The following is a 57,671-nucleotide window of genomic DNA, read 5'->3' on the forward strand; positions in this document are numbered from 1 at the left end:
CCCTTTTTGGTTGCATTTTGCCAAATTATAACCTGTTTGTCACAGGAGTGACAAATCGTCCAAGCAGGGCAACGAGAAGCATGCAGCGGGATGTCACTCCTCCCTTCCATCTGCGCGGCCGGCAATACGGCAATACGGTGAATAAGCCTATTACAAATGAGAATTAATTTATTCGGACGTTCGTATAAATTGAACGTTCGTTTTGAACATATGTTCAAATTGGTTGGATTTAGTATACTCCCGCTTTCCCCATCTCGTCAAGCAGGATTTAACCATTTCGGTTTTGCGCTTCCGGTACTCCACGCGTTGAAGTTCCGGCTGCTTGAGAGCAGCAAGGAATCCATTTTCATACCAAAAAACAGCAGCTCCCCCTCACCAGGGCCTGTCCTTCGGACAAACGGATGAGGAAGCGCTGCTGTTTACATCTCTATCACCGGCGTTCGGATGCCGGATGCTTATCAGACTGTGAATCACGAGCTGCCTGGAGCGCATATAGCATCGCTCCTGCTTGCAGCCAGTTTTCCCTTGCGTTCAGCCGATGCTGCGGCGTCAAAATCCGCTTTCCGCACCGCGCGCAGCTCCCAGCGCGCGGTGTCTCGCTGCATGACGGCGGTCGGTCAGCCGCTGAAAACGCCGGGCGAGTGCTGACACTGCTCCCGCATACCCGGCTCCTTCTCCAGCGGCACAACCGGTATCACGGCTTGTTCCGGTTGTGCTGCTTGCCGCCCTTGCCCCGGTGAAAGGGGCGGTTCGGCTTGCCCTGCCGGGCGCCGGCAATATGAACGGATCGTTCCCCGTTCTGCTCGGGGTGCCCTGCGGCCGCCTGCGGCTGGCGCAAGTCGGCGCCAGCCGCTGCCGCACCGGCGCTGCCCGCCGGACTGCGCGGGGCGCTTGTCCCGCCCGGCCCGGGGGCAGCTCCCGATGCTGCCGCCGCGCTAGGCGCAGCCGCGCCCGCTGCCGGGCCGCTCCCGGCAGCGCCTCCCCGCAGCGGCGTGCCGCCCGGACCGCGCTGCGCCGCGGCCGGATGGCCTCCGGCCGCGCCCGAAGCGCCGCCGCCGCCGCTGCCGCCGGCAATGGGCCGCGACTGGCCCGGCGTCCAGCTCTTGTGGGCGCTGTCCGGGCCGCTCCGCAGCGGCTGGCTGCGTCCGCCGCCGGCCTGGCGCTGCGCTCCGCCGGCTCCCGGCGGGCGGCTCCCGGAGCCGCTGCGGCCATCGTAGCGGTTCCGGGAGCCGCTGCCGCCGCTGCCGCCCGGCCGCCCGCCGTGCTGCGGCCGGCCCGGGCGGCTGTCCTCGCGGCGGCCGGCTGACTCCGCCGCGCTGCGGCCCGCCGGCGGCCAGGACCGCTGCACCGCCGAGCGCTGGTTGTCGTGCTGCTTAATCCAGTGCCGCAGCCCCTTGCCGGCATACGGCTCATCCGCATAACGCGGCACCACGTGCAGGTGGGCGTGCGGCACCGTTTGCCCGCCCGCCGGACCGACATTCCAGCCGACCGTATAGCCATCCGGCCCCCATTCGCGGTCGAGCAGCTTTTTGACCTCATGCAGCAGGGAATAGGTCGCTTCCCATTCCTGCGGCGTCAGGTCATATACGGTCTCCCGGTGCTGCCGGGGTACAATGACGCCCGAGCCAAGCAGAACCTCCTGCGGCATCTGCAGGAACAAGCAGTAATCGTTTGCCAGGCGCACCTCGCTGCCCGCCTCGAGATTGGGCTCGCAAAACACGCAGCCCTTCACCTTATCGGCACGCCGGTCGCGGCCGGTAATAAGATGCGCAGGGCCCTGCGCCTCCTGCTCCAGCAGCCGGAGAATCCCGTCCGGGTACAGCGGCCTCGTGCGCAGCTTGGACAACGGGCGCCACACGAGCTTCACCGTGGAATGCTCGTTGTGCCACAGCGTCTCCTGCCGGCCCACCGGATCAATTAGCTGTGTGTAATGCAGCAGGGTAATGTGATGATGCTCTTTGCCATGGGAAAGGTAAAAGTGCTCGTTCACGACCATCAGCGATCCTACACTGACTCTGAGGTCGAATTCCTCCATCATTTCCCGTTCGATCGCTTCCGCAGTCGTCTCCCCATACTCGACCGTACCGCCGGGGAAACGGTAAAACGACTCATCGACGTCGCACTGCACCAAGGCGTACAGCTCGTCCGCCGCCCCGATGCCGCCGGCATCGGCGGCACCAGGTACAAGGGGTTCCGCGTGCGCACCGCCTTTTTGAGTGACGACCGCCGCCGCCCGCACTTTCGGATTCATAGATGTCCCCCTTTCTATCTGGCCTATCCACTTGCATTAACTATAACCTAAAAAATTTCCAATATCCAGCTTTGACTCGCTACGAAGGAAGCCGCGGCCGATTCATGGGGATGAGCGGGGAAAACACAGAAAAACGCCGGGAAATCTCCGTCATGGAGATTCCCCGGCGCGTCTCGGTCCGGGCGGCGGCAGTACCCTTCAGATCAGGCCAAACTTCGTACCAAGCCGCTCCGCCAGCTCGTCGTCGGACAGCGGATTGCGGTGTGTATTTTCCAAATAAATGTACTTTTCCGTCTCCGGCATCAAGTATTCCTTATACCAGAGGAAGAAATCAGGGCTGTCCCCATGCATCCGCAAAAAGCGGCGCAGCGTGTCCATGCTGCGTACGGTGCTCTCCACATTGGTCAGCCAGTCCGCCCGATAGAAATGCTCCCATTTGCCATGCTCGGCCCCCTCCATCGCCTGCTTCCCTTCAGCATAAGCCCGCATCGCCTGAGAAGCATGAACGAAGGCTTCCGCATAACGCCCTGCTTCATATGCGGCAAAGGCGCGGCACAGCCGGATAAACCCGCGGCAGCCGGACTCGTGCAGCAGAACGGGCAGCAGCAGCTGATCCGCCAGCCGCTGCCGATCCCGCGGCGAAAGCCGGGGCAGCAGCTCCTCGCACTTGGCCTTCAGCGACTGCCAGCCCGGCAGCGCCGCCTCGCAGCGCTGTCCGAACCAGGCGACCTGCCCGGCGAACGGCACAGTGCCTGTCGCCCACAGCAGGCCTTCATCGGCCTGTCCCGTTAGCCCCTGCAGCCAGTGGCCGACAATACGCCGGGCCGGATGATGATAAAACTCCTCTCCGGCGCGATCATCCGGATTCGGGCCATACGGCAGGCCTGCTTCGGCATACGCCTCGTACAGAGCGGCGATTTCCCCGGTATGGGACGTATACAGCCGACCGATGAATGCGTTCAAGTGCGCGCCCGTATCGGCAGCGCCATTCGTCCACAGCGCTGCTATCAAATCCAGCGGGTATAGATGCGGGCGGATGTTGCCGCTGTTCAGCAGTACATATTCGGAAGCGCCCGCCTCAAAGGCGGCTTCTACCTCGGCACGAAGAAAATCCGCTTCTACCGGAATCATCGTCAAATGATTCGATGCCTGCAGATCATGGAACGTCACGTGATAATAAATGCCGTGTTTGCCCGTATCCCCGGCAGCAGGCAGGGACGGCACGCGCAGGTTCAGGTTCCCTTGGCGGCGGGAAACCATTTTCCCATAGCCATTGTCCGCCCACACCTTAATCACATCGCCAGGCACCTCGATATGGCCTTCCTTGTACAGCTCGGCGATTTCCCCGTACAACGCGATGCAGCAAACCGGATCAGCCGCGGCTGCATGGACCATATCATACTGCTTGCGCACGACACGGCTAATGAGCGCCCCCCGCTTGGATGGGGTATCGAAGGCCGGATCGTTTTCCCAAAACGGCGCATCCCCTTGTCCGCGGAAGGACAGCACCCACACAAGCTTCTTATGCTTTTGCTTCTCAATTGCCTCCAGCCATAGCTGCTCGAACAGCTCCGGATGGGTTTTATAGCTCGCCGCCTTGCCCGGGTAGGCCCGGAGGAACATCTCCGCCCCCAGCGGCTCGGCATGGTGATGTGTTATCCACAGCCCCATCTCGGAGGCCAGGTCCCAATGGATGCCCGTTTTCGGAAGGTCGGTGCCGGGAATGACCATATTGCCCCCGCAGCGCAGCAGCGCCTCAAACACCGGCAGCCAGACCTCTCGGGTCGGCGGATAAGCTTCCTTCCAGCCAATCAGGCACACCTCATCATTTACAAACCAGCCCCGGTACCGGACCTTGGGCTGCGGGGAATCGTAGTCCCGACAAGGAATCTCGACGACACTGCGCCGGACAACCGGCAAATCGGCCCAAAACCAGAACGGATCCACACCCAAATAATAGCGGCTATAATGAAGCAAGCCATAAATGAGTCCCAAATCGTCCCGGCCCACGATATGAAGCACCGGCCTCTCCGGCAGTCTCTCGAACCGGAGCGAGAACGCCTCCGGGCGCTGCGGGCAGCTGTCCTCTGGTCCGGCATAGCGCACGACGATGTGCGCCGCCGTACGATCCAGCGTCATCTGAGGCGGCTCTCCGAATACTTTCGCATGGTCCCGGGCAATCATGTCCAGCGCATGACGAACGGCAGACGTCAGATTTTCAGGCAACAACAAGTAACAATCCTTTTGAATGCGCACGCAGGCTTCCGTGCTCTTTACGGTATCCATCCCGTCCACTCCCCTTAGACGTAAATCATGGCGCCGGAAGCACCCGGCGCCATAGTAGGCTTTAAGAATCATTTTCTCTTTATACTCATTCCAGGCATATTGATATGATACGATGCGATTCTTGCTGTAAGCTTCTATCGTGCTGCCGCTGCCTGGTTCATTTTTAGCTTCTTTCATTTTTGCTTCTTTCATTTTTAGCTGCTTACTTTTAGCTTCTTAAAGCTTCCTACTTCTTCGCAGCCGCATCGTATTCCTTCGCTTTTTTCATCAGCTCATCATAAGCCTGCTCCGGTGTCGCTTTACCGAACATCAGCTTCTCTACGATAACCTTATAGTCCTTCTTGAAATTCCCCCAGCCCTGCGGCTCCGCCACGAACGGCTGCGCATCCGGCGCGATCTTGTTGATAAACGCCAGCGATGTCTTGTCACTGTCGCCGAAGGATGGGGACAATGCGTCAACAACCTTTTTATTTCCCGGAATCCCGCGGGACAATCCGAGCAGCTTGCCGGCTTCCGCATCGTTAATGAACCAGTCGATGAATTTCTTGGCCTCTTCCTGATGCTTCGATTCCTTGTTCACGCTCCAGAACATTCCCGGCTTCAGCCAGCCGCCGGTTTGCTGCCCTTTCGGCAGCGAGACGAAGTCGAGCGCATTCGGCTTCAGTCCGGTAATAGAGCCGACCTGATTGGAGAAAATATGGCGAACCAGCGCAGCGCCGTTAATCACGCTGTCCAGCTTCGGATCAAGCTCCTTGTCGGTAACGGTCATGTCCGGCGGAGTCGTAATGCCCGCTTTTCGCAGCTCGTCCTGCTTTTTCATATATCCGAGCCAGGTGTCCTTGTCGATCGTCAGCTTGTTGTCGGTAAAGACCTGTCCTTTACCCTGGGACAGCTGGTATGCAGTATAATCGTACAAATCCGAGCTTTGGTCCACGAATACGTACTTATCACTGCCAAGCTTCGCTTTGGCTTCCTGGCCGAATTTGTAATAATCGTCCCAGGTCCAGCCGAATTCCGGCGCCTTCAAGCCGATTTTTTCAATGACCGACTTGTCGTATACCATGCCGAAAGCGGCGCTTCCGAGCGGCATCGCGTACAGCTTGCCGTTCACCTTCCCGGAATCGAGCAGCGCCTTATCCATATCCGCGACATTGATGCTGCCGAGATCCGCCAGCAAATTGCGGCCAACGTATTCGTTCAAATACGCCGCATCCATTTGAATAATATCCGGGGCATTGCGCGCCGCAAATTGAACGCCCAGCTTGTCAAAATAACCGTCCCAGCCCGAGAATTCGCTTTCAAAAGTGACGTTCGGATTTTTCTGGCTGTACAGGGCCAGTGCTTTCTGGGTTGCATCGTGGCGCTCCTGCGATCCCCACCAAACGATACGCAGCTTTACTGCATCGCCTGCCGCTGCAGTTGATGAATTCGTCCCGCTTTGAGCCGCGCCGCTATCCGGTTTCTCCGCTGCGCCGCCGCAGGCTGTCAATGAGGCGCCCATAACGAGCGACAGCAGCAGCGCCGTCCATTTCTTCTTCATGTCTCGTAAATCCCCTCTCCTTAATGTCGTTTCCATAACCAATAGTAGCCTCAGCCCCTGCCCAGGTATAGGAGGGAATCGAACAATCTTCTTTCAAAATGGATAACAAACGGCGTCCGTTTCCGCTGATTCGCCCCATTCTGCCGCTATTTTTTCATCAAATCACTCGGGTTGACCCCGCAGTATTTCTTGAACAGGGTGCTGAAATACGGCACGTTCTGATAGCCGACCTTCTCGGCGATTTCATAAATCAAATCGTTGCCCTCCAGCAGCAGCGCCTTTGCCTTTTCAATACGCACGCGAATCACATAGTTCATAAACGTCTCGCCCGTCATCCGTTTGAACAGCTGATTCAGGTAATTCTTGGAAATGTATAATTGACCGGCCAAATCCTCCAGTGTGATATCCTCGGCATAATGATCGTGAATGTACTGAATCATCGTTTCCACTGTTTTCTGATGCTTGCTGCTGACCGCCGGCTTGCGGGCCAGGCTGAGTTTCCTCACCTTCATGGAGAACCATTGCTCCAGCAGACGGCAGCTCGTAATGCCATCCAGCTCATACAACACAACCTGCTGGTCCACCTCTTCCATGCGCAAGCCGGTACGGGCCGTACAGTATTGAAAAATCGCCCAAATCTCGGCAGCCACAACCGGATAGTACAGCGGCGGCGCCTCTTCCTCCGGATTTGCCCGGCATCCGGCATACGCCAAAATCAAATCCAGCATCTCCTCAGCGCTGCCATCCTGCATAGCTCCCGACAAATCCTGGAAAAACCGGACCCGATCCGGGCGCACGGGGCCGGGCGTCGTTCCAGCCTCATCCGGCTGGCCTGTGCCATAGACAGCAATAGCGTCCCCGGCGCCAGCCGGCGAACGCATTTCCTGATAAAACAGCGCCTGAAACGCCTCATCCGCTGACGCCTTCAGCTCTGGCCATGCCTGCTTGACCCCGCCGATGCCGATGCGCACCTGCAGTCCGAGATAGCTTTGCAGGCAATCGGCAATTCGGCGGCAAAGGGCGGCGGCTCGTTCCGTCATTGCATCCTGGAGCATCTCCACAGGGGCATGGAGAAGAATCGCGGACTGATAGCCGTACAGCCACACGTAATCCGCTTGGGGCCATTCCCCTTGAATAAGCTCCTGCACGACGTTTGTCACCGCGAATTGAAACAAATTCCAGTCTGCAATAGAGAGGCCTTGAATTCGCTCCTTGCGGAGCACTTCTATAATGGCCGTCACATGCTGCTGCTGCGTCCAGCCCGCCTTGGCGGCCACCAGCTCCAGCCCCGGCTCATCGGCTTTGAGCGTACCGTTGACAAACGACACCATCCGCTCGCCGGCCAGCAGCCGCTCATACGTCTGCAGCGATTCCAGCAGCTCGCCCTGCTCCAGCTTCCGGGCATACGTCTCCTCCAGTGCTGCAATGGTGCGGAACAGCACCTCCCGGATTTGCTCCACTGTGCCCGGCTTGGTCAAATAATCCTCTACCCCCAGCCGGATCGCCTGGCGGGCATATTCGAAATCCGAATAGCCGCTTAATATAATAAACCGGCTCTCAATCCCTTCCGCCCGCAGCTGCTCGATCATTTCAATGCCGCTGATGCCCGGCATATACAAATCGGTCAGCACAATATCGGGCCGGGCGGACCGGACCAGCTCCAGCCCCTGCTCGCCGTCTATCGCCTCGCCGCTCCATTCGGCATCCAGCTCTTCCCAGGGGATAATCGCCTTTAACCCGCGCAGCACCTGAAAGTCATCATCCACGATCGCGATTTTCCACATGCTTCAATACTCCCTCCAGCGACTCTGCTTCTGTTCGTATCGGAAGCCGAATCAAAACCAGCGTCCCGCCCTCAGCCCGATTCGATAATTGAAAGCCGTAGCCCGGCCCAAACAGGGCCTCAATACGCTCCTGAACATTGCGCAGCCCGTGCCCGCCCTTCTTGCGCGTTGCGCTGTTCCAGTCCGGCTTCAAGCCTTTCCCGTTGTCACAAATGGCGATTTCCATCGCTCTGCCGTTCTGATATACGCGCACGGACAGTTCCGCATTGGGCTTGCCGTGAAAGCCGTGCACAAATGCATTTTCAATAAACGGCTGCAGCAGCACCTTGGGCATCCTCCCGTGCCGCAGCCCTTCCTCCACCTCAATCGTATACATGAGCCGGTTCTCCCACCGGATCTGCTGGAACTGCAGGTAGCTTCGGATATGGGACACCTCTTCATGAACCGTCACCAGGCTGTCTGAATTGGACAGCGCCAGGCGGAACATGGCCGCAATGTGAGAGAGCATGCTGCTGATTTTGCTCTGTCCCGCTTCAATCGCGGCCCAATTGATTTGATCGAGGGTGTTGTATAAAAAATGAGGGTTAATCATCATCTGCAGCGACTTGAGTTCAGCCGCCCGCTGCCGCTGATACTGGGTCTCGAGAGAAGCGTACAGCTCCTCAATCCGCGTCGTTAATTTACGGTAGCCCTGAAACATCCCGCCGAATTCATTCCGGTAATCTGCCGGCAGGTCGTCCTGCTTCACACCCGGCGAGTAGGAATTCATAGCGCGGAGCAGCTGCCGAATCGGCCGCATCAGCTGCTTCGCCCAAATAACCGAAGCCAGCAGGATAAGAAGTATCGCCGATAACCCCAGCAGCAGAAACCGGTGCGCCATCGTCAAGCTGCCTTGCGTCATCTGCTTCCAGGAGGTCAGCTCCACCAGTGTCCAGCGCGAGTCGGCCGACCTCGACCAGACGAAGAATTGATCCCCCAGCCGCATGGACCCGGTCTGCCCCTGCTCCAGCATGCCAAGCAGCCTCGGCCCCATAAAATCCGCGCCGCCGGTATGCGTAATCTGCTTGCCGGTCGTGTCCAGCAGGGCGATGCGCGACTGCTGCCCTTCTGTGGCAATCAAAGCCTGAAACGCCGAAACCCGGATATTCATCACCAACAAGGCATAATACTGATTGGAGTTGTTATAAACCTTGCGGGCAAAGCTGATGACAGGCATGCTGCCGTTGTTTGTTTCAATGACATGCTCGCCAAGCCAGGCGTAGTCGGAATCCTTAATATCCCTATACCAGGCCTCCCCGGGAATTTGCTCCATCTCGACAAACCGGACCGGCCCCTGCAAATCGTGCACAAATGGGTCATTCATGTAAAAATGAATGGACTGAATAATCGGCGTGCCGTAGACAAAATAATTCAGCTGGGTTACCATTTCCGACTGTACCCGCAGCTTGTCGTAGGCATCCCCGTTTTGCAGACGGCTATATAGCACATCGAAATTTTTGGCGGCGGTATTCGAGGTTTGCTCAATGCCAATCAGACTCGTATTCAGCTTTTTATTCAGCTCGTTCAGCACCCGCTGCTGATAATAGGACGTCGTCTGGGCAATTTCCCCCGAGCTGCTGCTGTAGCCAATCCCGATGACAACCGCAAACAAAACCGCGATAAAGCCGGCAAAGCTGAAAAAAAACACCGCGTCGATCCGGTAGCTTTTAAACGGATTATTCCACATCCTGGCCCTCCTCCCCCAATTCCCGCATAGCCGTCTGCGGCCGCGCAGGACCGCCTGCTCTCACCGCTGCTGCACACCCGCTCCGTTTTTGATTTCCTTTTTTTATCCCCCTTTTTTACAACACTTCTAAAATTCCGGTAAAAAGTGCTGTCTACGGCCGGGATAGGACTCCGCTCGCTGTTCCAGCCAGATTTTTTTCATTTGAAGCTGAGGATGTAGTGTAAAAATCCAGCTGCAAAGGCGACCGCTGCCGCTGTTCCACCCTATCCTGTCCTCCGGCTGTTTTTATTCACCGCCCGGCTCCATCCGCTGTACCAAGCCAAAGCTTGTTTATGTTCAAATCATTCCTCCTAAAAGCCTTCCTGCACAGAGAACCTCTGCAGGCCGCAACCGGTTACAAAAAACAGGAAGCCTCGCCTTTTCAGCTTGCTCCCGTCCTGTTTGCAGCTCGTGACGCTTTTTTGCGCCATAACAGCAAAGCAAAGCCGCGGATACCCGCAGCTTCGCCCTGAAGTTACACTACATTCTAGCCCTTGAGCGCCCCCGAAGCAATCCCTTCGACGAAATGCTTCTGGGCCATGAAGAAAATAACAACGGCCGGAATGACGGATACCAGCGACATGGCAAGCATTTGCCCCCACGGAATCGTGCCCTGGGAATCGATAAACAGCTTCAGCGCCAGGTTGACCGTATATTTATCGACCGAGTTAATGTAGAGCAGCTGCCCGAAGAAATCGTCCCAGTTCCACAGGAAGCAGTAAATCATTACCGTCACCAGCGCCGGCTTCGTCAGAGGCAGCACGATACGCAGGTAAATACCGAACCAGGAGCAGCCGTCTATTTTGGCGGACTCGTCCAGCTCCTTCGGAATCGAGCGGATAAACTGGATAATCAAATACACGAAGAACGAGCCGCCAATCCCGCCCGCCAGCAGATGCGGAATATAGAACGGGAGGTACGTATTAATCCAGTTCAGCTTGTTGAACAAAATGTACTGCGGAACAATCGTGACCTGAGTCGGCAGCATCAAGGTGACCATCAAAATCGCAAACCACAGCTTGCGTAGCGGGAAGTCCAGCCGGGCAAACGCGAAGGCGACAAGACTGCAGGAAATGACGCTGGTGAACAGCACACCGATAATAAGCTCAAAGGTATTGAGATAGAAGGTTGTAAAGCTGTAATTCGGTACGGAAATCCAGCCTTCCATATAGTTGGACCACTGCGGTGCTTCGGGAAACAGGTTCGGGGATTTCATCTCCGCGTTCGTTTTCAAGGAGGCGCCTACCCACCAGAAGACCGGATACATCATCAGCACGCTGACGACGATGAGCAGAATGTGGGTTAAATACGTTTTACGATTCGTCACTTTTGTTTGCCTCCTTGCGTTTCATAGAACACCCAATATTTCGAGGTTGCGAAGATGACCGCCGTCACCAGACCGATAATGACCAGCAATATCCAGGCCAGCGAGGAAGCATAACCCATTTGGAATTTGGAGAACGCCCGTTCATATAAGTACATGACATAGACGAAGGTCGAATTCACCGGCCCGCCGTTCGTGACGATGAAGGCCTGGGTAAACATTTGGAACGAATTAATCGTCTGCAGCACGAAATTAAACAAAATAATCGGCGACAGCATCGGCAGTGTAATGACGAAGAACTGCCGGATTTTGCTGGCCCCGTCGACGGACGACGCCTCGTACAAATCCTTGGAAATTTGCTTCAGTCCAGCCAGAAAAATAATCATGGACGAGCCGAACTGCCAGGCGACAAGCAGCACCAGCGTGCCGAGCGCCGTGCTCGGGTCGGCAATCCAGGCTTTGCCTTCAATGCCGATCAGCGCCAGGGCTTGATTAATAAAGCCATCTTTGCTAAAAATGTTTTTCCACAAAATCGAAACTGCAATCGACGTGCCAATGAGGGATGGAAAATAAATCATCGTCCGGTAAAACGAAATCCCTTTGATGCTCCGGTTGAGCAGCACCGCCACCAGCAGCGCGGAAATCAGCTTCATCGGAACGGACAGGACGACGAACAGCAGTGTCACCTGTAATGAATCGCGAAACGTATCGTCCTCGGTGAGGATGTACTTGTAGTTGTCAATCCCCGTCCAGCGCGGAGCATCGAGAAGCGAATAGTTGGTGAATGAATAGTAAAACGACATTAAAATCGGACCCAGCGTCAGAAGCAAAAAGCCGATTAACCACGGGGATAAAAACAAATACCCGGCCACTGGAGATTCCCAGCGTTTCAAAAATGACCATTTCCTGCGCTTCTTCACGGATGCCGCGCCACCGCCTCGCACAACTGTTTGACTCATGCCTTCTTCCACTCCCAATCTTGTTTCCAGGTGTAATCTGAATTGTTAAGGTCATTATATAATCCGCATGCATCGGGTTACATTAGGAAACGAATCAACTTCTTTCACTATCGATCAAACCGGATGAACGGGCTTCGCCGGACTAAAAATCCGGTGAAAAAGCAGCTGCCTCCAGACGGGATCAGGCTTCGCTCGTTGTTGCATCCAGATTTTTTCCATTTAAAGCCTCATGTTTATTGTAAAAATCCGTCTGCAAAGGCGACCGCTTCCGCTGCTCCTCCCCATCCCGTCCTCCAGCCTCTTTTTTACTGAACTTATATAAGTTCATTTAGAAGCCCGGTGAAAAAGCAGTTGCCTAGGTCGAGATACGGTTCCGCTCGCCGTTCCAGACAGATCCGATATGGTTTTTAAGTATCGGGTCGGCCTATGCATAAAAAAAGCATCCCATACCACAGTAGTAACCATGGTATCGGGATGCCTTTTTACAAATCGGAACGCCGCGAATTATTGATTCATCATCCGGTACACCATGACCGCCGCCTGCGCGCGCGTCAGCTGCACCTTGGGATGAATCGCTCCGTCATAGCCGCCCACAATGCCTGAGCTGGCCAGAGCGGCGACACTTTGGGCCGCATAGTCTGAAATCTCTGCCGCATCTTCAAATGATTCCAGCTGCGCATTTTGGCTTGGCTTCAGCCTCCCGGCCGCCTGCAGCGCGCGGGCGGTAAGCACCATCGTGTCCTCACGCGTAATGCCAAGCTGCGGCTCAAACCGGTTATTCCCCGCGCCGGCCGTTATACCCAGCGCCCGCGCCGTCCGGACAGCGTTGTAGTAATAATCGGATGTATCTACATCTGCGAACGCGTCTGTCTCCGAAGCTGCTTCCAACTGCAGCGCCCTTACCAGCATCACAAGAAAATCTGCGCGGGAAACGGTTTGCTCCGGGCTGAAGGCTGCTTCGGACGTGCCATTGACTACTCCTTTTGAAGCCAGCACCTCAATCGGCTTTTGGGCCCATTCGAGCGCTTGAATATCAGGGAAGCTTTTCTTGACAAAAGCAACCGCATACCGGCTGAAATGGTTCGCTGTAAACGTCACCTGGCCGCTGGCTGCCTCATAATGCCCGCTCGGGACAGGAACGATGCCGCCCGATTTGTCCACATACCAGACCACGATATGCTCCGACTCCGCCAGCTCCTCTGCTGCCGGTGTATACGGAATCAAAACAGTAACCGGCGCATTCGGGTTGCTCCAGCCGATCGATTGTCCGCCGGCCAGCGCCTCCAAATCAACCGCAGGACGGGTGCCGATATACGCACGGTCTTCCGCAGCGGCTTGGCTCAAATCCGCCGGTTTGATTTGAATCTCGATGTTATCCGCCGGAATGGTCCGGTCTGCCTGGATCATATTGCTTGGCAAAATGACTGCAGCCAGCGGAGTTTGAATTTCGATGCTGTATTCGTTCACGGCGTTCATCACAGCCGCTGCCGGAATGAACAGCGCTGAAGCTGCTGTACTGCTGTTTGACGGCACAACCAGCTTCACCTGCTTCACGCCCTGAGGTCCTGCCTCTGCCTGCTGAAGCGCTTTGGCCAGCAGCTCCGCAGTCAGGACCGGAACTGCCGCGCTTCCGTTCTCAGCCAGTGGCAAGGTAACTGTAATGTTGCCTTCCGCATCCAGTACAAGCTCCGGGGCTTCCTCCGCCGTTCCTGCCGGTTCTGTCGGTTCCGCCGGAGCGGCTCCCCCACTTCCAGCAGAAGTAGAGCCGGACGAAGCTCCCGATCTGTCCTTCGTAATTTGCAGGGACCGGAATGCTTGAAGCGCTTGATCCAGCGCCTGCATAGCTGCATCGACCGCCGCTTGGTCCGCCGATTCATCATCGGCCGTTTGCTGCGCTGCCGCTATGGCAGCCGCCAAAACCGCCTTGGAGCCGGCCGGATACTGGCCTTTTCGACTGCCCTCTACGGCTGCTTCCACAGTCGCCTGGACAGCAGTAATTTTGCTGTTCAATCTCGTTTTATCCACAGTTTCCGGCTCAGGATTTGGCACCTCAATGAGCAGCACATGCTCTGCCGGTGCAGCCTGGAACGACTCCTGCCAGCCATTGGTCAGTTCGACAGGTCCGGCGGTTATCACCGTTTGGCCAGCCGCCGGGGAAGCCTTCACCTTCCACAACAGCTTCAGCAAATCGCTAGAACCGGTAACTGCAAAGCCCGGACCGTCACTTTGCTGCTTAATCAGCACCTGGCCTTCGCCCTGCTGCTCCTTCTTCTCCAGCGTCCATCCCGGCTTCAGCGATTCAGCGCCTGTGAATTCCAGCACTTCCGGATTAAATGTCACTATCAGCTGCTGGGCATACACGGCACCGTATACGCTGGAAGACACATTAACCAGCGAGAAGGTCGAGTCGAAGCCAGCGTCAGGCACCGCACGATCGATGCCGTTTAATTTGGCGACAGGGCCGTTCGCTGCCAACATCAGATCGATGCCATCCGTAGTCTGCCCCGCGACCACATTCACCCCTTGGGCCGAGCCGGCGTCATAGCCCGCCTTGTTGGCAGTAACTGTATAGCCCGCTCCCGGCGGCAGACCGGCAAGCACATAGCCTCCCTCCGCGCCGGAGGCGGCCGAATAAGTCTGGCCGTTAATCACCGTATTTACGTTTGCGCCAAATAGCGGGGTGCCCGTACCGTCTTTTACCGTACCAGCAATTCGCCCGAAGGGACTCAGGCCTCGATGGACAGTCACCGTATACGTCGTATTCGCCGTTCCGTCCTGAGAAATCACGACAATCTGAAGCAAATTGCTCCCTTCCGCCAGATCCAGGCTGGCGGATGCATAGCCGCTCTGCACCGGCTTGCCCTGAACTCTGATGTCTGCCAGGGGATTCACCGCCGTCGGCGTCAATGTCATGCGCTCCACCTCATACGGCACACTTACCGTATAGTCCAGCTGGCCGGAAGCAAACACGGGCTCCAGGCTCCCGCTGCTGATTGCCAGCCCCTTCAGGTCGGATACAACCTCCATGGACAGCCGGTTTACAGTAACCGTATAGGTTTTGACCGTAACTCCGTCCTCTGCCGTGACTACGATGGAAATATCGGTCTGATCTTCTGTCAGCTCAACCGGTGCAGCAGGCTGGCCGCTGACTGCCGCATTGCCGGAAACCATAATGGATTTCGCGTAAGGGCTGAACGCAGTGGGCGTCAAAATGACACTCTCCGTCTCACTGGACACATTCACTGTATAGTGTGTATCATCCAGCCGCTGCAGCTCTCCGCCGTCCATGGCCAAGCCTGCCAAATTGGCATCATTTATATCATAGGCATAGCCTTGAATCACCTTGATATTATCCACATGCACGCTGCCGTAGTTCGAGCTGTTCGCATAGAACATGATGCTCGAAATATCGGGCATATCGCGCCGGAACGTGGCGTTCTTATAAATCTGCTCCCCGTCCACGTACAAATCAAAGGTTTGCGTCTCTGTATTGATGACAAAACGCAAATGATACCATTGGTTCAGGTTATAGCCCTGCACTTCGGTATCCGTCGTCCCCTTGTATACGCGGATTTTGTTCTTGCTGAAGGCTGCGCTGATACCCGGCGCGCTGCTGCTTCCGCTGCCGTAAATATAGGGCACAGACATCCAGTTTGCGGAGGAGGTGCTTGCCGTATCATTGCGCATCACGTCCTCCTCGATGGTGATAATCCCTTTTAGCGGCTTGACGAATGATTGAGTGACGCTTGTTGATCCGCTATTGCTGCTGCGCGTGATGAGCATGCTTTTGTCCGCCGCATCCGGTACTGGCGCGATTTGGATGCTGCCGCCGGACGGGCTTACAGTCAGCCCTCCCGTCGAACTGAAAGCGCCGGTCGCGTAATCATTAAAATGATGCACAAACTTGTAGTCAGCCACATGATTGGCCACAAGCAGCTTGCCTGCATTGGTTGTATTGTCCGGTGTAACCGACAGATTCTCCTTGACGGCGCTGTGGTAGCCCGAATGGCTGACCGTAACCGTATAGCCGTCTCCGATCGGAACATTCGGCACAATAAAGCTGCCATCGGCCTCCGATACTGCCGACGCAAGCGTCTCGGCTCCGTTCGTCACCACAATTGATGCGCCTGCGAGGGCCTCCGCCTTTTCATCCATGACCTGTCCGCTGATTTTTCCGACCGGGCTGTTGGAAATGACGGTCAGGCTCTGGGTTGTCGTGTTCGATCCGGTAATGCTGATCTGTGCCGTTCCCGGGATATAGCCGTTTTTGGAGGCAGTCAGCGTGGCATTGTCGGCAAAAGGGACGCCGTTGATAACATAAAGACCGGTAGCATCGGTCACACTCGCGGCCGGGTAAGAAGTCCCGTTAACCTCTACCGATACAGCCGCCCCGCTGACCGGCCTGCCTACGCCATCCAACACCTTGCCGTTAACGGATTCGGTGGTGCTGCCCGGCGACGTATAGTACTCGAACGCCCCGATATCCGCCTGCCCGTTATACAGCGGCTGCCCGGCGTAATCCTTGGCGCCGTTGTCCGGCATCGTCAGGCCGGCGTTAATGAGCTGTGAGCCGGATTGAACCTGAAAGCCCAGCACCGCATCCAGCTGCGGGCCGGTTTGCTCTGTACCGGAGGCTCCTGCCACCGGATTTACGAATTTCGGATCGACCGTCAGCGCTTTCGTATCCATGGCCGGAATTAACAGCCCTGTGCCGTAATAGTTGTTGTTTTCGTAGAAGGTCGTATTGCTCGTCGTAATCGTCGCATTGGCCCTCGTCGAATAAATATTGTTGTTTTTTATGTAATACTTCGCATTCAACGATGAACCGTAGCCGTAAATTAAATAATTGCTTTTATCATTATAAATCGTATTGTTATACACCTCGGCCGTCGCAGCGGAATCCGAGTGCAAATAAATCGGATACCGGGTGTTGCTCTTGATCAGGTTGTAGCGCACCACGGTATCGCCGAACGAAAACTGGCACAACAAAATCCCGTCGCCGTTATCGTGGACATAGTTGTACTGAATCAGCATTCGGGTCGTGCCTTTATCCGGGTCAATCCCGTTAGAGTCCGCGCCGCCTGCCTTCTTCGTGGTCTCATACACTTCGTTGTACTGAATCGTAATATCATCCGCATAATACGTTTCAATCCCGGAGGTGCCTGCCTGATGCACCACATTGCGCTCGACCATCGCCCCCCGGATGTTCGTCAAATACATGCCATTGCAGCCATATTCGGTATTCCCCTGGTTAATATAGTTGTTGCGAATCACAATGTTCGTATGGGGGGTGAACTTCGGATCGCTGGCATTATTTCTCGTTCCCCAGCCGGTAGACACCGCAATGGTGTTTCCGTCCGCATCCTTGCCGTCGCCGGTATACTGCTTAAAAATAATCCCGGCAAACGAGGTGTTCTTAACCGTTGAATTCTCAATCACGACATCGTTTATCGTCGTAGCCTGATCGGGCGGGTTATGAATATCCGGCACCGTTGTGTTGAATACGATTCCTCCGGTATTTTTGGACCCGTCCCATCCCGTCTTGAACCGGATTCCCGGCTCCGGCGGATTGGCGGGAGTTCCGCTAATCCAGGCGATTTCTCCGGTAACATCGTGCACATCGACGCCGCTAATCCGGAAATAATCCAGCTGCTGGCTGTTATCTCCGGCGATATGAATTCCCCGGTAATCGTCCAGATTCTCCCCCGGTGTCGCAGTCGCAGGGGCCGCATTGGATACATCCAGGTTATGAATTTCCCAATATTCCTGGTTAAACAGAAGCACGGCATCGCTCACGAGGCCCTGCCCTTCGATTTTGGGCTTGGCCCCTGATCCGTACTGATCGATAATAATTGGCTGACCGTCGCTGCCCGAGCCCTTGGGCCACAGCTGTCCGGTCCAGCTTTGACCGCTCCTCAGCAAAATCCGGTCCCCAGGCTGAAAGGTGGTGGCATTCACCTTATCCAATGTTCTCCACGCCGCAGCCTCCATTGTTCCTGCATTATTGTCATTGCCGCTTGCGGCGTCCACGTAGTACGTAGTACCGGTTCCCGCACCAGCTGATGCGATACCCGCTGGCAGCCATGCCGACAGCATACTTAGCATAAACACAGTAACCATGAACAATGAAGTCCATTTCTTGCCCCTCTCTTGCAGTCTTCTAACCACGTGTATTCCCCTTCCTCCGCACGAATACGCTTTCATTTAATAAGACAGAACTCATTATAAAGAGCGCGGAGGACGAAACGTAAGTAGGGAATTGAACAAACTTGTTTCACTATTCATCACATCAGGCGGATCGCGCACCTTTGTTCGGCCTTGAACCGGTCCTTTTTTATTTTCTTCTGCATCCTTTTGAATTCTTATAATATATAGATCAAAAAAGGACAGGCCATCGCCTGTCCTTCCGTTTTGCCTCTAAGGCTTATTATTCCTGGCGGAATGATTACAGCAGATCCTTCGTCGGAGCCGGGTCCATGTCGGAGTAAACCTTGTTCTCGCCGCCCATGCCCCAGATGAACGTATAGTTGCTGGTGCCGACGCCGGAGTGGATCGACCAGCTTGGGGAAATAACCGCCTGCTCATTGCGCACGATCAGGTGGCGGGTTTCCTGCGGCTCACCCATCAGGTGAATAACCGCTTGATCTTCCGGAAGATCGAAGTAGATGTAAACCTCCGAACGGCGGTTATGCACGTGGGACGGCATCGTGTTCCACATGTTGCCCGGCTTCAGGAAGGTCATCCCCATGACGAGCTGGCAGCTTTGTACGCCTTCGTCATGAATATATTTGCAGATGACGCGCTCGTTCGAGGTTTCGATCGAGCCGAGGTGCGTCGGGGACGCATCCGCTTGCGCGATTTTGGCGGTCGGGAATTGGCGGTGTGCCGTGACGGACAGCAGGTAAAAACGGGCCGGATTAGCCGGGTCAGCGCTTTTGAACAGCACTTCTTTATTGCCAAGACCGACGTACAGGCCGTCTTTGTTATCCAGCTCGTACTCCGTGCCCTCAACGATAACGCTTCCTTTGGCGCCAATGTTAATAATGCCCAGCTCACGGCGCTCCAGGAAATAATCGACGCCGATTACTTTTTTATTGGTTTCCAGCTGTAAAGGCTCGTTTGTCGGAACTGCGCCGCCGACTACGTAGCGCTCTACGTGCGTGTAAGCAAGGTTAATTTGTCCGGTTTGGAACAAGCCTTCCAGCAAAAACTCTTTTCTCAAGCGGGTTGTGTCATACGCTCTCATATCAACCGGATGTGCACCATAACGAATTTCCATGATTTCGTAGTTCCTCCTTCAAGTTCGGAATTCCTTGGATCATCCCATTCATCGTACCACAAAACAGCGGACAAGTTCCACTGCACACGTGAAAATAAGTGTTTTCATCGCACCCTACACCCTGGCTTCCTTCCTCTCGCGTCGGTACTCGGATGGCGTCTGCGCCGTGAAGCGCTTAAACGTATTGCTGAAATACGACAAGTCGGCATAGCCGAGCCGATCGGCGATTTCGGATATCCGCAGGGACGTGCAGACAAGCAGCCGCTTCGCCTCCTCCATCCGCAGAGCAAGGACATAATCGACGAAGTTGACCTTCATCTGCTGCTTAAACAGCTGGCTCAAATAGCTGGGGTTCAAATGAACCCGCGCTGCCGCCTCCTGCAGTGTCACGTCGCCGGGCAGCCGGTCCCGGATATAGCGGATGACCTGCTCTACGGCGCTCAGCTCCGAGCTGTCTGCAGCCCCTGCCGCGGGACGATGCTCTGCGGGAGGCTCCTGCGTCCTGCTGCGAAGCCATTTGGTCAGGCAGGCTGCCATGTCCTCCACCTCTACAGGCTTGAGCAAATAATCGAACACGCCGCAGCGGAGGGCCGCCTGCACATAGGCAAACTCATCATACCCGCTAATCACAATGATGCCCTGCTCCTTGCCTTGCTCCCTCAGCTGCCGCACAAAAGTAATGCCATCCATAACGGGCATCCGTACATCGGTCAGCACCAGATCAGCCTCATGGCCTTTTAGCCAGTCCAGCGCCTCCAGTCCGTTCCCGCATTCCATGGCGATCTCAAGCGGAAGACCCGTCTTCTCCAGCACATGCCGAATGGAAGTCCGTATCCACCGTTCATCATCTACAAGCAGGACCTTGTGCATTGGATTTCCTCCGTTCGTTGGAGTCTGGTTTGCCCGGAATGAATTCATCAGCTTCAGCTTTGTATTTGCGCCTATTCCGAATTGTCCGTGACGTGTGCTTGCAGCCTCTCTCCCCGCTTCTGGACAAAGGGAAGCATGACGGTAACCGTTGTTCCTTGACCGCGGCGGCTTTCGAGCTCCATGCCGAAATCGGTGCCGAACAAATAGGAGATGCGGCGGTGCACATTGACAATGCCGATATGCGAGCCTCCGGCCATAATATCCTTCTGTCGCAGGTCCGCCCGGATTTTATCCAGTTTGTCCGAATCAATGCCTTCCCCCGTATCCTGTATCCGGATGCCGAATGCAGCCGAGCCGATTCGCAGGGCCGTAATCCGGATGCGGGTCATGCCGGCCGCCGGTTCCATGCCGTGGATAATACAATTTTCTACAAGCGGCTGCAGAGAAAATTTGACGATCTGCTGATCCATCGCCCATTCGGGTATATCCATCTCGAACTCGAGCCTCTCCTCGAAACGATGCTTCTGGATACGCAGATACAGCTCGCACACCTGAAGCTCATCCCTGACAGAAACGGACGGTGAGCTGTTCCGCAGGTTGTAGCGAAGCAAACGGGCCAGAGACGAGGACATATCCGCGATGTCGTCAAGCTCCTTCTCCAGCGCCATCCCCCGGATGGTCTCAAGCGAATTGTACAAAAAATGCGGATTAATTTGCGACTGAAGCACCTTCAGCTCGGTTTCCTTCTGGCGCAGCGTCATCTCGGTTTCCCGGAGCCGCGAGAAATAAATTTCCTCCAGCAGCTCGCCCAGCTTCACAATCATTTTATTGAAGCCGTACGACAGCTGCCCGATCTCGTCAGTAGACTCTACCTCCACCTGCTGGGAGAAATCCCCGATTTCGACCCGGCGCATTACCTGCTGCAGCCGGCGGATCGGGCGAATCAGGCTTGCAGCGAAGCCGATCCCCAGCAAGTAAGCTCCGCACAAAGCGATTACAACGGTCAACAGGATAGCGCGCCCCATGTAGGCGCCTTCCTTCACCAGCTCGTCATAGGGCATCACGGTAACGAGTGTCCAGTCCAGAAAAGAGGAATGGCTGAACGTCAGGAATTCCCGCTTGGGCATCTGGGTCACGACCGTCCCGCTCTCCTGCCGGTACAGCAGATCCAGACTGTCGTACTGCGCTATTTTGCCCAGCTCGTTCATATCCGGATGGTATACATAATGGCCTTGAGAATCCAGTATGACCATATACCCGGAGCGGCCGATCGTCACCTTCTCGGCAATCTCCTGCAGCCGCTTGAAATTCACATCAATAATAATCGTGCCCATCGGCTGCAGGGTGTGCGGGCTAATAATTTTTTGTACCACCGAAATAATCGGCTCCGTGCGGTCCTGGAACGGAATGACCCGGCTCACCAGCTTCGGCTCTCCATTGAGCGGTATCGTGCGGTACCAGTATTCCTTCTCGATATTTTGGGCCGGATACGCGCTCTTGCCCTGGGTGGAATCGACAATCTGCACATCATCCAGAATGACGGTAATGGCCTGAATATCCGAACGGGAGAACGCCATATTGCGAAGCAGCTCCTCAATATCCTTGCGGATGCCGCTGCTGGCAACCTCCTCACTCGTCTTCATCCGCAAAAAGCGGTACATATCGGGATGATTTAATATTTTTAGCGTCGTCACTTCGAAATCCCACACATACTTCTCAACGTGCATCTTGACCTGCTCAATAATTTGCCAGCTATATTGCGACGCCTCTTCCTGCAGCACCTCGGAGGACTGGCGATACGAGATAAAGCCGACCACGCAAAGCGGAATGACAACAAGCAGGGCCGAGAACACGAGAAGCTTAATAATGAGCGGCCGATCCCGCAAAAAAATAAACCGGCCGACGCGCTGCCGCAGCTTCCCCAAAGGCGTCCGTCACCCCGCTTCCCGTTTATTGCATGTTTCCCTGAACACATCTGACCAGCTTCTATATTTCCTTGATTATACCCTATTCCGCCGGTTTTCAAAGATCGGATTTCAGCTATGAGCGGCCGGCTGTGCAGCCATACATGCAAGGAGCGCCTCTGACTGCTGCAAGCTGTGCTTCTACCGCAACCGTTCGCTCCTCCGGCTGCTTGCCAACATCAGGAGCAGCCGGCAGGGGGAAGCGGCCTTGACCGCGAAAAGGAGGGCTCCGGGGAGCCCGCCTTCTTGGTTAGTCTTTTTTTGTTTTCTCAATGGCGGAGAGCACATCCTTGTACTCCTCGCGGTACTTGTCGATAACGGGCTTCACCGCATCCTGCCAAGGCTTGAGGTCGGTTACATCGGTTACGGTCGCTCCTGCAGCCTTCACCTTGGCGAGCGATTCAGCCTCGTACTTTTTCCACTGCTCTCTTTGGTAGCTGATGGACTCCTGAGCCGATTCCTTCAGAATCTTCTTATCGTCATCCGACAGCTTATCCCAGGTCGTCTTGCTGACCATCAGCACCTCCGGCACGCGCTGGTGCCCGTCGACAATCAGATTTTTGGCGACTTCATAATGATTGGACGAGAAATAGCTCGGATAGTTGTTCTCCGCCCCGTCAATGACGCCGGTTTGCAAGGAGCTGAACACATCCCCGTACGGCATCGGCGTTGCGCTCGCGCCAAGCGCGCCAATCAGATCGATGTTGACCTTGTTTTGCTGCACACGGATTTTGAGCCCTTTCAAATCAGCCACCGTTTTGACTGGCTTTCGAGTGTAGAAATTCCGCGCGCCGGAGTCATAATACGCCAGCCCCATCATTTTGGAGGAGGCGAGGCTTTCCAGCAGCTTGCCGCCCTCGTCGCCCTGCAGGAAGTTCCACAGATGCTTCTCGTTGTTGAAAATATATGGCAGGCTGAACACGCCGAAGGCCTTGTTGAACTCGGCCAGCGGGCCGGTGCTTACCCGTGTAAATTCTATAGCGCCAAGCTGCACCTGCTCCAGCACCGCCTTCTCTTCCCCAAGCTGCGAGGACGGGTACACGTCGATTTTAATCCGGCCATTCGATTTCTGATTGACGAGCTCCGCGAACTTCTTGTCTCCGAGCGTAGTCGGGTAATCCGCCGGGTGAGTCTCCGCCAGCCGGAAGGTGTAGCTTTTTTTGTCCGAGGAAGCTCCCGCATTGCTTGTCTTGTCCGTGCCGCCGCTGCTTGATCCACAGCCGCTAAGCACGGTTCCCGCCAGCAGAATGGCTGCAACGATACCGAACGTGGTTCTGGATTTTGTCATAATCAAGTCGCCCCTTTTTCACTTGTTTGATAACGTTTTCATTATAGTTGAAAGCGCCTACATATCGTATGGGTCCGGTTTTATGTTTTTTTGTAAATTTTTTAGAAGTGTGGTGAGCCACAGGCTGTCTGCTTGCCGGGATCGGCCTCCGGATTCGTTTGTTTACCACACATCTTTTGTTTACCACACATCTAAAATCCGGCGAACAAGCTGCTCTCTTTAAGGTGTACCATGAAACAGTCCCGGGAGCCATAATGAAATTTGAGGAATATAGGTCAGCAGCAGCAGCACGACGCACATCGCCAGAAAGAATGGAATCGAGGCCTTCGTCGCCTGATTAATCGACACCTTGCCTATCGCACACCCTACGAATAGTACCGTGCCCACCGGCGGTGTGATGAGTCCGATGCCGCAGTTCAAAATCATCATAATGCCGAAATGAACAGGGTCCACACCGATCGAGGTAACCACCGGCAGCAAAATCGGCGTCATAATCATAATCATCGGCGCCATATCCATTGGAAATCCAAGCAGCAGCAGCAAAATGTTAATAAGCAGCAAAATAACGAACGGACTGTCGGAAATATTCAGGAACAGGTCGGTCACAAGCGTCGGGATTTTCAAGTAGGCCAGCATCCAGCCGAAGGCGTCGGACGCCGCAATCAGAAACAGCACCATCGCTACCGTGCGGAAGGTCCGCTTGAAAATCAGGCCCATCTGGCTGAGCGGGATGTCACGGTATACAAAGAAGGTCAAAATAAATGCATACACACAGGCAAGCGCTCCGGACTCCGTCGCCGTGAACCAGCCGGACAAAATCCCGCCCAGGATGATGACCCCGACGAGAAGCGAAAGCACGCCGTCGCGAATAATTTTCGGAACGTCCTTCCATTGAATCGGGTCGCCTTTTTCATAGCCGCGCTTGCGGGCAATGATATAGGAAACGGCCATCAGCGTCACCAGCAGTAAAATCCCGGGGACAATGCCTGCCAGAAACAGGCTGGAAATCGATACGCCCCCTGCGGCAATCGAGTACAAGACCAGGTTGTGGCTTGGCGGTACGACCACGCCTTGAATCGATGCCGAGGTCGTGACGGCCACCGCGTAGTCGGCATCATACTTCTTTTTCTTCATTGCGGGAATGAGCACCGACCCGATAGAGGATACGTCCGCTACCGCAGAGCCGGAGATGTTGCCGAAAAACATGCAGGCCACACAGCTAACGAGCGCCAGCCCGCCGCGGACCATCCCGACGAACAATTGGGCGAAATTCACAATCCGCAGCGCCATGCCCCCGGCACTCATAATTTGACCGGCCAAAATGAAGAACGGAATCGTCAGCAGGGAATACGAGTTCATCCCCTGTATCATGCGCTGTCCGACGACAACCCACGGAACGTCCAGATACATAATCGTGACCAGCGCAGACCCGGCCAGGGTGATGGAAATCGGGAATCGCAGCAGCAGCATCGCTACAAAGCAGCCGACCAGAATAAGAATGGCATCCAAATTTATCATTGCTCCGAAGCCCCCTCCTCTATTCCTTGAGCATGCCGTCTGGTGTCAATACCGAGCAGCTCCAGCAAGGAATAGCTACATATCATCAGCCCTGTAATCGGCATCACCACATAGGTAACGCTATTGGGCAGCTTGGTCGCCGGCAGGGTAGATTCATTCATCAGCACGGTAAAGTCCCAGCCGTTCTTCAGCAAATACAAGCCGAAGGCGAAAATGGTCAGCGAAATGATTTTATCCAGCGCCTTGTTGACCTGTTTCGGGAAGTACTGGGTTAAGCTGTCCATCGCCAGGTGGAGCTTCTCCCGGAAGCCGATGGCGATGCCCATGAATGCAAACCAGACGAGCAGCAGCAGCGTAATTTCCTCCGACCAGAAAAACACAAAATTAAACAGCTTGCGCGTCAATACCTGGAGCGACACAATGAAGGTCATGGCCCCCAGTGCGGTCAGCGCGAAGTACTCGAAGAAGCTGTCCAGCATCAGTGCCGCCTTTTTCAAATTCTGCAAAGCAATTCCCCCTTTTTTTCATGCCCTATCTAAAAAGTCCTACAACCCGCAGCCGCGCGTATTCACCGCCAAAAAGCCGGAGAAAACGGCTGTGCCTCGACCTCTTGATGTAAGGGCTTTCATTTGACTTCATGCTCTCATTGTAAAGAGGAATGACGGCTTGCGTAACGGCAGCCGTTTTAGAATTTTTTGCGTTTTTTTTAGGTGAAGGCTGCTTTCGGCAGGATGACTCCTCTGAAAGATAATGTTATAATAACTGCTAATGATTACATCACATATTGTGGAAGGAAGGAACTCCATGAATCCGTTAGCACAAGCGTTAAATGAAACGCTTCAGCAGGAAAACCCGCACGCCTTCGCCATGCTGTCCGGGCTCGGCAAAGCGATTTATTTCCCGAAAGTAGGTATTCTCAGCCAATCCGCCGAGGCGAAGGCCAAGGCTAAAAAATATAACGCCACCATTGGTATCGCGCTGGAAAACGGCCAGCCGATGCACTTGAAGGTCATTCAGGATACATTGTCCGCTTATGCGCCGAAGGACATTTATGAATACGCGCCGCCGCAAGGCAAGCCCGAGCTTCGTACGGCATGGCGCAAAAAAATGCTGGAGGAAAATCCTTCGTTGTCGGACGTTACCTTCGGCACTCCGATCGTAACCAATGCATTGACACACGGCCTCAGCATTGTCGCAGACCTGTTCGCCGACACCAGTGACGCCGTCATTATCCCGGATAAAAACTGGGAGAACTATGAGCTGACCTTCGGTGTCCGCCGCGGTGCCGAGCTGGTCTACTACCCGCTGTATAACGAGCAAAACCGTTTTAACGCCGCCGGCCTGCGCGAAGCGCTTCTGGCACAGAAGGACAAAGGCAAGGCCATCGTCATCCTGAACTTCCCGAACAACCCGACCGGCTACACGCCGACAGCCGAAGAAGGCCGTGAAATCGTGGCGGCGGTGAAGGACGCGGCGGAAGCCGGAATGAATGTAGTCGCTGTAACCGATGATGCTTACTATGGGCTGTTCTTTGAAGATTCCGTCAAGGAATCGCTGTTCGGCCAGCTTGCCAAGGCACACCCGCGTATTTTGGCCATCAAGGTCGACGGCGCAACCAAAGAAGAATATGTTTGGGGCTTCCGGGTTGGCTTCATCACCTACGCCGGGAACAGTGAAGCGCTTCTGGCGGCACTGGAGCAAAAAACGCTCGGAATTATCCGCGCCACCATTTCCAGCGGCCCGCATCCTTCCCAAACCTTCGTGCTCCAGGCGCTGAATTCCCCGGAATTCAATATCCAGAAGCAGGAGAAGTATGACATTATGAAAGGCCGCGCCAACCGCGTAAAGGACCTGCTGGACAGCGGCAAATTCGATTCGGCCTGGACCTATTATCCATTCAACTCCGGCTATTTCATGTGCCTGAAGCTGAAAACAGTCGATGCGGAAGCCTTGCGTGTACACCTTTTGGAGCAGTATGGCATCGGTACTATCGCACTCGGCGAAACCGACCTTCGCGTGGCCTTCTCATGCATCGAGGAAGCCGGCCTGGAGGAGTTGTTCAACCTGATTTATCAAGGGGTTCAGGATTTGGAAAGCTCAGCTTCGAAATAAGCTGTAATCTAAGAAAAAGCGCCGTTCGGACCCTTGGTCCGAGCAGCGCTTTTTCTATTAACCCGCCTCATCATAGCCGAATATAAAAATAACCGCCTACGGGATGGCGGTCATTTCAGCAGCGGCGCTGCCGGAATCACTTCTCCAGCTCCACCTGCAAACATTTGAGCACGTCTGCATGAATGCGCAGCAGCGTTTGAATATCTTCTTCCGATATTTGAGCCAGAACATTTGTCATTGCAACATAAACAGAAGATTCTTCTCCGGCGGTCTGGGATAGATCTTCCCCGGCAGGCGTCAGCTTATACTTGACCTCTCTGCGCCCTTCCTGAGACTTCTCCCGTTCAATATAGCCCAGTGCAGCCAGCTTCTGAACAATACCGCTCATCGTCGTCTTCGGTGTGAAGCGCTTCGCCGCCAATTCGTCAAGCGTCAGCTCCGAGAATTGCAGCAACGTGTTAAGGACTGTCAGCTGCGGCATGTTCAGTCCACATCGCTCCGCATCCTTTTCGAACAATTGTGTCGTCGTTTTGCTAATTGCTCCGAACGACTGCAGCAGTTCTACCTTCTTTTGTGCTTGCTCTGTTGTAAAATCCTCCAAAATGAATACCCTCCAAAAAATTCATTCCCGTCATACAACCTATCGGCTTCTTCAAGTTATTATTTTAACATTGAATCGGTATAAAAAACAAATTGACAAAAAAGGAACGGAGATGATACATTTTATCTCAATATATTCCAATCAATTTACTAGGTATTATTAAAGGGTGGTGTTCCGACTATGAAAGGCCTGTTCAGCTCACTCAAACGGACCAAATCAACACAGGAAGCCCCGACATCTGAGCCGGAAGCGGCAATTGGCAATACCGGAGAAGCCGCAGAATGGGACAAGCTGGTACATGCCAGCCGGTCGCTGGCCGATTCCTCCGATTCGTTCCACGCTTATATTAAAACCTCTATCGAAAACGTAGAGTCCGTCTCCTCCGCCATCCATCAAATCGTTACCTCGGCCACTCGGCAATCCGCTGAAGCGGAAGCCAGCTTCAGTACTTCCGAGCAGCTCGGACAAGATTTGGATGAAACCGTGCGGAAGGTGCAGCAGATGAATGAATGGGTGTCCCGGACCTTGCAGGCTTCGGGAGCCGGGAAGCAGTCAGTTCTCAAGCTCTCTTCCGAATCGTCCCTCAACAGCCGGCGTTCTGAGCAGCTGCAGCTTCAAATGAAGGATCTGAAGCAGACCTCGGAGTCGATCTCCCACGCCATCACCATGATTGCCTCAACGGCCAAACAGATTCAGCTGCTGGCGATCAATGCCTCGATTGAAGCGGCCCATGCCGGGGATCACGGCCGCGGCTTTGCCGTCGTTGCCCAGGAGATCCGCAAGCTGGCGCAGGAAAGCGAGAGCAGCGGACAGCAAATCCGCAAGCTGCTCGAATCCGTACAGCAGCAGGTGAATGCTTGCAGCCAAGGGGTTGATGCTTCCCTGCAGGCATCCAGACAGGTGGATTTGGCCGTAAACCATACCGAAGACGCGTTCGAGCGTATTGACACCCACCTGCACGCGGTTACCGAAGCCTCTTCCGAAGCGTTCGTGCTGCTCGAACAGGCCAAGACGCGCAAAGGCCAGCTGCTGGACAACATCCACCACCTGACCTCCCTCTCGCAGAAATCGCTCTCTTCTGCGGTGGAGGTAGCCGATTTGTCGGAACGGCAAGCGTCCTCCGTCCTGACGGTTGCAGGGGCCGCCCAGGACCTGCAGGCTTTTTCCGGCGAGATGAAAAAAAGCATGATGGCCTTATCCCGGCACACCGCCGCTCTCACAGGCAGCGGCAGCCTGGAGGATGTGCGCCGGTCCGTCATTCGTATCGGCCTGCTGCCGAACCTGACCCATGCTCCTGCGCTTATAGCGCTGGAGCGCGGATTGTTTGCCGAGCAATTCGGCCGTCAGCTTGAAATCCGGCTCTTTTCGGCTGGTCCGGCGCTGGTGAATGCTTTGACGCAAGGCCAGCTCGATATTGGCTATACAGGACCCAGCCCGGTCTTCGAGGCCGCTGCACAGCAAAAGCCGGTCCGCATACTTGCCGGGGCAAGCCACGGCGGTGCGGCGCTCCTCGTCAAAGGCGGCTCCGGCATAACAGCGCCCGGCCAATTGCGGGGGAAGACCGTTGCAGTCCCGCAGTTCGGCAACAGCCAGCATGTGCTGCTGAAGCAGGTGCTGCGGGATCACGGCCTAAGTGACAAGTTCCGCGGAGGCGACGTGCGGATTGTTCAATTGAAGCCCTCTCTGCTGGCGGCGGCGTTCCAAAACGGAGAAGCCGATGCCGCCCTTGTGCCCGAGCCGTGGGCGGCTCTTCTTGAAGCAGAGCAAGGGGCCCGGCTGCTGCTGGACTGGCGGAGCCTTCACCGTGACGGGCTGTATCCGAATACTGTTGTCGCCGTCAACCTTGATTTCTTCCGGAGCCGTGCGGAGCAAGCAGCGCAGTTCCTCCATGCCCACCGTCAAGCGCTGTCTCTCGTCCAGAAAGGGCAGCCCGGCGTCGTTCAGTCCTTGACCGACGCACTGGAGAAGCATACCGGGCAGCGCCTGGCCCCGGACACCATCCGCGAAGCGCTGCGGCGAATCGTGTGGCACGCTGAGGCGGATGCCGGATCGCTGGACGATTTTGCCCGCATTACCCGCGGGGAGGGCTTTCTCAAGCAGGACGTGGACGTACGGCAGCTGCTGCTGTCTCCCCCGCTTCCGGCAGCTGCGGCCCTCTAGCAATACCATACAAACAGCCCCGCTAGACTGCGGACTTCCGTTCTCCAAGGAACGGGAAGCCGCGTACAGCGGGGCTGTTTTTTGGAACAAGCTAACCTTTTTCAAAGCTCTCTCTTTTTCTCTCTATTTATATCGGTTAAACAGACATGATTGTTTATTGCCTTTTATGAAAAGAATGTCGAACGGAGACGTCCTACTTAATAATAATCGTCTCGACGGTGTTGTTTTTGCCTTGCAGGGTAATTTCATGGTTTTGCACCAGCTGATTTACATCCCCGGTAATCGTTACATCGGGAGAGACCGTGTAGACGCTGACGGCACTGTTGTATACATCCTGAGTCACCGATACGGTCGAGATGCGGCCCTCTTCATTGACGGTGAGAGACTGGAAGCGGACATCCACGCTGAAATCCGTGCTTGCTGCCGGGGTGGTGACATCGACAAAGGTGACCTTGTTATTGTATACAAAAGCTTTGACCGCATCGCCGACCTTCAACTCCGCCGCAGTAATACGGACCCCTTGACGATAAATCTGCACATCACTGCTGAGGGACAGCTGAACCGATTGGCCTGCTGAATAGAGCAAGAGCGTGCTGCCGCTTACCGCCGCATTGACAGTTCCTTCTACAGTCCGATTCGCGCTCTGCTCTTCAGCCGCCTTGGTCACCTCGACGAAGGTGATGACACCGTTATTGGTGTACACGCGCAGCTGATCTCCGGCCTTCAGAGCCGATGCGCTGGACTGAACGCCGTTGCGATACACAACGACTTGGGAGTGCAGCGGGATTTGTACCGTCTCACCGCTCGACTTGGTCAAAGTGACCACACTGCCGCTAACGGCTGCAGCCAGTGTGCCTGTCGTAATGCCGTCCTGATAGCTCGGCAATTGTCCCCCGGTCCGGTCCAGCAGCGCAGCCAGCTCCGCGCGGGTAACCGGCTGATTCGGACGGAAGGTGTTGTTCTCGTAGCCTTCGATAAGCCCTTTTTCCACAGCTACAGCCACATAGCCGACCGCTCCTGCCGGGATTTGATTGTCGTCCTTGAAGGACAGGTCCGTGCTCATTTTGGCTTTGGCCTCATCCTGCAGCTTGAGCGCCTTCACCAGCAGGGTCGTCGCCCACAAGCGGTCAGCCTCTTTGTCCGGCTGTACGGCATCATCCGTTTCACTGAACAAATCGTTCTCCAGCGCAACGGCTACATAGCCTACTGCCCACGGATATTTGGATTTGATTTTATCCGCATCCTTAAAGTTCAGGTTGCTGTTCATTTTGGCCGAGGATTCCGCTTCGTCTCCAAGCCCCATCAAGCGGACAGCGGCGGCAATAGCTTCAATCCGGCTAATCGCTTTACGCGGCTGGAACGTTCCGTCCTCATAGCCCTGGAACACGCCCTTCGAAGCCAGGCTGGCAATATACCGGACCGCCCATTCCACATCGCTGCCTTTCATATCATCGAAGGTAATTTTAACTTCAACCTTGGCGTTCGCTTTGTCCAGCGCGCTTTGCCATTCGGTTTTGTTGTTGTTCCAGTTTTTATAGGTAAACGGCTGCTGCACTTTCGTATTGTTCTGACGTCCTTTATTGTCCTTGCCTTTGCTGTCCGCAAAAGCAGCAGTGGAGCCCCCTACCAGCATAACTACAGCCAAGCTGCCAACTACAGCCTTTTTCATAACGGGATTCAGCAATTTTTTCATTAATCTTCCCTCTCCTTGTCCATTGGAAAATGTGGTGATGTCCGCCGGCCGAGCGGATGGTTGCCGACCCTTCGCGAAGTGACGTCGGAATTTCTGCTACATGGTTCGCGCTTCCAAAAATGATTCGGGGGGTAGGCCCAAAAATGTTATCGAGCCTCCCCTCGATTGTCCCATCGTGCGTGCGGGCATGGCCGGGCAATTTCTGGTATAGTAGAAGGGAGCAAATCGTGAGAAAAGGAGCTGGAAAAACCGCTGTGAAATCGAAAAAAATCAGGCTGGCGCTGGGCATTATCGCTTTTTTTGCAGTTATTGCGCTAGCGGTCAACCTGCTGTCGGCACAATTCGCCGAGAAGAATCCGGGCACCTTGGAAAGCACTGCCGTTGAAAACACCAAAACATCAACCACCACCTCCCCTGCACCGACGCCGGAGCCTCAGCTTCCCGCTGAACAAGTGGACATCGTCGTTATAGGCTCAGAGCTTGAAGGCATGTATCTGGCCCGGGCGGCGGCCGATGAAGGTCTCAAAGTCAAAATCCTGGAGCCGCGCGACGCGATTGGCGGACAACTGCTGCAGGGGGAAATGCTGTTCCTCGATGAAACCCGGGATGACAGCTACAAATCTTTGGTACAGGGACGGGTCAAGGAATTATTCGATGGCTTCCGGGCAGCCAAAATCCGTAAGCTCAGCGAATTTGAAACGTATTTTAACGAAAAATTGCTAAAGGAGCTTCCACTGGAGAAGGGCGTGAAGCTGGAGGAGGTCAAAACCGGCGCGGGCCTGAACGGAGAAGAATCCATTAGCTCCCTGACATATACAACTGCCGGCGGGGACAAAAAACGGATTGAAGCGTCCTACTGGGTGGACAACTCCGATGACGCTGCGCTCACAGCCAAGCTGAAGGCCGTACGCATGCCGGGTCTGGAGAAATTTTACGGGCAAAGCAATATTGAATATATGAGCGCCGGCATGATGATTAAGCTTAAAAATGTGGACTGGGCCAAATTCGTTTCCCATTTCAACAGTCTGAGCGCCGAGGAGCGGAACAAAAAGTATGGCTACGGCAACGTCGACAACAGCTTTGCGGTCGGTCTGAGCAAGATGACCAGCGAATACAAGCCCTCGAATGACCGCGTCTTCCTGCGGGGCCTTAATGCGGTCAACCAGCGTGATGGCGAAGTCATCATTAACGCGTTCTTGATTTATACCGTCGATCCGTCTGATCCGAAATCCATTGCCGAAGCCATGGAGCTCGGGAAAAAGGAACTGCCTCTTATCCGCGATCATTTCCGCAAATCGATTGTCGGCTGGGAGAAAGCGGAGTTAAACGGCTTCCCGAACTATTTGTACATCCGGGAGTACAATCATTATGAGACAGATTACGTGCTGAAGCCGTCGGACATGCTGGGGGCCAAAATGTTCTGGGACAACATCAGCATCGCCGGCTACCCGCTGGATCTGCAAGGAACGAGCGCCAACAAGTGGGGCATCGAGATGGGCCGCCCCGACAAGTACGGCATGCCGCTTCGCAGCTTCCTGCTCAAGGGCTATGACAATGTCATCATGGCCGGGAAAAATGTCGGCGCCTCGGCTATCGCCTACGGCAGCGCCCGCATCCAGCCCAACACAAGCACAGCCGCCGAATCCATCGGTGTCATCCTCGGGCAAATGAACGGCAAGAAAAAGCTCAAGGAACTGAAGGAAGCGGACATGGCGCCGCTGCAAAAGCTGCTGAAGGACAAGTACCAAATTACACTGACCGGCGTCACCGGGAAAAACAAAATCGCCGGCTGGACCGCCGATGAAATCAGCAAGCTGGATACCGGTGAAATCGTTTATGCCAGCTACGCGCCTAAACGGGCCGCGAAGAAATAAATGTTTACCTCCATATCCACAAAAATAGAGCGGTAGCCGGGATTTCAAATCCTCGGCTGCCGCTCTTTGAGCTTATGACACATCCACTTACATTTCGACCGGTTCGAGAAGACTGGCTTCCTTCCAGGGGACATAAGCAATTTCTTGGAACATCGCAACCTGGCGCTGCCATACCTCCCTCAAATAATGCCTGTACTCCGGGTGGGATTGAAAGGCGGCATACGCGGCATGATTCAAAAATTTCATGATGAACCCGAAAGGCAAGTCGTTACGAGGACTGATTTGCCTCAGCACCTGAAATTGCGCTACACCTGGAATCGACATCAGGATCAGCCGGCTGGAGGCCAGAAAGCGCTCCGCCTCTTCCGATTCCGGCTGTACAAGCAAATCAAAAAATACCGTGTGTGTCACATGTTCACCCATTAACAATCCCTCCCTACATCATTTGAGCTTTATATATATATTTATATATCATTCGACCTCAATCGGCATTTCTCCTTCCTTCTGGAAGGATAAGAAAACACTTCCATAGTTGTATTCACCGCATCCTTGCTGCATTTCCGAAATTGACGCGCGCAAATTTTCAGGTACATGCCTAACCGCTCCTTCGCAGCCGCCAGTACCGTACTCCCGCATACAGCGCGGCAAGAAGAATAAATGTGACTCCAAGCCCCCACGTCTGATTGGAAACCATGACCCCGAATGAAGTCTGTCTCTGCAGTATATCCACCGACTCGTAGGCCTGAACCGTCCGGGGAACATACCGCAGTGCCTGATAATATGACCAGCCCGCTGCTCCGGCAATGACAAGCGCGTGAAGGATGAATGAAGCCAATAGTCCCTGAAGTATGCATCGTTTCATGATTTGTCCTCCTCTTATAGCTTCCCGTCCATTTCTCTGTACAACTGCTCCAGATACATTTCCATAAACCGGTGGCGTTCCCCCGCAAGACGGCGGGCCGCATCCGTGTTCATGCGATCCCTCAGCCGCAGCAGCTTCTCGTAAAAATGATTCACCGCCGTGGTCCGGCCGCTCCGGTACGCCTCTTGCGTCAGCTCCTCCGGGCTGCGGGGCGGCCGCTCCGGGTCGTAGATGGCATGTCCCTTCCAGCCTCCGTAGGCAAACGTCCGGGCAATGCCAATCGCGCCCATCGCATCAAGCCGATCCGCATCCTGCACGACCTGTGCCTCCAGTGTTGTTACAGGCGGCTGCTGCCCGCCGGCAAAGGACATCGTGGACAAAATGTCCAGTATGTGTTTTACGGCTTCCGCCTCAAGCCCCCGCTGCTCCAGCCAGGACGCCAGCTCTTCCAGTCGGCGTTCCTTGGAGGCATACAGCTTCTCATCAGCCAAATCATGCAGCAGCGCGGCAAGCTCACAAATAAACACGTCCGCTCCCGTCTCCTTCGCGAGCCGGACCGCCATCACGGCCACCCGCTCCACATGCCGCCAGTCATGCCCGCTGCTGTCTCCGCCAAGCTCCGCCTGCACAAATTGCCGCGCCTGCTGCAGCACGGCCGTTTTGTCCTGTACCATGTGATTCCCGCCCCCGTTATGTTCCGGCACTGAATTGCCGGATGTAATGTTCATTTTTTCTGCTTGTCCCGCCCCTCCCGGCAAGACCGGAATATAGTAAACTCGCTGCCGCTGACCGGAATCGTGTTCTGCTCGCTAATCAACCTTCATCCGGCCGGCTTCTTTTCACCGGCCTTCACCGAGCCTGATGTCAAACCGGATATGCAGCTCCTGCCCCTCAATCGCCACCTCGCGAATACCGACCAGCTGCGGCAGACGTTCCTCCAAATTCACCTGCACCGGGGTTAGCCCGAGCCATTCCATAGGCACCGATAGCCCCTTCACCCGGGCCTCCTCAGGCACAGCTGTCAAATAAGGGGGCTGCCATACAAGCCGATAAACGATCTGCCCTTCCGTCTGAAGCCAGTCAGCATACACAACCTGCACAGCGGCACGCAGCCGCTCATCGGCTAGCTGAAAGTCCGCTCCCGTTAATGTCAAATCCGGAGTCAGCTGCCGCCTGGAGGCAAGCACCCCTTTCAAAAGCTGGTTTACCTCCGGCTCCGTCAGCGTCAGCTCGGTCTGCCTGTGCTTCACCATATCCATCAGCTTCGGAGCAAGCTGCAATTCCGTGGCGTTCAAATCCAGCTGCCGCTGCGGCTTCACATACCAAATCAGCACAGCGCAGGCGGCAACCGCCAGTACGATGAAGCCGATGAACCACTTCAGCCAGCGCATGAGCAATCTTCCCCTTGTATAAGTGTGACGGGCAAGCAGCCGCCCCTGTTCCAGCTACATTTTTCTCCATTCCATAGCCTCTGATTCATCCGCAGCATTCACCGGCAAGAGGACTAGGCCCCAGCTCACCGGGCAGCCCCGCCCCTACGCATGAGCCGGAACAAAATCATAACCAGCAGCAGCGAGACAGCAACAATGACGCTATTAAACAGCGCTTTGCTCTGATACCAGCGGGGCCCGGCTTCTTCATTCCCGCTGTCTTGGGCAAGCAGCCGCTCCGGACCAAGCTTGCTTGCCGCCGGCGCCTCTTGCTCAATCTGAGCCCGAAAAGCCCCCAGCTCATACTGCGGCTTCACCGCCTGCGGATTGCCGCAGCCGGTGACGAAGCGGATAGCCGAGCGTTACCGCCAAATACAGCAGAAAAACAACAACGGAATAGACCATGCCGATGACAGGCTGCAAGGCTTCCATAACGAGAACCAGCATGCAGGGAAGGTGCAAAATAAAGCTGATAAGCTGCACCGACCGCCACTGCTTCTGGAAGGAGACCATCAGCACCGATATGTTCAGGAGCAGCAGGTAGCCCATCGCCGCAAGAACCGCTCCGCCGTCCAGCCCGTAGGCAGCCGTGTAGGCAATAAATGGAAGATAGCTGCCAACAAGCCCGAAGGCGCAAACCGTCCGGGACTGATACCTGAGCGACAGCAGCACTGCTGCCGCCGTAACCAGAACGGACAACGCCAGCCCGACCAGAAGCGGGATCAGGTCAAGCAGGAAATAGCTGTAGAAGATCGAGCCGTACAGCACGGAAATACCGCCTCCGAGCAGTCCGAGCGCAAACGTCGTTTTGCTGCGGCGGTAAAACCATTCCCCGCCTCCAAGCAGCAGCAGCCCCAGCAGGAAAAAAAGCGAGCCCTTCATATATCCATTAAACCAGGTGGAATAGGAATATTTAAATGCCGCCCCAACCCCGAACAAAATAAGTAAAATTCCGAGCTTGTTCAGCCAGTTTAAACCGATTTTCATCTCGATTTGGTTCTGCTTCATCCGTTTCTGAATGAGTTCTTCGCTAATTTCCTCCTCACCCAGCTCCTGCTGGCGCAAGTCCATATGGTGACGTACGTGAAGCTGTTCCTGAGCGAATTGCCGCTTCAGCCACAGCAGCTTCTCATCCAATTCCGCGGTAAGAGCACCAAGCTTAGCCTGCATTTGCTCCCGCTGCTCCTGCGTCAGTCCGGATAACCGCGAGCCCATCTGAGTTATTTGCATACGAAGGTCATATTCAAACCGGGATAACCGGTTGCCCTCCGCATGGGCAGTCCCCCCGAAATAGGTTTCCAGCTTTTGACGCGACAGCTTCAGAATGCTCAGCTTCTCATCCAGAATTTGTTCCTTGAGCGCGTAGCGCAGCTGTGCATTCTGCTCGTTTGACACCTTGAACCGCTGCTCCAAATCAGCCAGGGCTTGCTTGGTACGCTCGTGCTGCTCCTGCAGCTCCTCCAGCTCTTGATGCAGCTGATGTGAATCGTATTCGCTCACTAACGCTTCATACTGCTTGGCGAGCTCCCGCTGGCTCGTTTGTATAGCATGGAGCCTGTCTTGAAAAGCCTTCACCCTCGCACCTCCGGTAAACTGCTGTTGATTGCCCTCATTGTAGCAAATTGTGGAAAGCGCCGAAACCACATTTCCTTTTTCTTCAGGAACTATTAATCATCATTCAGATTAACTTTATAAAAAAATAAGCTTTAAGCATCTCCCGCAGGAACATGCTTAAAGCCTGGTCGTCCGGTGAACCACGTTGATTACGATGGAAAGAGGTTTCCCTCATGCCAGTCCTGCTTCACCGCTCTTCAATTGTGTTACGGCTGCTGCTCAGGCGATGCTTGGCTCTGCTTGGCCTTCAGCCAGCGCGGCGCTCCTTTGTTTTTCCGATCCCGCTCCCGTTCGGCCTTTGTTTTTTGCTTCGGCTTCGCCTCCGCCTTTGCAGTCTTGGCCGCTGTGCGGGGATCACGGGCGGAAACAGCCGCTTTGCCCTCTGCCGCCAACAGCTCTGCGCCAGCGCCAGGACGGGATTGGCCGCCTCCGGCAGACAAGGCGTTCTTCCCGGCACGGTTCGAAACGGACGGCAGCGCCCCAGCCTGAGCTTCCTTGCCGCGGCTTGCTCCCGCCTCTCCAGCAGGCTTAGCCGTAGTCCGTTTCGTTTCGGCCGCAGATTGCGGAGCCGGCTTCGGGCTGTAACGCTTCGCTTCAGCCGAAAGCTCTGCCCCCGGCTTGGAGCCGGACCGTCTGCCTTCGGTCACCGATTGTGCCGCTGGCTTTGCCGGCTTGCCCACGGGCTTCCGGCCCCGTTTTTCCTGTACATCCACCAGCTTGCCGTAGGCCAGCGCCTTTTCAGTAAAACGCGTGCCGAGCTGTTTCGCAAATTTCTCTACAATAAACCGTTCGCGCTCGGTAATAATCGAGATGACAACACCGGATCGTCCCATACGTCCGGTACGTCCTGCACGGTGTACATAATGCTCGCTGTCAATCGCCGGGTCAATCTGGAACACATAGCTCAGTTCCGGGATATCAATGCCGCGAGCGGCCACATCGGTAGCCAGCAGCAGCTGGAAGGAGCCGCGGCGGAACCCGCTCATGACCCGGGCCCGCTCCTGCTTGCCCGCATCGCCGTAGATAGCTTCAATGGACAGGCCCGCATATTTCAGCTTGGCCATCAATTCCCCGACATCCTCGGTCTGGTTTGTAAACACAAGCGCTTTTTTCGGATTCAAGTTCCTTACCAGCCTGCGCAGCGTTTCAATTTTGTCCCGCTCCTCGCACACAATGAAGACATGCTCCAGCGTCGGGGCGGTTTTGTGCTCCGGATGAACAATAATTTCCTGCGGGTCCTTCATCCAGCGGGAAGCCGTAGTCCGGATAGCGTCCGTTAAGGTAGCCGAGAAAAACATCAGCTGCCGGTCACGCAGCGCGCTGCGGATAATTTGCTCGATCTGGTTTTGCGCCCCGAGATCGAACACCTGATCCACCTCGTCCACCACCAGGGTGCGTACAGCCTGCATTTTGAGCTTCCGCAGCTTGAGCAGCTCTACCAGACGTCCGGGCGTGCCGACAACGACCTGAGGCCGAAGCTTCAGCTTGTCCACCTGGCGGGACAGTGAGGCTCCGCCGATTAGCGGCAGCGCGCGGATGCCCAGCGCCGGGCCATATTCATCCAGCTCCAGCCTGATTTGCATCGCCAGCTCCTGCGTTGGAGCTACCACGACCGCCTGAACGTCGCCCGACGACGGATTAATCCGCTGCAGCAGCGGCAGTAAATAGGCTAATGTTTTCCCCGTTCCGGTCTGCGATTGAACCAGCGCATCCTTCCCCTCCAGTAGAACCGGAATAGCCTGCGCTTGCACGGGAGATGGCGTGATAATGCCTTTTTCCTTCAATTTGGCCGCCAGCGGCGCCGGAATCGATAATGCTTCAAACAACTCGTTCATGAAAATCCTCTCTTCGTTCAATGTCCTGTTTCTATCCTGATGCAAGCGCATTTGCGCACCGCACCGAATGTTATCTACGTCCGGCAAGCTGCTTCTTGAACTGGTAGTAAAGCGTGCAGCCGAGGCAATAACCGAGCAGCGCCGCAAGAGAAGCGAGTCCCAGTACAGCAGCCAGCACATAGCCTGCGAGCGACCAGCCAAGCAGCAGGCAGGCGACCGACAAGCACAGCAGCATGACGGAAATGGCCGTATTAAACTTCAGCAGCTCGGGATGCTGTGTTTCTCCTCCCTGCTTGACTCTGCTTCCGAACAGCAGCCGGCCGATCCATAAGAATAGACTGGCTTTGGACCCGAAGGTCAGCGCCAAGGCCTGCACAAGCCACAAAATCACGATCAGAAGCGGCTTCTGAAACACGATACCCGCCAAAACAAAAGCGGTGATCAGCACTTGTCCCGTTTTGACATACTCGATCGGCACTTCCCGCACTGCTTGGCCCCCGTTTGCATTGTTCCGCACAGCCATAAGCCAGCCCTCCCCTTAGACAGCCTTTTTCTTTCCTCTTATTGTGACAAACTACCTGCAAAAACACAATAATGGCGACCGGAATTTTTACGTCCGCTGTGTTCAGGTTCCGTGCGCCTTCATCCAGGCGGCCATCATGGCCAGTGTTTCTTCTTCATAGGCGGGCAAAAACACATGGCCGCGCCCTTCATATACAGCCATCGTATATTGCTTCCCGGCTGATTCCAGGGCCGCCCCAAGCCGGTACGCATGCTCAACGCCGACATTGTCGTCCGCTGTCCCGTGTATGACCAGCACCGGCGTCCGCACGTCCTGCGCCCAGCATACCGGGGAACGGGCGGCATAAGCCTCCGCCGCCTTGTCCGGATGGCCGACGACCCGCTTCAGCATGCGCCGCAGTTCAACCCGCTCCTCATAGGTCAGCCTCAAATCGCTTACTCCGCCCCAAACCGCACAGCTGGCGATGCCGCTGCACCGGGCTGCGGCAGCCAGCGCCATCATCGCGCCCCGCGAGAATCCGAGCACATGCACCGACTTCCCGCGCACCTCCGGCAAGCCGAGCAGCAGCGTCACCGCATGAAACACATCATACCGGTCCTCTCCGCCAAACTCGTCGCGGCCTTCACCGCCCTCATTGCCCCGGTAAAACGGCGCAAACACCGTAAATCCGCGCTTGGCAATGCGGACCATTTTATCCGGCTGAACCATCCCTACGCGGCCAATGCCGCCCCGGCAATAAAGCAATCCCGGATGAGGCCCTTCGCCGGGCACGGCCAGCAGACCCTTCACGCGAAGCCCCTGGCTGCCGTAAGTTATGCTGTACAGCGCCACACCTGACGCAGCGGCCTCCTCCGTATCGTCAAGCCGGTAACGGGTCAGCACCTGCCCGTCCTGAACGGACGCCGCCGTCTTCTTCGTCATCTTTTTTCCCTCCTGCACTTACCGCTTCTTCCTATCTTGCTCGGAATCGTCACCGTACAGCCGCCCCCGGCATAATCTGCTCACAAATCGCCGCCGATGCGCCGTTCCTTGCCTCCTCTCCGCTTTGACACCGCTCCGCCCCTGCGGTATGCTGATTCAAAGCCAACAAATCCCATAAGTGAAAGGAACATTTGCATGACTCCTGAATTTGATAAAGATTTTGATGCGCTGGTCGAGAAATTCGCCGAGCTGCTTACCGGAGACACCTCCCCCCAAACGATCGACATGGTCGTCAAGTGGTCCATATACAATCATATCCATAAAACGATGCCTGCTTTAACCGGACACTGGGGCCAGCACCATCCTGAGTCCAAAAAGGAAGTCCGCCAGCTGTTCCAGAGCGTTATCGCGCTTCACAACGAACACCGGGCCAAACAGGACGGCGAAGCAGAGCCTGCCGCAACGGGATCACAGACAGACGCAGGGAAACAGGCTGGAGAAGCGAGCCCGCAATAACCAAAAAAAGAACCTCATCCTCTGTCTGGCAGCGGGAGATGAGGTTCTTGCGCTTCACCGGGATGCCCTATGCTGTTCAGACGCTTGAGGCAGCCTCCGGGCTTCAAGTGCTTATTTCTTATTCATTACGCCGCCCATCAGCTTCTCGAACAGCCCCGGAAACAGATGGAACAGCTTGGCTCCAAGATTAGCCCAGTACGGCAAAGTCACATCCATACGACGATGCATCACGGTCGACACAATCGCATCCGCCACCTGCTGCGGCGTCAGCATATATTTAGCCACCTTTTGCACGTAGCTCCCGTCCGGATCGGCTTTATCAAAAAAAGGCGTGGCGACCGGTCCCGGATTTACCGCAGAGACAAGCACGCCGCGCTCCCGCAGCTCCGGCCTCAAGCTGTTGGTCAAGCCCAGCACGGCATGCTTGGACGCGGCATAGGCCGATGACTTGACATTTCCGATTTTGCCCACCACGGAAGCGATGTTTACGATGTGTCCCTTTCCCCGGCCCAGCATATGAGGCAGAACCGCTTTAATGCAACGGACTGTTCCGAAATAATTTACATCCATCATCGCTTCAAAATGATCGATTGGCGCTTTTTCGAAATACTCGAACCAGGCAAAGCCCGCTCCGTTAATCAGAACATCAATACGCCCGTACCGGCCTATGACCTGCTGCATCGCTTCCTCCACCTGGTCGCGATCGGCCACATTGACGGGAACAATTGCATGATCGCCGGCAATGCGTGCCGCCACTTGGCGCAGCTTCTGCTCCGAACGGGCCATAAGGACAACAATTGCCCCACGCTCCGCAAACCGGACGGCCGCTTCAGCCCCTATTCCGCTGGATGCTCCGGTAATGACGACAACCAATCCTTTAATAGTAATCAATCTCGTACCCTCCGAACACCATGAAATGATCGATTTATTCCAAAAAAAAAGGACGCCGCCCAAGTCAGCCTCCACATTGCTTGCTTCTATCATCTTACGTAATTAGCACCTGAATGTCCAGTTCCCCAATGTGGTCCATCGTCAGCGGAATCGTGAGCGCCTTCTTGGGCGTAAAGCCCGCAAGCGCAGCGGATTCCGTCAGCTTCGGAGGCGTGATATCGACACGCAAGCCCTGATTGAACAAAATGGTGCTTGCGTTCCCGCTAATCATATTCCCCAGCTCCGAAATAGCGCTCTTCGTCATCTCGTCTACTTCTGTAATTGCGTACCCGCCCATCATGGCAGATACGAGCTTCAGTGCAACCGACTCATCCAGTCCGAATACGATATCCCCGTTCATTTGCCCGGTGACGCCGATCTGAATCCAGATATACTTCTCCACAAACTTGACATCCTTAATGCCAAGCTGTCCGGCGGAAGGCTTTACACTAGCCACCTGCTCAATAACTGTTTTTGCCGACTCTAAGAAAGGGTTAATATATTCGGCTTTCATGACCTCAGTCCTCTCTTCGACAAAATTCGCTCGTCTCGTTATTTGTCTATATTATACCCCTTTCGCTCTATTCCGTATATTAAATTTTTCACATTTTGACGAAAACTACGTAGTCCAAAAGGTCTATTTTTTCAGGACTACGAGAGCTGCAGCTCCGCCGGTACGCTGCTGATCCCAATTTGCTGCTGCGCAGTGCAACTCGTCACCTGCCTGAGCGCATTTACCTGCCGCAAGCGGGGGCGGCCGACCGCCATGCAGTACAGCATCGCGCGGTTCGGCAACCCGCCGCCTGACGGCGGACACGGACCGTTAACCGGCCTCCGCTTCCCGCGAGCCCTTCTCCAGATTCACCTTGGTCAGCATCGTAATGCCGACCACAAAAAACAGCAACAGCGATAAAATCGCGTAACGGCTTGAGCCGGTCATTTGGCCCACCAATCCGAACACCAAGGGGCCAATGATGGACGAAAATTTGCTGGACACGTTCAGCAGCCCGAAAAATTCCGCCGACCGGCTGTCCGGCACGAGCTTGCTGTAAATGGATCTGGCGATGGACTGGCTCCCGCCCTGCACGCAGCCGACCAGGATCGCCAGCAGGTAAAACTGCCAAGACGTCGACATGTAATAACCGATCATTACAATGACGACATATACGCCAAGCGAAATATAAAGCGACGTCTTGGAGCCGAGCCTCCGGGCGATGCCGCCGAATACAAGCGTCAAGGGAATGCCGACAAGCTGGGTAATAATCAGCGCCAAAATCAAATCCTTCGTCTGGATTCCCACCTCGGACCCGTATATCGCCGCCATCGTAATAATGGTGCTGATTCCATCGTTAAAAAACCAGAACGCCACCAAATATTTCAGCAGCTCCGGGTAACGCGGCAAGCTGCGCAGCGTCTGCCAAATCCGCGTGAAGCCGATTCGCGCATATTCCGTTACTTTCGCTCCCGTCTCCCGCTGCGGATCCTTCACATGAATCATAAGCGGCATCGCAAAAATGAACCACCACAGCCCCACGGTAATAAACGCGGCATACGTCCCCGCAAGAGAGCTGGCTAAGCCGAACCAGTCCGGCTTTTGAATCATCAGCATATTGACAATCAGCAGCAGGGCCCCGCCGATATAGCCGGCTGCGTAGCCCTTGGCGGACACCATGTCCCGCTCCTCATAAGGCACCAAATCATTCAGCATAGCATCATAAAACGTGCTTCCGCCGGCAAAAGCGAGCGTCCCCAATATCATCAGCACGGATGCCAGAGCATAATCCCCTTCCCCGACAAAAGCAAAGCCGATGCTGGACAGTGACCCTAGAATCGTAGCGGCAAACAGGATGCGCTTCTTGATTCCGGCATAGTCCGCAACCGCGCCCAGCGCCGGCGCAATGATCAGCACGCACAGCATCGCAACGGAATGGGTATATCCCCAATACACCGAAGGCAGGTTTCCTTCCAAGTTCGCACCGGCCACCTCATTGTAGAAAATCGGCAGCACTGCCGCCAGCATCGTTGTGGCGAAGGCCGAATTAGCCCAGTCATACAGCATCCAGCTGCGCACTGCTTTTTTATTCATTGCGTATCCCCTTTCGGATCACAGCGTGTTTGCACGACGTATCGTCTATTCGCATGTCCAGGTCTCAAGGCTCGCCACCGCTGTATTCGGTTCCATTCCGTCCCTGATGACAGCAATTATAGGTTCGGCGCTTTTCCCGTGTCAATCGGGGCAAGGCGGGTTAAGTTATTTTTAAGATTTCACTTGAGGGTTTGTTAAGAAGTATCCGGTACAATGATCTCAAATTCGTATTATAATTAAAGGATGCATGGACTGAATGACCAGGACGCGGCGGCCCGAACCCAGACAAGAGACAGCCGGACGCGAGGCAATTTGATGAGAGGGGTTCCAAACGAATGGCCCAGGAAACGATACTGCTCGTCGATGACGAGAAAGAAATTCTAGATCTGCTGGAAATTTATTTGAAAAATGAAGGCTATACGATCCTGAAGGCAAACAGCGGACTGGAAGCGCTGGACGTGCTTCAGAAGCAGGAGGTGGATCTCATTATCCTGGACGTTATGATGCCGAAGATGGACGGCATTCAGGCATGTATGAAAATCCGCGAAGAAAAAAACATGCCCATTATCATGCTCTCGGCCAAAACGCAGGACATGGACAAAATACTCGGCCTCAGCACCGGCGCAGACGACTACGTTACCAAGCCGTTCAACCCGCTGGAGCTGGTGGCCCGCGTCAAATCCCAGCTGCGCCGGTACACCCGCCTCAACGTTCCGGTCATGAAGCTGGAGGAAGAGCTTGAAGTCGATGATCTGATTATTAATACGGCGACGCACGAGGTGCATGTGGACGGACGCGAAATAAAGCTGACCCCTAGGGAATTTGCGATTCTGGAGCTGCTCGCCCGCAACCGCGGCATCGTGTTCAGCATTGAGAAAATATATGAAACCGTATGGAATGAGAAGTTCTATGAATCGGACAATACGGTCATGGTCCATATCCGCAAAATCCGGGAGAAGCTGGAGGAAACACCTCGCCAGCCGAAATATATTAAGACGGTCTGGGGGATCGGGTACAAAATTGAAAAATAACCGTTCGCCCTCCGGCCTGTTTGCCGTTCCGGCCAGCTTTGTCCGCGATGTACTCGATTTCATGCGCAATCAAATCGGAGCCAACATCCGGCTGCAGCTTATTTTGACATTTGTTCTTTGCTTCTTTACCGCATCGGTCGTCGGCGTGTTCTCCAGCCCGTTTTTTATGAACTTGAGCCGTCAGCCTGTGATTGAATACATGGACAGCATCGCCGAGATTGATTCCATGGCCCTGTCCATTCTGAACGAGCTGAATAACGGGGAAAGCGCTCATGAGGCCCCGCAGGAGCCCGTCTTATCAGAGGACCAGCGTATCCGTTACAGTTTGGAAGCATATCGCAGCCAGAGCAGCAGCATCAAAATCTTAATCCTCGATTTGGACGGCAAGGTCATGTACAAATCAGACAATGCGACAGAGTCCCAGGTGGATCTGCACACCGTCATCCGGGAAGGCCGCAGCCTGAATACCCCCGGCACATCGCCCGAGGGAAAGGAGTACAGCAGCTTTTACCCGATTACACTGCAGGATGGCAAAAAAGCATACCTTGTCGTGAGCGGCATTCCGAAGCCCCAGATCAGCTACCAATACTCCAACAGTCCATACCCGTATGTGCTCGGACTCATTGTTTTCATTATCTTGTTCTATTCGCTGACGAAGAAGAAAATGGCCTACATCCAGCATCTGGCAGGAGGGCTTATGGAAATATCGAGAGGAAACTTGAATTACCGCGCACGTGAGGTCGGCCGGGATGAGCTCGGCGTACTCGCCACCAACATTAACCATATGGCGGAGCAGCTGCAATTCCAGCTGGAGGAGGAGCGACGTGCGGAGAAAATGAAAAATGAGCTGATTACCGGCGTATCGCACGATTTGCGCACCCCGCTGACCCTCATTATGGGGTATCTGCGCCTCTTGAAGGACAAAAATTACGAATCGCCCGGACAAGCCGACAGCTACATTAATATCGCCTACGGCAAGGCCGAGAAGCTGAAGGTGCTGATTGACGATTTGTTCGAATATACGAAGCTGTCCAGCGGAGGCGTTAGCATGCTGCGGGAACGCGTGTGTCTGAATGAGCTGCTGGAGCAGTTGACCGAGGAGCTTATCACTTACGCCGAGGAGAACCAGCTGTCTGTAAAACGGTCCATGACAATGGAGAAGCTGATGGTCGAGGTGGAGCCGGACCAAATGACCCGTGTGTTTGAAAATCTGCTCTCAAACGCGATCAAATACAGCTACAAGCCGGGGCTTGTCAAACTATTGCTGTACCGGGACGGCGCGGAGGCCAAGGTGTGCATTACGAACCGCGGCAGCGCCATGACGAATGAACAGCTGGATCGGCTGTTCGATCGGTTCTACCGCATCGATCCCGCCCGTTCATCGGAAACCGGCGGTTCCGGCCTCGGTCTGGCCATTGCCAAAAGCATCATTGAATCTCACGACGGCTCCATCTGGGCAGAATCCGACGGAGAGGAAATCCGGTTCTGGGTCAGCCTCAAAATCGCCTCCTAGCGCCGCGGCAGCAGCAGGTTTTATATTTTACTGCAGCAAAAAGCCTGCCGGACCGGCAGGCTAAACTGTTTTAAATATGTACTCCGCCGCTTTCCGGGGCAGCGCCTTGGACTTGCTTCGATGCGCCCGGCTTACCGGCTGCATTCAACTCCATCCGGGCCTTGCCCATCATGAGTATAAACACAAACGATAAGGCTACAAACACAAGCGACCATTGAAAAATGTAGCCGATGGAGTCCGCCAAGGCGCTAATCATGCCCTGCAGCATCTCCTGGGGAATTTGGGTTCGGACCTCGGGCTGAAGCAGCGTCTGCGGATCCTTGAACCGCTCCGTTACGGCCGGGTCCTGAACAACGCCGCTGAGCAGCTGCTGTAGCTGAGAGGCCTGCAGGCTTCCGAACAGCGTGACACCGATGGCCGAGCCAATCGTCCTGAACGACGTAACCATCGAATTCACACTGCCGCGCTGGCGGAATTCCACCTTGTGCTGGGCGGTCAAGGAAATGACCGGGAAGTTAATGCCGATGCCGGCCCCCAGCAGCATCATATAGAGCGTGACGGCCCAGCGGGGGCTGTGCACATCCAGCATACCAAGCAGCACCACCGACACCAGAATCAAGGAAGCCGAAATAAGCAGGACACCGCGGTAAGACATTCGGGCCAGCAGCATGCTGCCCATCGCGCTGCTCAGCGTCACGCACAGCATCATCGGCGTCATAATCGTTCCGGCTTCTGTCGCCGACCCGCCGAATACCCCCTGCACGAACATCGGAATGTACGATGCGCCGGAAATCCCAAGCGCCCCGTAGCTGAAGCAGATGACCATACTGGCGGTAAACAGCGGGTTACGGAACAGAGCGAGCGGGACGACCGGATCGGCAGCCCGGCGTTCAACGGCAAGAAAAACGATAAACAGCGCCGCAAATAAGGCAAATAAGCCGATAATCGGGCCGGATAACCATGCGTACTCCTTGCCGCCCATCTCCAGTGCGAACATCAGGCTCAGAATCATGGCGGTCAATACCAGCGTCCCAGTCCAGTCGATCCGCTGCCGTTTGCGCTCCAGCGTTTCAAAGTAGAAGAAATACAGCAGGACGAAGGCAATGACGCCGAGCGGCAAATTAATATAAAAAATCCAGTTCCAATGTAGATAATCCGTGAAGAATGCGCCCGCTATCGGTCCCAGAACACTGGAAAGTCCGAAGACAGCCCCGAACAGGCCCTGCGTTTTGGCCCGCTTTTCCGGGGGAAAGATATCAAAGATAATGGTGAATGTAATGGGCAGCAGCGCGCCCCCGCCAATCCCTTGAATCGCACGGAAAATAATAAGCTGCAGCATCGTTTCCGCCGTGCCGCAGAGAGCGGAGCCAAGCATGAACACAATAAGCCCGGACAGAAAAAAAAGCTTGCGGCCGTACATATCCGACAGCTTGCCGAAAATCGGCATCGCCGCCACGCTGGCAATCATATAGGCGGAGAACACCCAGATAAACTGCTCCATTCCGCCCATCTCGCCAACGATGGTAGGCATTGCGGTAGCTATAATCGTCTGGTCTAGCGCGGCCAGCAGCAAGCCTAGCATCAGGCCGGCAACCGTCCATTTAATTGAAGTTTTCTTCTGCATTCGTCGTATATCTCCTTCATTTGGGAATACCCCGATGGAACCATTATACCAGAAAGCAGGCGGTACTAACACGGCTCTTTTCTTGCCGTTAGCCCGCCAAAAGCATATAATGGTTAATACGAGAAAAGCTTTTTATAAAATCGTGAGTTTACGATAAATTAATTCTATATGATGGGAGGCTTTCATAGCATGAACATCAGCCAATTGGAAACACTTCAAACGATTTCCAAAACAATGAGCTTCCGTAAAGCCGGAGAGCTGCTCAATTTAACGCAGCCTGCGGTTTCCGCGCAAATCAAAAGCCTGGAGGATGAATTCAAGGCCGTCCTGATTGACCGGAACCAGCCTGTCACCCTTACGGATAGCGGTGTTATTTTTTTGCAGCATGCGGAGAAAATATTACTGATTGTCGAAGAACTGAAGCAGCGGCTTAACGACCTCAACCAGACGCCGCAGGGCCATATTCACCTGGGGACGACCACCTCCATCGCCATGCAGATCCTGCCGCGGGTGCTGTCCTATTTTCAAAACCAGTTTCCGTTAATCAAAATTACGATTCACTCCATGCCCTCCTCGCAAATCATGACAAGCGTGGAAAACGGCAGTGTCGATATCGGCATCGCCTACCTGTTCGAGAAATCGCCCGGGCTGGAAAGCTCCATTTTGTACTATGACACCTTCGAGCTTGTTGTTTCACCTCATCATCCTCTCAGCAAATACAAGCATACGACGGTGGAGTCGCTTCGGGACATTCCGTTCATTATGCTCTCCCCCGACACGGCGATCCGCAGATTCGTCGACCAAATCTTCAACAAACTGGACATTCAGCCATCCATTGTGATGGAATTGTCCAGCAGCGAGGAAGTGAAGCGCATGGTCGAGCTGAACCTTGGCGCGGCGATTATTTCCAAGCTGTCCATCGCCCAGGAGCTCCGGCTTGGCACACTCAAGATGATCCAGGTAAGCGAGCTGGAGAGCAGCCATCCGGTCGGGGTTATTTTCAAATCAGGCAGATACTTGAATTCGGCGATGCACCAGTTCCTCAGCGACCTGAAAGGCATGCCGGAGGCTCAATTCATCGGCTCGGAATAGGAGGCAACTCACAAAAATGAAATTTGACCTGCATACCCACCATACTCGCTGCGGCCATGCGCGGGGCAGCATCCGGGATTATATTGAAGCGGCTCTCAAGGCAGGCTTACAGGTAATCGGCATCTCCGATCATTCCCCTTATTTCGGAAGCGGCAAAGAGCAGCCCTTCCCGCAAATCGCGATGGGCGTCAGCGAATTCCCTCGTTATATTGAAGAAGTGCTCCAGCTCAAGGCGGAATATCAAGGCCGTATTGAAGTGCTGCTCGGTGTAGAATCCGACTTTTTTCCGGAGCACGCCGAGGTATACCGCCGCGTTTATGCCCAATATCCGTTTGATTACGTGATCGGTTCGGTTCACAAATCGGACGGCATCAGCATTTTTAACAAAAACCGGTGGAACAAGCTCAATATGCGGCAAAGGGTGGAGCAGAAAGAACGCTATTACGATTTGATCCAGCAGTCCGCCCGCAGCGGCATGTTTCAAATTCTGGGGCATATCGATGCCATGAAGGGCTACTATCCGGAATTTTCCGCGATTCAGACCAAGGCAGTAGAAGATACCCTCCGGATTATCGGCCAAGAAGGAATGGCCATCGAGATTAACACCTCCGGCAAAACGAAGGATTGCGGCGGATGGTATCCGGCGGATGAAATTCTGGAGCTGGCCCTTCATTACGGCGTTCAGGTCACATTTGGCTCCGATGCCCACGACCCTCACCGGGTCGGCGACGACTGGGATGAGGTGTCCCGGCGGCTGAAGGAAATCGGGTTCCGCGAATGGGTGTACTTTGTACAGAAGGAACGGCGCAGCGTCCCGCTGTAATCATTTGAATGAGCAGCATCCTGAAATCAGACGAAAATACTTTCCAACGCGCGCTTGGGATTCGCTCGCGTTGGAAAGAACATCTCAACCATTTCCCGGGCAATGCTCTTCAATTATCTTCACTTATCTGCTCTACTCTTCACTTCTTCACTTCACTTCTTCACTTCTTCACTTCTTCACTTCTTCACTTCTTCGCTTCGCTCTTCCCTTCTCTTCGCCCTGCTTCTTGCTTTCGGCCCCTGTGAGCAATTTAGAAATTCCAACGATTTCAGGCCTCAAATAAATTACATCTAGCTAGCGGAAAAGCAGCCTGTTCGTGCCATCGATGCGACGTATGGACGAATCAAATTAATAAAACGATCGTCTTGATCGTGAATATACCTGCGAGCTGACGAATTTCGTATCAGTGAGCGCCGGTAAAAGCATATTCCGTGCCGCAAGGCCCTCCGTCCTCATTCACCGCAACGATAACCGCCGAGCCGTCGGCACGGTACAGGGGGTTATAATATTTGGCGATGCGCTCCGTCGATTCATCTGCATAATGACAAATAAACGCCCGCCGGAAACGGTCCTTGGAGCGGTTCGGGAATGACCCGTGGATAACGCTGCCGTTAAAAAACAGCACATCCCCTGCCTCCATATTAACCGGAACCGCAGTATAGCCCGCCGGAACATCGACTTCTTCACGTGTGAAGGAGACCTTCGGATCAGCCGCATGAGGGCATTCCACTTCAAACCGGTTTGTTTTCGGCACTATTACCAGTCCGCCGTTCTCTTCATCCGCCGCATCGACCGCGGTCCAGGCCGCGATACATGTCCCCGGATCCATTTTTAAATAAAACTGGTCTTGATGCAGCGCTTGTCCCTTGGCTCCCGGCGGCTTGAAATAAAACATGCTCTGCGCAGCCAGCGGCTCCTTGCCGAATAAATCCGCAAGCACATTCATTACCTTCGGATGAATCATATATTTCATCGCCAGCTCGTTTACCCGATGCGGATGCATCATCCTGGGATACAGCTTGAGCGCATCCCCTTTGGCCTGCTCCTCCGGTACGGGGTGGAAGCAATTTGGAATCGGGCCGCCGGCATGAAGACGCATGAACTCACCTGCAATTTCCGCCACTTCTTCCCTAAACAATCCTTTTACAACTAAAAATCCATCCTGCTCGAACTGTTGCTTTTGATCTGCTGAGAGAACCCCGCCAATTGTATAATCCGCCATAAAAGTATGACCCCTTCCTGTTCTTGCTTGATTAGAATATGACCTCATTATAAAATCAAACCAGAACAGGAGGAATGAACCTGATGGCTGACGATCATAACAATCCTGCTGATCATTACCATGAATCGGCTTCGCCGCCTCCGGGAATATGGGTAGCCGGCCATTTTATAGAGCAGGATGACTACCTTGTCCGGCGCAGCGGCGGGACCAAGGATTGGCTGATTACATACACGCTTCGCGGCGAAGGGCACTATATGCTCCAGCATGCCCATTATCCGTGCCGGGAAGGAGACGTGGTGCTTTTATCCCCGGGCACACCCCATCTGTACCGTACCCCGCCGGGAGGCTGCTGGGAGTTTATGTGGGCTCATTTTATTCCCGACCCTCGCTGGTCGGCATGGCTTCGTTTGCCAAGCGATTCCAAGGGGATGGACATCCTGCATATCGGCCATGCTTCCAGCCGGGAACGCCTGCGCGGCGCCTTCGAGCGCTTAATCCAGTCCAGCCGGGACAGCAGCCGTTATCATATGCTGCTGTCGCTCAATGCAATGGAGGAAATATTGCTCTATCTCCAGCAGAGCACAGACAACAGCACACAGTCGATCGATCCCCGTGTCGAGGACACGCTGCAATACATTAGCCGCCATCTGAAGGAGCAGCATCGTATCGAGCACTTGGCACGCCGTGTTCTGCTCTCTCCTTCACGGCTGTCCCATTTGTTTAAAGAAGAGACCGGCGAATCGATTGTAGAGACGCTGCTGAACATTCGTTTGCGCCAGGCTGCGCGTCTGCTGGAGCATACCACGATGTCGGTTGCCGAAATTGCGGAGGAGGTGGGCTTCCACAGCCCGTTTTATTTTACCAAGCAATTCAAGCATCGCTTCGGGCTGAACCCGACCTCCTACCGAGGCAGATACAGCCGTTAACCGGTTCCTGTACACATGCGGTCTGTTTATGGATCTTGCTGCATCGTATAATTCGCGGCAATGAGCCGGAAATAAGCGAAAAAAAAAATGACCTGCCGCATCCGGCAGGTCCAAACGTTATATTAAAAAGGGGGTCTTGCTTATTATAATACCCGACCATTGTTATCGGTTCGTAACAGAAATATTTCATTTGTGTAACAAATTTCGCGTTTAGCTTGATTTTTAGAAGGAGCTGCTAATCCGTCATGTGGTTTGTCTTGTCTGTTTCCAGCGCGGTTTTGTTCGGGCTTGCCGGTTTATTTATGAAAGTAAGTCAAGCCAACAAAGGGAATCCTCACTGGCTGCTGTTTGGGTTATATGTTTCAGGCACAGCCGGATTTTGGGTCAACAGCCTATGGGAAGGAACGCTCATTTGGACGAGCGCCCCGCTCTGGACGGCGGGAATTCTGATTGGAATCGGTTCGGCCTGGGGCAACTACGTTTTTATGAAGGCGCTCGAATACGGTCCGGCCAGCCTCACTTCTCCGCTGACGAATATGAACATAGTCCTCATTATATGCATGTCCTTCTTTATATATCATGAACCCATTGCAGGCGCGCAATTGGCGGGCATCGGTGCCCTGCTGCTGGCCGTTGTGCTGATTTCTATCCGCAGCAAGGAAGCTTTGACGATTCGGGACGGCAAGTGGTTTTGGCTTGTTGCCGCCGCCATAATTTTGTTTGCCATCCGCAATGGAGGATTGAAGGTGACTGCCGCATCAGGACTCGCCAATACGCCGATATTGTTTTACGGTTATTTGCTGTCCGCCATCTGGTTTGGGGCAGCTGCCTGGCGCAGCGGCAAAGAAGCTCACGCTTCAGGCTCTATGACCGCTTCGATCCCGGGGCATTTGCCAAGCAAGCCTGCCGGCAGCGCTCAAGCGTCCCCTGCTTCTGCGGACAAGCCAGCTGCCCCTCAACATGCCCGCCGGGCCGGATTCAGCTGGGGACTGCTGGCCGGACTGTTCTCCTACGGGGGCCTGCAGCTGTACTCTCTGGCCCTGCACAGCGGGCCTGCGAATATAGTGGCGCCGATTTTTGCAACCAACGGCCTTGTGATTGCAGCAGGCTCCATTGTGTTGTACCGCGAACGGCTGACCCGTCTGCAGACCGCCGCCATGGCCTGCCTCTTTGTTGGCCTAATCCTGGTGCGTATATAACAAACCGAATCAGCTTACGAGAGATATGAATCCGAGGCTGGGTGGCTGTTCGAGGCTGGGACTAAATCGATTTCCGCACAAAAAACCGCTGGTCGTCGCCCGGAAGGCGTGACCAGCGATTTTGCATAAGCCTTTATATTTTCATTCTATACTGCTGCAGGATTAGAACTGAAGCCATTTTTTGAACAAGTGCTTCGTTGTATCCGCATTGATCGCAGCAATCGACGTCGTAAGCGGAATTCCTTTCGGGCAGGAGCGCACACAGTTCTGCGAGTTACCGCAGCCCTCGATGCCCCCATCCTCCATGAGCGTATCCAGACGCTCTTCCTTGTTCATCTCGCCTGTTGGATGAGCATTAAACAAACGGACTTGCGAGATTGGCGCCGGACCGATAAAGCTGCTGCGGTCGTTTACGTTCGGGCACGCCTCAAGGCAGACGCCGCATGTCATACATTTAGCCAGCTCATAGGCCCATTGACGCTTCGATTCCGCCATCCGCGGTCCCGGTCCGAGGTCGTAGGTACCGTCAATCGGAATCCACGCTTTGACGCGCTTCAGTGAATCGAACATCCGCTCACGGTTAATAACCAGGTCACGCATCACCGGGAAGGTGGACATCGGCGCTACGCGCACCGGCTGCTCCAGCTTGTCGATTAACGCCGAGCACGCTTGACGCGGCTTGCCGTTAATGACCATTGAACAGGCCCCGCATACTTCCTCCAGGCAGTTCGACTCCCAGCAAATCGGTGTCGTTTTTTGCCCGCTTGCATTTTGGGGATTGCGCTGAATTTCCATCAGCGCGCTGATTACGTTCATATTCGGGCGGTAAGGAACTTCGAATTCCTCGGTATACGGAGCAGATTCCGGACTATCCTGACGCGTTACAACGAATTTTACCGTTTTGTTGTCGGCCATGATTAATGTCCTCCTTTCTTATCCGTGGTGTAGTCACGCTTACGCGGCGCAATCAAGGAAACATCGACATCTTCATAATCGATCGTCGGTCCGTCCGGCGTCCATTTCGCCAGCGTGGTTTTCAGGAACTTATCATCATCCCGGGTCGGGAATTCAGGCTTGTAGTGAGCGCCGCGGCTTTCATTACGCATCAGGCCGCCCAGCGTCATCGCCTCTGCCAGCTCCAGCATGTTCCACAGCTGGCGGGTGAAAGCGACACCCTGGTTGTTCCAGCGGGCTGTATCGGTGATGTTGATTTTGGTATAGCGCTGCTTCAATTCTTTGATTTTGTCAATGGTTTGCTGCAAACGGTCGTTGTAGCGAACAACGGTCATGTTGCTGAGCATCCAGTCGCCAAGCTCTTTATGAAGGACGTAAGCGTTCTCCGTGCCATCCATTTTAAGCAGGGCTTCATGCTGCTGCGTACGTTTGTTTTTCTCCTGGTCGAATACCGAGCTGGATACATCCTCAGCCGATTTTTTCATCCCGCGGATGTACTCGATGGCTTTCGGACCGGCTACCATGCCGCCGAAAATCGCCGATACCAGCGAGTTCGCGCCCAAACGGTTGGCGCCGTGATATTGATACTCGCATTCGCCGGCTGCGAACAGCCCCGGAATGTTCGTCATTTGATTGTAATCTACCCACATGCCGCCCATCGAATAGTGGACCGCAGGGAAAATTTTCATCGGGATTTTGCGCGGGTCGTCGCCCATAAACTTCTCGTAAATCTCGATAATGCCGCCGAGCTTCACATCCAGCTCCTTCGGGTCCTTGTGGGACAGGTCCAGATAAACCATGTTCTCGCCGTTGATACCGAGCTTCTGGTCTACGCAGACAGAGAAAATCTCGCGCGTCGCGATATCCCGCGGCACCAGGTTTCCGTAGGCAGGGTATTTCTCCTCAAGGAAGTACCAAGGCTTACCGTCTTTGTACGTCCAGATACGGCCGCCTTCACCGCGCGCCGACTCACTCATCAGACGCAGCTTGTCGTCCCCTGGAATCGCTGTCGGGTGAATCTGAATGAACTCCCCGTTCGCATAGGTAACGCCCTGCTGGTAAACGGCACTGGCCGCCGTACCGGTGTTGATGACGGAGTTCGTCGTTTTTCCGAAGATAATCCCGGGTCCGCCTGTCGCCAGAATGGTCGCATCCCCGCGGAAGGTTTGAACCTCCATGCTGCGCAGGTTTTGCGCTGACACACCGCGGCAGATGCCCTCGTCGTCGATAACTGCGCCAAGGAATTCCCAATGCTCATATTTCGTAACAAGACCGGCTGCTTCCCAGCGGCGCACTTGCTCGTCAAGCGCGTACAGGAGCTGCTGTCCGGTTGTCGCACCGGCAAATGCGGTACGGTGATATTGTGTTCCCCCGAAACGGCGGAAATCGAGCAAGCCCTCCGGTGTACGGCTGAACATCACGCCCATGCGGTCCATCAAATGGATGATGCCGGGCGCTGCGTCACAGAGCGCTTTGACCGGAGGCTGGTTCGCCAGGAAGTCGCCGCCGTATACCGTATCGTCAAAATGCTCCCAGGGCGAGTCGCCTTCCCCTTTTGTGTTGACGGCACCGTTGATGCCGCCCTGCGCACAGACGGAGTGGGAGCGCTTCACGGGAACAATCGAAAACAAATCTACATGCACGCCGGCTTCGGCTGCTTTGATGGTTGCCATCAGGCCCGCCAGACCGCCGCCGACAACGATCACTTTATTTTTAGCCATGCTTATTCACTCCCTTAGTCCTTGATGGTCGGTATGCTGTTAAACTGCGGGTCCATAAATGCCGCGAGCGAAGCAATAAACATTGCTGCCATCACAACAAAAACGCCTGCCCAGATATAGGAAGACACTTTTTGCGCGCGCGGGCCGATTGTAATCCCCCAGCTGACCAGGAACGACCACATGCCGTTGGAGAAGTGAAAACAGGCAGCCAAAATACCAATGGTGTACAGCGCAAACATCACCCCGTTTGTCGAGATGCCGTGCATCACTTTACCCAGCTCGATATGCTCCAGTCCGAGTGCGACCTGTACACGGGTTTGGAACACGTGCCATGCGATATATACCAAGGTAATGACCCCGGTCACACGCTGCAGCGTAAACATCCAGTTGCGGCCGTAGCTGTAACGGTTGACGTTATTATTGGACTGGAATGCAACATACAGCCCGTAGACGCCGTGATAAAGCAAAGGCAGCCAGATGCCGAACAGCTCCAGCAAGAAAATTAACGGCAAATCATTCAGCCATTTGACCTGCTCGGCGAACTGTACAGGCCCGCCCCGAAACGCTTCATAGTTCGTCAGCATGTGTTCAACCAGAAAAAAACCGACTGGTACAACGCCGAGAAGCGAGTGAAGCTTTCGATAGTAATACGAATTTCCGGTCATGTGCAAAAATTCCCCCCTTAATTAGTTGAAAAGCATCGGTACATGCACCCAGAATATACAGCCTTCTTTCAAAAATAAAAAGCAGCCTGTCTATACATATAAGAACCATCAGAGCATATCCGGAAAGCGGATTCTTATATGGGGACAAACACATACCATTTTACTCCTGCACGTACCAAGCGTCAACAAAACGCCACAAAATCCGGCAGTTTTTGCGTTCACGCCTAGTGTCGTAACATTTGTGGCCTTTTATACCGGCATTTCACATTTTGTGAACAATGCGTGACAGGTACTATGTTACGCCTGTATCGCTTATAATGGAAGTGCGTATTTTTTATAAATGCTTATGCAGCTTAGTTATAAGAGGGACTTTTATATGGTAAGGAGAGAACTCGGTTATGATCGAAAATCTCGACGAATTCGCTGTCGTTGTCGAACAGCAAAGCCTCAACCGGGCCTCGCGTATTCTGAATGTGTCGCAGCCTGCGCTCTCCCGCAAAATGATGAAGCTGGAGGAAGCGCTCGGCGTGCAGCTTTTTGACCGCAAAGGCAAGCGGCTGGAGCTGACCCGTGCCGGGCAAATCTGCTACGAGCATGCTACTCAGGTACGGGAGCTTCGCCGCAAGTTTCAGCAGAAGCTGAGCACCTACAAGGCTGTCGGCGGCAGCAAGCTTACCATCGGGGCCAGCCTCACCACGCTGCAGGCCACGCTTCCGGATTTGATTACCTTATATACGCGGGTTTTCCCGCAAACCGACATGAAGGCCGTGACCGGCAAAACACACGAGGTAGTGTCGCTTGTGATCGAAAAAAAGGTCGATCTGGGCCTGGTGGCTTCCAGCATCGACCATTCAGGACTTACCTGTGTGGAGCTGTTCGACGATCATTTGTGTCTCGTGCTTCCGGTTCACCATCC

At 54.7% G+C, this 57,671-nt stretch carries 44 protein-coding genes (1 of these 44 only partly in view); 11 read left to right on the top strand and 33 right to left on the bottom strand.

Annotation, left to right across the window (positions count from 1 at the left end; translation table 11 throughout):
- Positions 1–694: 694 nt before the first annotated feature.
- From WBG83_RS12960 to WBG83_RS13025, 14 genes are all read right to left on the bottom strand, one after another.
- The gene (locus tag WBG83_RS12960) at positions 695–2,251 is read right to left on the bottom strand and encodes an HIT domain-containing protein (protein ID WP_336745492.1); all 1,557 of its coding nucleotides are present in this window, start codon (positions 2,249–2,251) and stop codon (positions 695–697) included.
- Between the two features lie 198 nt (positions 2,252–2,449).
- Complete coding sequence (locus WBG83_RS12965; RefSeq protein WP_336745493.1) at positions 2,450–4,537, bottom strand: glycosyl hydrolase 115 family protein; 2,088 nt, start codon at positions 4,535–4,537, stop codon at positions 2,450–2,452.
- A gap of 226 nt (positions 4,538–4,763) precedes the next feature.
- The gene (locus WBG83_RS12970; RefSeq protein ID WP_336745494.1) at positions 4,764–6,077 is read right to left on the bottom strand and encodes an ABC transporter substrate-binding protein; all 1,314 of its coding nucleotides are present in this window, start codon (positions 6,075–6,077) and stop codon (positions 4,764–4,766) included.
- Between the two features lie 146 nt (positions 6,078–6,223).
- Positions 6,224–7,861 carry a response regulator transcription factor gene (locus WBG83_RS12975; RefSeq protein ID WP_336745495.1) on the bottom strand — a complete coding sequence of 546 codons (1,638 nt, stop codon included), beginning with the start codon at positions 7,859–7,861 and terminating at the stop codon, positions 6,224–6,226.
- Positions 7,836–9,587, bottom strand: a complete 1,752-nt coding sequence (locus tag WBG83_RS12980; RefSeq protein ID WP_336745496.1) for a cache domain-containing sensor histidine kinase — start codon at positions 9,585–9,587, stop codon at positions 7,836–7,838. The genes WBG83_RS12975 and WBG83_RS12980 overlap by 26 nt, the downstream gene beginning before the upstream one ends.
- A gap of 526 nt (positions 9,588–10,113) precedes the next feature.
- Positions 10,114–10,896: a carbohydrate ABC transporter permease gene (locus WBG83_RS12985; protein ID WP_336745551.1), complete on the bottom strand. Its 783-nt coding sequence runs from the start codon at positions 10,894–10,896 to the stop codon at positions 10,114–10,116.
- Between the two features lie 53 nt (positions 10,897–10,949).
- Complete coding sequence (locus WBG83_RS12990) at positions 10,950–11,909, bottom strand: carbohydrate ABC transporter permease (protein ID WP_336745497.1); 960 nt, start codon at positions 11,907–11,909, stop codon at positions 10,950–10,952.
- Between the two features lie 504 nt (positions 11,910–12,413).
- Positions 12,414–18,077: a carboxypeptidase regulatory-like domain-containing protein gene (locus tag WBG83_RS12995; protein ID WP_336745498.1), complete on the bottom strand. Its 5,664-nt coding sequence runs from the start codon at positions 18,075–18,077 to the stop codon at positions 12,414–12,416.
- Positions 18,078–18,354: 277 nt separating this feature from the next.
- On the bottom strand, positions 18,355–19,188 hold the full coding sequence (kduI, locus tag WBG83_RS13000) for a 5-dehydro-4-deoxy-D-glucuronate isomerase (RefSeq protein ID WP_336745499.1): 834 nt from the start codon (positions 19,186–19,188) through the stop codon (positions 18,355–18,357).
- A gap of 114 nt (positions 19,189–19,302) precedes the next feature.
- Positions 19,303–20,058 carry a response regulator transcription factor gene (locus WBG83_RS13005; RefSeq protein WP_336745500.1) on the bottom strand — a complete coding sequence of 252 codons (756 nt, stop codon included), beginning with the start codon at positions 20,056–20,058 and terminating at the stop codon, positions 19,303–19,305.
- Between the two features lie 71 nt (positions 20,059–20,129).
- Positions 20,130–21,983 (bottom strand): sensor histidine kinase, encoded by a 1,854-nt coding sequence (locus WBG83_RS13010; RefSeq protein WP_336745501.1) that lies wholly within the window; start codon positions 21,981–21,983, stop codon positions 20,130–20,132.
- Positions 21,984–22,272: 289 nt separating this feature from the next.
- Complete coding sequence (locus WBG83_RS13015; protein WP_336745502.1) at positions 22,273–23,310, bottom strand: TRAP transporter substrate-binding protein; 1,038 nt, start codon at positions 23,308–23,310, stop codon at positions 22,273–22,275.
- A gap of 219 nt (positions 23,311–23,529) precedes the next feature.
- Entirely contained in the window at positions 23,530–24,828 is a 1,299-nt protein-coding gene (locus WBG83_RS13020; protein ID WP_336745503.1) for a TRAP transporter large permease, read from the bottom strand.
- A complete protein-coding gene (locus WBG83_RS13025) occupies positions 24,825–25,334 on the bottom strand; it encodes a TRAP transporter small permease (RefSeq protein WP_336745504.1) in 510 nt (169 codons plus the stop codon). Before WBG83_RS13025 ends, WBG83_RS13020 begins: the two co-directional genes overlap by 4 nt.
- Before the next feature lie 298 nt (positions 25,335–25,632).
- On the opposite strand from WBG83_RS13025, the gene WBG83_RS13030 reads away from it, so the two are divergent.
- Positions 25,633–26,940 carry an aminotransferase class I/II-fold pyridoxal phosphate-dependent enzyme gene (locus WBG83_RS13030; protein WP_336745505.1) on the top strand — a complete coding sequence of 436 codons (1,308 nt, stop codon included), beginning with the start codon at positions 25,633–25,635 and terminating at the stop codon, positions 26,938–26,940.
- Between the two features lie 136 nt (positions 26,941–27,076).
- On the opposite strand, the gene WBG83_RS13035 is transcribed toward WBG83_RS13030, so the two are convergent.
- Positions 27,077–27,541: a MarR family winged helix-turn-helix transcriptional regulator gene (locus WBG83_RS13035; protein WP_336745506.1), complete on the bottom strand. Its 465-nt coding sequence runs from the start codon at positions 27,539–27,541 to the stop codon at positions 27,077–27,079.
- 180 nt (positions 27,542–27,721) lie between these two features.
- Between WBG83_RS13035 and WBG83_RS13040 the strand changes: the two genes are divergently transcribed.
- Positions 27,722–29,701 carry an aliphatic sulfonate ABC transporter substrate-binding protein gene (locus WBG83_RS13040; RefSeq protein WP_336745507.1) on the top strand — a complete coding sequence of 660 codons (1,980 nt, stop codon included), beginning with the start codon at positions 27,722–27,724 and terminating at the stop codon, positions 29,699–29,701.
- A 193-nt stretch (positions 29,702–29,894) separates the two neighbouring features.
- Here WBG83_RS13040 and WBG83_RS13045 read toward each other — a convergent pair whose 3' ends face one another.
- Positions 29,895–31,394 (bottom strand): S-layer homology domain-containing protein, encoded by a 1,500-nt coding sequence (locus WBG83_RS13045; RefSeq protein ID WP_336745508.1) that lies wholly within the window; start codon positions 31,392–31,394, stop codon positions 29,895–29,897.
- Between the two features lie 227 nt (positions 31,395–31,621).
- Between WBG83_RS13045 and WBG83_RS13050 the strand changes: the two genes are divergently transcribed.
- The gene (locus tag WBG83_RS13050; RefSeq protein ID WP_336745509.1) at positions 31,622–33,268 is read left to right on the top strand and encodes an FAD-dependent oxidoreductase; all 1,647 of its coding nucleotides are present in this window, start codon (positions 31,622–31,624) and stop codon (positions 33,266–33,268) included.
- An 87-nt stretch (positions 33,269–33,355) separates the two neighbouring features.
- Here the strand turns inward: WBG83_RS13050 and WBG83_RS13055 are convergent, their stop codons facing one another.
- The 9 genes from WBG83_RS13055 to WBG83_RS13095 all read right to left on the bottom strand — a co-directional run bounded on the left by WBG83_RS13055 (position 33,356) and on the right by WBG83_RS13095 (position 40,453).
- Positions 33,356–33,691 carry a Dabb family protein gene (locus WBG83_RS13055; RefSeq protein ID WP_336745511.1) on the bottom strand — a complete coding sequence of 112 codons (336 nt, stop codon included), beginning with the start codon at positions 33,689–33,691 and terminating at the stop codon, positions 33,356–33,358.
- Between the two features lie 172 nt (positions 33,692–33,863).
- On the bottom strand, positions 33,864–34,130 hold the full coding sequence (locus WBG83_RS13060; RefSeq protein ID WP_336745512.1) for a hypothetical protein: 267 nt from the start codon (positions 34,128–34,130) through the stop codon (positions 33,864–33,866).
- Between the two features lie 14 nt (positions 34,131–34,144).
- A complete protein-coding gene (locus WBG83_RS13065; protein ID WP_336745513.1) occupies positions 34,145–34,804 on the bottom strand; it encodes an HD domain-containing protein in 660 nt (219 codons plus the stop codon).
- Between the two features lie 165 nt (positions 34,805–34,969).
- Entirely contained in the window at positions 34,970–35,521 is a 552-nt protein-coding gene (locus tag WBG83_RS13070; RefSeq protein ID WP_336745514.1) for a hypothetical protein, read from the bottom strand.
- 125 nt (positions 35,522–35,646) lie between these two features.
- The gene (locus WBG83_RS13075) at positions 35,647–35,877 is read right to left on the bottom strand and encodes a hypothetical protein (RefSeq protein ID WP_336745515.1); all 231 of its coding nucleotides are present in this window, start codon (positions 35,875–35,877) and stop codon (positions 35,647–35,649) included.
- Positions 35,861–37,135, bottom strand: coding sequence for a DUF2339 domain-containing protein (locus WBG83_RS13080; protein ID WP_336745516.1), 1,275 nt, complete (start codon positions 37,133–37,135; stop codon positions 35,861–35,863). The genes WBG83_RS13075 and WBG83_RS13080 overlap by 17 nt, the downstream gene beginning before the upstream one ends.
- 245 nt (positions 37,136–37,380) lie before the next feature.
- Positions 37,381–39,009, bottom strand: coding sequence for a DEAD/DEAH box helicase (locus tag WBG83_RS13085; RefSeq protein WP_336745517.1), 1,629 nt, complete (start codon positions 39,007–39,009; stop codon positions 37,381–37,383).
- A 70-nt stretch (positions 39,010–39,079) separates the two neighbouring features.
- Complete coding sequence (locus WBG83_RS13090) at positions 39,080–39,532, bottom strand: DUF4395 domain-containing protein (RefSeq protein ID WP_336745518.1); 453 nt, start codon at positions 39,530–39,532, stop codon at positions 39,080–39,082.
- Positions 39,533–39,634: 102 nt separating this feature from the next.
- Positions 39,635–40,453, bottom strand: coding sequence for an alpha/beta hydrolase family protein (locus WBG83_RS13095; RefSeq protein ID WP_336745519.1), 819 nt, complete (start codon positions 40,451–40,453; stop codon positions 39,635–39,637).
- A gap of 195 nt (positions 40,454–40,648) precedes the next feature.
- Between WBG83_RS13095 and WBG83_RS13100 the strand changes: the two genes are divergently transcribed.
- Positions 40,649–40,969, top strand: a complete 321-nt coding sequence (locus tag WBG83_RS13100; RefSeq protein ID WP_336745520.1) for a DUF2573 family protein — start codon at positions 40,649–40,651, stop codon at positions 40,967–40,969.
- A 111-nt stretch (positions 40,970–41,080) separates the two neighbouring features.
- Here the strand turns inward: WBG83_RS13100 and WBG83_RS13105 are convergent, their stop codons facing one another.
- From WBG83_RS13105 to WBG83_RS13115, 3 genes are all read right to left on the bottom strand, one after another.
- The gene (locus tag WBG83_RS13105; protein WP_336745521.1) at positions 41,081–41,860 is read right to left on the bottom strand and encodes an SDR family NAD(P)-dependent oxidoreductase; all 780 of its coding nucleotides are present in this window, start codon (positions 41,858–41,860) and stop codon (positions 41,081–41,083) included.
- A 94-nt stretch (positions 41,861–41,954) separates the two neighbouring features.
- Entirely contained in the window at positions 41,955–42,413 is a 459-nt protein-coding gene (locus WBG83_RS13110) for a chemotaxis protein CheX (RefSeq protein WP_336745523.1), read from the bottom strand.
- Positions 42,414–42,722: 309 nt separating this feature from the next.
- Positions 42,723–43,985: an MFS transporter gene (locus tag WBG83_RS13115; protein ID WP_336745524.1), complete on the bottom strand. Its 1,263-nt coding sequence runs from the start codon at positions 43,983–43,985 to the stop codon at positions 42,723–42,725.
- Positions 43,986–44,320: 335 nt separating this feature from the next.
- Between WBG83_RS13115 and WBG83_RS13120 the strand changes: the two genes are divergently transcribed.
- Positions 44,321–45,016 (top strand): response regulator transcription factor, encoded by a 696-nt coding sequence (locus WBG83_RS13120; protein WP_336745525.1) that lies wholly within the window; start codon positions 44,321–44,323, stop codon positions 45,014–45,016.
- Positions 45,006–46,529, top strand: coding sequence for a sensor histidine kinase (locus WBG83_RS13125; protein ID WP_336745526.1), 1,524 nt, complete (start codon positions 45,006–45,008; stop codon positions 46,527–46,529). Before WBG83_RS13120 ends, WBG83_RS13125 begins: the two co-directional genes overlap by 11 nt.
- A 70-nt stretch (positions 46,530–46,599) precedes the next feature.
- On the opposite strand, the gene WBG83_RS13130 is transcribed toward WBG83_RS13125, so the two are convergent.
- The gene (locus WBG83_RS13130) at positions 46,600–48,153 is read right to left on the bottom strand and encodes an MDR family MFS transporter (protein WP_336745527.1); all 1,554 of its coding nucleotides are present in this window, start codon (positions 48,151–48,153) and stop codon (positions 46,600–46,602) included.
- A 189-nt stretch (positions 48,154–48,342) separates the two neighbouring features.
- On the opposite strand from WBG83_RS13130, the gene WBG83_RS13135 reads away from it, so the two are divergent.
- On the top strand, positions 48,343–49,245 hold the full coding sequence (locus WBG83_RS13135) for a LysR family transcriptional regulator (protein ID WP_336745528.1): 903 nt from the start codon (positions 48,343–48,345) through the stop codon (positions 49,243–49,245).
- Between the two features lie 16 nt (positions 49,246–49,261).
- A complete protein-coding gene (locus WBG83_RS13140) occupies positions 49,262–50,068 on the top strand; it encodes a histidinol-phosphatase (RefSeq protein WP_336745529.1) in 807 nt (268 codons plus the stop codon).
- Positions 50,069–50,471: 403 nt separating this feature from the next.
- Here WBG83_RS13140 and WBG83_RS13145 read toward each other — a convergent pair whose 3' ends face one another.
- On the bottom strand, positions 50,472–51,290 hold the full coding sequence (locus WBG83_RS13145; protein WP_336745530.1) for a phytanoyl-CoA dioxygenase family protein: 819 nt from the start codon (positions 51,288–51,290) through the stop codon (positions 50,472–50,474).
- An 83-nt stretch (positions 51,291–51,373) separates the two neighbouring features.
- Between WBG83_RS13145 and araC the strand changes: the two genes are divergently transcribed.
- Both araC and WBG83_RS13155 read left to right on the top strand, forming a co-directional pair.
- Positions 51,374–52,216, top strand: coding sequence for an arabinose operon transcriptional regulator AraC (gene araC / locus WBG83_RS13150; protein ID WP_336745531.1), 843 nt, complete (start codon positions 51,374–51,376; stop codon positions 52,214–52,216).
- Between the two features lie 245 nt (positions 52,217–52,461).
- Entirely contained in the window at positions 52,462–53,415 is a 954-nt protein-coding gene (locus WBG83_RS13155; protein WP_336745532.1) for a DMT family transporter, read from the top strand.
- Between the two features lie 162 nt (positions 53,416–53,577).
- Here WBG83_RS13155 and sdhB read toward each other — a convergent pair whose 3' ends face one another.
- Genes sdhB through WBG83_RS13170 form a run of 3 tightly spaced genes read right to left on the bottom strand, consistent with a single transcriptional unit; the run spans position 53,578 to position 56,755 of the window.
- Positions 53,578–54,330, bottom strand: coding sequence for a succinate dehydrogenase iron-sulfur subunit (gene sdhB, locus WBG83_RS13160; protein WP_336745533.1), 753 nt, complete (start codon positions 54,328–54,330; stop codon positions 53,578–53,580).
- A gap of 2 nt (positions 54,331–54,332) precedes the next feature.
- Positions 54,333–56,090, bottom strand: coding sequence for a succinate dehydrogenase flavoprotein subunit (sdhA, locus tag WBG83_RS13165; protein ID WP_336745534.1), 1,758 nt, complete (start codon positions 56,088–56,090; stop codon positions 54,333–54,335).
- 14 nt (positions 56,091–56,104) lie between these two features.
- The gene (locus tag WBG83_RS13170; protein WP_336745535.1) at positions 56,105–56,755 is read right to left on the bottom strand and encodes a succinate dehydrogenase cytochrome b558 subunit; all 651 of its coding nucleotides are present in this window, start codon (positions 56,753–56,755) and stop codon (positions 56,105–56,107) included.
- 401 nt (positions 56,756–57,156) lie between these two features.
- On the opposite strand from WBG83_RS13170, the gene WBG83_RS13175 reads away from it, so the two are divergent.
- Positions 57,157–57,671: the 5' portion of a LysR family transcriptional regulator gene (locus tag WBG83_RS13175; RefSeq protein WP_336745552.1), read on the top strand. Its footprint extends 409 nt past the window's final position; only the first 515 of its 924 coding nucleotides appear in the window; it begins with the start codon at positions 57,157–57,159; its stop codon lies off the right edge, out of view.

It is taken from the genome of Paenibacillus sp. y28 (genome assembly GCF_037137075.1).
In the GTDB taxonomy this organism is placed as follows: domain Bacteria; phylum Bacillota; class Bacilli; order Paenibacillales; family NBRC-103111; genus JBBBNV01.

Excerpts from the sequence above, each read along its gene's own strand:
- WBG83_RS12960 (WP_336745492.1), bottom strand. The coding sequence starts at position 2,251 with ATGAATCCGAAAGTGCGGGCGGCGGCGGTCGTCACTCAAAAAGGCGGT.
- WBG83_RS12965 (WP_336745493.1), bottom strand. The coding sequence starts at position 4,537 with ATGGATACCGTAAAGAGCACGGAAGCCTGCGTGCGCATTCAAAAGGAT.
- WBG83_RS12970 (WP_336745494.1), bottom strand. The coding sequence starts at position 6,077 with ATGAAGAAGAAATGGACGGCGCTGCTGCTGTCGCTCGTTATGGGCGCC.
- WBG83_RS12975 (WP_336745495.1), bottom strand. The coding sequence starts at position 7,861 with ATGTGGAAAATCGCGATCGTGGATGATGACTTTCAGGTGCTGCGCGGG.
- WBG83_RS12980 (WP_336745496.1), bottom strand. The coding sequence starts at position 9,587 with ATGTGGAATAATCCGTTTAAAAGCTACCGGATCGACGCGGTGTTTTTT.
- WBG83_RS12985 (WP_336745551.1), bottom strand. The coding sequence starts at position 10,896 with ATGATGTATCCGGTCTTCTGGTGGGTAGGCGCCTCCTTGAAAACGAAC.
- WBG83_RS12990 (WP_336745497.1), bottom strand. The coding sequence starts at position 11,909 with ATGAGTCAAACAGTTGTGCGAGGCGGTGGCGCGGCATCCGTGAAGAAG.
- kduI (WP_336745499.1), bottom strand. The coding sequence starts at position 19,188 with ATGGAAATTCGTTATGGTGCACATCCGGTTGATATGAGAGCGTATGAC.
- WBG83_RS13005 (WP_336745500.1), bottom strand. The coding sequence starts at position 20,058 with ATGCACAAGGTCCTGCTTGTAGATGATGAACGGTGGATACGGACTTCC.
- WBG83_RS13015 (WP_336745502.1), bottom strand. The coding sequence starts at position 23,310 with ATGACAAAATCCAGAACCACGTTCGGTATCGTTGCAGCCATTCTGCTG.
- WBG83_RS13020 (WP_336745503.1), bottom strand. The coding sequence starts at position 24,828 with ATGATAAATTTGGATGCCATTCTTATTCTGGTCGGCTGCTTTGTAGCG.
- WBG83_RS13030 (WP_336745505.1), top strand. The coding sequence starts at position 25,633 with ATGAATCCGTTAGCACAAGCGTTAAATGAAACGCTTCAGCAGGAAAAC.
- WBG83_RS13040 (WP_336745507.1), top strand. The coding sequence starts at position 27,722 with ATGAAAGGCCTGTTCAGCTCACTCAAACGGACCAAATCAACACAGGAA.
- WBG83_RS13045 (WP_336745508.1), bottom strand. The coding sequence starts at position 31,394 with ATGAAAAAATTGCTGAATCCCGTTATGAAAAAGGCTGTAGTTGGCAGC.
- WBG83_RS13055 (WP_336745511.1), bottom strand. The coding sequence starts at position 33,691 with ATGGGTGAACATGTGACACACACGGTATTTTTTGATTTGCTTGTACAG.
- WBG83_RS13060 (WP_336745512.1), bottom strand. The coding sequence starts at position 34,130 with ATGAAACGATGCATACTTCAGGGACTATTGGCTTCATTCATCCTTCAC.
- WBG83_RS13065 (WP_336745513.1), bottom strand. The coding sequence starts at position 34,804 with ATGGTACAGGACAAAACGGCCGTGCTGCAGCAGGCGCGGCAATTTGTG.
- WBG83_RS13070 (WP_336745514.1), bottom strand. The coding sequence starts at position 35,521 with ATGCGCTGGCTGAAGTGGTTCATCGGCTTCATCGTACTGGCGGTTGCC.
- WBG83_RS13085 (WP_336745517.1), bottom strand. The coding sequence starts at position 39,009 with ATGAACGAGTTGTTTGAAGCATTATCGATTCCGGCGCCGCTGGCGGCC.
- WBG83_RS13090 (WP_336745518.1), bottom strand. The coding sequence starts at position 39,532 with ATGGCTGTGCGGAACAATGCAAACGGGGGCCAAGCAGTGCGGGAAGTG.
- WBG83_RS13095 (WP_336745519.1), bottom strand. The coding sequence starts at position 40,453 with ATGACGAAGAAGACGGCGGCGTCCGTTCAGGACGGGCAGGTGCTGACC.
- WBG83_RS13100 (WP_336745520.1), top strand. The coding sequence starts at position 40,649 with ATGACTCCTGAATTTGATAAAGATTTTGATGCGCTGGTCGAGAAATTC.
- WBG83_RS13110 (WP_336745523.1), bottom strand. The coding sequence starts at position 42,413 with ATGAAAGCCGAATATATTAACCCTTTCTTAGAGTCGGCAAAAACAGTT.
- WBG83_RS13115 (WP_336745524.1), bottom strand. The coding sequence starts at position 43,985 with ATGAATAAAAAAGCAGTGCGCAGCTGGATGCTGTATGACTGGGCTAAT.
- WBG83_RS13120 (WP_336745525.1), top strand. The coding sequence starts at position 44,321 with ATGGCCCAGGAAACGATACTGCTCGTCGATGACGAGAAAGAAATTCTA.
- WBG83_RS13130 (WP_336745527.1), bottom strand. The coding sequence starts at position 48,153 with ATGCAGAAGAAAACTTCAATTAAATGGACGGTTGCCGGCCTGATGCTA.
- WBG83_RS13135 (WP_336745528.1), top strand. The coding sequence starts at position 48,343 with ATGAACATCAGCCAATTGGAAACACTTCAAACGATTTCCAAAACAATG.
- WBG83_RS13140 (WP_336745529.1), top strand. The coding sequence starts at position 49,262 with ATGAAATTTGACCTGCATACCCACCATACTCGCTGCGGCCATGCGCGG.
- WBG83_RS13145 (WP_336745530.1), bottom strand. The coding sequence starts at position 51,290 with ATGGCGGATTATACAATTGGCGGGGTTCTCTCAGCAGATCAAAAGCAA.
- araC (WP_336745531.1), top strand. The coding sequence starts at position 51,374 with ATGGCTGACGATCATAACAATCCTGCTGATCATTACCATGAATCGGCT.
- WBG83_RS13155 (WP_336745532.1), top strand. The coding sequence starts at position 52,462 with ATGTGGTTTGTCTTGTCTGTTTCCAGCGCGGTTTTGTTCGGGCTTGCC.
- sdhB (WP_336745533.1), bottom strand. The coding sequence starts at position 54,330 with ATGGCCGACAACAAAACGGTAAAATTCGTTGTAACGCGTCAGGATAGT.
- sdhA (WP_336745534.1), bottom strand. The coding sequence starts at position 56,090 with ATGGCTAAAAATAAAGTGATCGTTGTCGGCGGCGGTCTGGCGGGCCTG.
- WBG83_RS13170 (WP_336745535.1), bottom strand. The coding sequence starts at position 56,755 with ATGACCGGAAATTCGTATTACTATCGAAAGCTTCACTCGCTTCTCGGC.